The sequence below is a fragment of the Proteus sp. FME41 genome, from assembly GCF_014897315.1.
Classification (GTDB): domain Bacteria; phylum Pseudomonadota; class Gammaproteobacteria; order Enterobacterales; family Enterobacteriaceae; genus Proteus.
The window spans coordinates 1-57,671 of sequence record NZ_JABUYL010000006.1 but is presented as its reverse complement, the minus strand read 5'-3'; the positions used below and the strand labels follow the sequence as shown (position 1 = coordinate 57,671).

The window sequence follows — 57,671 nt, the reverse complement described above, 5'->3', positions numbered from 1 at the left end:
AGTTTCCCTGAGATTTTCATTAGTATTTCCAAGAATAGTAAAAGTAATTGTCACAATAACTAAATGGATTATCTTCGTTCTTAGCACAGTGCGCTAAAAATACTCGCCCCAATCCATTTGTTTGTAATTTATCACCATAAAAGAAAACAAATCGCTCACCTTTCACACACTGTAAATTAAGCTTTTTTCTTACAGCGTCAAAATTACGAACATAATTATCACTTACTGCAGAATTAATCATCGCTTCATTAGAAAGTAACTCACAGTCATTATGTGTTAATGGTGTCAGTGAAATTGGCTTTGATTGATAGTGATTAAAAAAGATGATCGCAGAAAGAAATATCGCACCTAATAAAAAACCGATGCTGGCTAAATACCAACAAATCTCTGGCTTTTGTTTTTGTTGCGACGCATCTTCTTGCGTAGACTCTAAAGGCATTTGAGTTTGCGTTAGAGATAAAGGCGTCGTGGTTTCAACCGCTATTTGATGTTCATCTTTAACTAAAATAGATGCGTCTTCATTGGTTTGAATTGAAGGTAATAGCGTTGAATCATCAATGAGTTCAATTGAAATATCCGGATTAAACTCTAATCGTCCTTTCGCAATCGTAACAATGATATTTTCAATACCATAATGGCGAAATGTTTTTCGTAATAAACTCAAATATTGGTTTAAATTACTGTTTGATGATACTAGCCCATTATCATCCCAAACACGTTTTAAGACTTCATCACGATTAACAACACCGGGATGTTGAATAAAATAAAAGAGTAACGCATTGGCAGTAATAGAAAGATGAGTATCAACACTCTCTTTTTCTAATGATATTGCGCCATCCGTTGCGTCGTAATAAATTAAGGCATTTATTTTGTATTTCATTGTGCCCTCATTCATCCTGATTAAAATTACTGATTTGCTGTGTTTGCCATATAGTCAAATGTCATTTCAGATAATCTTTCAACTAATGCGCTACGCTCTTCTTGTGAAATCGTAGGGCCTTCTGTTAATTCAGATAACCAAAGACCATCTGCGGCATAACGAATTAATGTACCTAAATAGCTATTATCTAATTTATCGCCTTTGGCTAAATGATCTAACATCCAATCTCGCCAGCATTGACGCATAATAGGCTCGTTTGGCATTGCTAAAGACAGTATGGCTAATTGGCGACTTTCGTCTGACTGTTTTAAATCAGAAATATAAGTTAAATATGCGCGAGAAAAACGTCCCGCGGCAATAGGATCATTTTCCATAATAACTGCAATTCGACTATCCATAATACCTAATAGCCGTTTAAATACTGCATGCACTAATTCTAATTTTCCGGGGAAATGATGAAGTAGCCCACCTTTACTTACACCCGCTTCTTTTGCCACGGCATTTAAAGAAAGAGAGGCTATTCCTTCATTAGCCACAATAATGCTTGCCGCTTCCAATAATTGCTCTTGAACTCGGATAGGGTCTTTTTTTCGGTGATGCGCAGTTGTATTCATGCATAGGATGATACCGACCAGTCGGTATGTTCCTTATTGATCGAAATCAATCTGATTTCGACTGAGGCTTATTATATATAAATAATGGAGTTGACTTCACATTCCTTTATTTTGAATTAAATTTAATTTAAAAAATAAAATTATTTTATAGAATTGATCTGAATAATAGATTTAAAAATTTGAGATAAGTTGAGTTTGATTTTCGTCAAAATTAGATTTGGAAATTTATTATTTTATTTGAAATAATAAATTTGATAAAAATAGAATTAAAAAATTGAATATAAAAAACCTCCTTTAAATAAAGAAGGTTTTAATTTTATCATTTGATAACTTTAATTAAATACTGGCTTTTAATGCCTGCTCTAAATCTGCAAGAATATCGTCAATATGCTCAATACCAATAGATAAACGAATTAAGTCCCGTGAAACACCGGCACGTTCTAATTCTTCATCATTAAGTTGGCGATGCGTGGTTGATGCTGGATGACATGCTAATGATTTAGCATCACCAATATTCACAAGACGAACAATCAATTGCAATGCATCGATAAATTTAGCACCCGCTTCAGCGCCACCTTTTATCCCAAAAGAGAGAATACCCGCAGGTTTACCTGACATATAACGTACTGCTAAATCATGTTCAGGATGATTGCTTAAGCCTGCATATTTTACCCATGCAACTTGAGGATGATTTTGCAGATACTCTGCTACTTTCTGTGCATTTTCAGTATGACGATCCATACGCAGTGCCAGCGTTTCTAAACCTTGTAGGATCAAGAAGGCATTAAAAGGCGACAGCGCTGCACCAGTTCCACGCAAAGGTGCAACACGACAACGGGCAATATAGGCAGCAGCACCAAAATGCTCGACATAATTTACCCCGTGATAAGAAACATCAGGTGTATTCAATATTTCAAAACGATCTTTATGCTCAGCCCAAGGGAATGTACCTGAATCAACAACAATGCCCCCGATAGAATTACCATGACCACCAATGTATTTAGTTAAAGAGTGAATAATAATGTCGGCACCATGTTCAAAGGGGCGGCATAAATAAGGTGTTGCCACCGTATTATCCACAATTAAAGGTACACCATGACGATGAGCGACATCGGCCAATGCTTGAATATCGATAATATTTCCACTTGGATTGGTGATAGTTTCACAAAATACTGCTTTGGTTTTATCATCAATTAATGCTTCAAGAGCAGCAATATCATCATGAGGAGCAAAGCGCGCTTCAATACCAATACGAGGAAAAGTGTGCGCCATTAAGTTATAAGTCCCACCATAAAGCTTAGCGACAGAAACAATATTATCACCCACTTGTGCAATGGTTTGGATCGCGTAAGTAATCGCAGCCATGCCCGATGCCACTGCAACAGCCGCAATTCCACCTTCTAATGCCGCAACCCGTTTTTCTAATACGTCATTGGTTGGGTTCATTATTCGAGTATAGATATTTCCGGGAACTTTTAAGTCGAAGAGGTCAGCACCATGTTGCGTATCATCAAATGCGTAAGATGTGGTTTGGTAAATAGGTACAGCGACCGCTTTTGTCGTTGGATCAGGTGAATAACCGGCGTGAACAGAAAGTGTCTCAAGTTTCATAGCAATCCCTTTTTGTTGCATTTGTTCTTATCGTATTACTTATATTTTAAATAACTTAAATCAAAGTAAGCATTCTTAGTATATAAGTCATATAAATAAGCGCATATCGTCTCTGTCGTATAGTGAAAAAATTTCAACTTAGATTAATACGACCAAAGTACCATACCGCCAATAATGCAAAACGCCGCTTTTCACTGTGATATTTGAGTTAAGGATCTTGCTTTCTCTCTATTTTATCGTTTTGAGTACTTTTATCTTTTTTTGACGAGTTGCTAACCAGCAAATTAAAGAACCACCCGTCACCATCATGACGCCTTGCCAAAATGAAAAAGAGAGTGCGGTTGATAATAATATTGATGAAAAGGCGGTTGAAATTACAGGTGTAAAATAAGAGAGTGTTGCCAGTAATGTAACATTCCCCCTGATCATTCCCATTGTCCATGCTGCATTAGCAAGCCCAATAGCAGCCCCCGTGATTAACAAAAGCGTGATACTTTTTGTATTAATAATCCATTCAACTGGCGTTGAAAATAGGTATTGCCCCCATAACGCAAGTGACGTTAATAAAAAGAAAGGCACAATGCCGTTATTCCCGCCAGACATAAGACGAGTTAAATTGCTATAAAACGCCCATAAAATGGCACCTGAAAACGCCAATATATAACTTAATGGGTTGCTTTGGATATTTTGCCATAAGCCGTCAATTGTCAGAGGGTTATCACCACTGACAACCCAAATTAATCCACTGAATGCGCATAATAACCCGATAATCAATAAAATAGAGAATCGCTGTTTATTGAGTATTACGGCAAGTGCTAACGTGAAACTTGGCCACAGATAATTTACCATTCCTAACTCTATTGCTTGTGCTCTATCTGTTGCGAACCCTAATGCCAGAGATAAACACACCTCATAAGTAACAAATAAGAGTGCTCCCCAAAAAAGATAACGTTTAGGAAAAAGGGAGAGTTTAGGTATGCCTAAAATCAAAATAAGGAACAGTGTACCCGTGGTATAAATCAAAGCGGCACCACCCACCGCACCAAAATATTCACTAATATTACGAATTAATCCAACAATGGTGCTCCAAAGAAAAATAGCAACAATGCCATATAACGTCCCTTTTGCTGAGCTAGATATCATTTTGCGCCTTCAATTAAGTTTATTAACTCACTCATAAAAAGTTTTCATTACCTTTACGCTTTCAAAAAATAAATTCAACTTATCAATAAAAATAAATACTCATTTTTTGTCTTCACAAAGTAAATGACCTTTTTCACTATTAAAAAAGCCACCTTAAAAGGTGGCTTTAGCGTAAAACGAGGAGGTCATTAGCGCCCTGCTTTTAGTTTTTGGTAATAGCTTTCATATAACACGGTCGCATCACCGACATCATTTTGCCATTCACCTTTATTAATGATCTCTTCACTTGGATAAAGAGAACTATCTTTTGTAATGGTGTTTGGCAATAATTTTTGTGCCGCGAGATTTGGTGTTGGGTAACCAATATTTTCAGCCACTTTAGCCGCGATTTCTGGACGCAATAAGAAGTTGATCAGTTTATGAGCACCTTCAACATTCTTGGCATTGGCAGGGATCGCTAAGCTATCCATCCAAAAAATTCCGCCCTCTTTTGGCCACACCATTTCAATCGGCGCACCTGCATCACGAGCAATAAAGGCCGAGCCATTCCAAATCATCCCTAAATTAACTTCCCCTTGCATATAAGGGTTGGCTGGATTGTCGGAATTGAAGGCCAATACGTTTGGCATTAGCTTTTGTAGCTCTTTATAAGCTTCTTCGATCTGTTTAGGATCGGTCGTATTGCCTGAATAACCTAATTTTAATAATGCCACTTGGAAAACTTCACGAGCATCATCCGTTAATAATAGGCTATCTTTATATTCTGGTTTCCATAAATCCGCCCATGAAGTAATGCGAGTGACATCCACTTCATCGCTATTGATCCCAATAGCAGTCGCCCCCCAAATATAAGGAATGGAGTAGTCATTTTCTGGATCAAACGGTTTATGTAATAAGCTAGGATCGAGATTATCAAAATGCGTTAATTTTGATTTGTCGATTTTTTGTAGCATTCCTTCATGGCTCATTTTAGAAATAAAATAAGTAGAAGGAACCACCAAATCATAAGCACCTTCTTTATAGGTCTTTAACTTGGTATACATGCTTTCATTAGATTCATAGGTGGAATAAATCACCTTAATCCCAGTTTCTTTCGTAAACTGTTCAAGCAAACCAGGCGGTACATACTCCGTCCAGTTGTAGAAATATAATGTCTTATCATCATCAGCCGATGCTGTACCAATACTTAATGCCATTACACTAGCAGCAAGTACTGAGGACCACTTTTTCATTTGTGTTTCCTTCAGTGGTTAAGGCGTTAATATCAAATAGGCAGTGAGCCTACCTCCAACAGATTGGTCATTAAGACCCCAATAAGTACGAGAAACTCGCACTAATACATATCATTCCGCTTTGCCAGTTCGGTCTCTTAAGATCAACTGACTGATTAACACTAAAACTAAGGATAGACCTAAAAGGATGGTTGCAAGCGCATTTACCTCTGGCGATACCCCAACTTTTACCATTGAATAAATTTTTAGCGGTAAAATTTCATAACTAGGGCCTGTTACAAAGGAAGAAACGACCACGTCATCCATCGATAACGTAAAGCTTAATAACCAACCTGACGCCACTGCTGGCATGGCTAATGGCATAATGATCTTACGTAAAATAGTAAATTCACCTGCCCCTAAATCTTTTGCAGCTTCTAACATTTTGACATCAAATCCACTTAATCGTGAATACACCGTCACCACAACAAATGGCAGACAAAATGTAATATGTGAAAATAGAAGTGACCAAAATCCTAGTGAAACCCCCAATATCATAAACAGCACAAGTAACGAAATCGCCATAACAATATCAGGTGACATCATCACCACAAACAACATCCCCCCGACAAATTTTTTACCCCGAAAGCGATAGCGATAAAGCGCAACTGCGGCTAACGTCCCAATTAAGGTGGCAAATGTCGCAGAAGTGACCGCCATTGTTAATGAATGTCCTGCGGCTTGAAGCAGGCTGTCATTGTTAAATAAAATGGCGTACCAATCTGTGGTAAATCCTTTCCAATTAATCCCGAAACGTGATGAGTTAAATGAGTTAACTATCAGAATGATGATTGGGATGTAAAGATACGCGTAAATAATGGACATAAATCCACCACGCAATAACCGTCCTATCATTCTATTTCTACCTTCTTATGCAGTAGCTTCACGGCTCGATAATACACAAACAGCATTAATCCCATTACCAGTGTTAAGCAAATACTGGTTGCCGCACCAAAAGGCCAATCGCGAATATTTAAGAATTGGCTTTTTATTACATTACCAATTAATAAGTTTTTCGCCCCTCCCATTAAATCGGCGACAAAAAATAAGCCCATGGCAGGTAACATCACGAGTAAACAACCCGCAATAATGCCCGGCATGGTTAAGGGAATAATAATACGAATAAAGGTTTGAAATTTATTAGCACCCAAATCACGCGCAGCTTCTAAGCAAGGTTTATCTAGCTTTTCAATACTGGAATATAACGGTAATACCATAAAAGGTAATAAAATATAAACCAGTCCCAGCACAACGGCTTCTGGGGTATAAATGATCCTAAGTGGTTTATCAATAAGTCCTATCCACAGCAGGAATTCGTTAAAATATCCTTTCGTGCTTAAGAATATTTTTAATCCATAAATACGAATAAGTGAGTTTGTCCAAAAAGGCACAATCAATAAAAACAACATTAATGGCTGTATTTTCCTAGGCATTTTTGCAAGAAAATAAGCAAAAGGATAACCTAATAATAAACAAGCTAATGTTGCTACCACCGCCATATTGATTGAATGCAGTAATACTTCTGCATACATAGGATCAAATAAGCGATAGTAGTTATCGAGTGTAAAAGTCATTTCGACAAGATTGGCATCATCACGCGTTAGAAAACTGGTCGCAATGATCATGATATTCGGCAGGAAGACGAACACCATCAACCAACCCACAACACCGGTAATTACGATGTTTTGAAATAGTTTACGTGTTTTCTTCATCTGCCAGCACAACCTCCCAGCTTTCAACCCAAGTCACTGCAATTTTTTGGTCTAATGAGTGATCAACGTCAGGATCATCTTCATTAAAGAATTCACTCACCATCACCATTTTGCCGTTTTCCATTTCAACAACAGAATCTAGCGTCATACCTTTGTAGTTACGTTCACGAACATAACCGATTAACCCAGGTAGGTTTTCAAGATCGTGAATTTCTTCAACTCGAAGATCTTCAGGTCGAAGCAATACTTTGAGTTGCTGATTTTGTGTCACAGGTAATGTGGTATAAATATCACATTCATGACCTTCAACATCAGCACGAATACGCGTTTCATCAATACGATGAAGAACACGAGCATCAAAAATATTAATTTCGCCTATGAACTGCGCAACAAACAGATTTGTTGGCTCTTCATAAATTTCACGCGGTGTTCCATCTTGCTCAATACAGCCTTCACGCATCACCACGATCCGGTCTGACATAGTCAGTGCCTCTTCTTGATCGTGCGTAACGAAAATAAAAGTTATTCCTAATTTACGTTGTAGGGCTTTTAATTCATTTTGCATCTGTTTACGTAATTTGTAATCCAGAGCAGATAATGATTCATCAAGCAGTAGTACTTTCGGTTTATTCACAACTGCGCGTGCGATCGCAACACGTTGCTGTTGTCCACCAGAAAGATGTGCAGGGCGGCGTTGTGCGAAATCTTCAAGTTGCACCATGCGCAAGGCTTCTTCAACGCGAGTGTTAATCTCTGCTGCAGGTGTTTTCTGCATACGAAGACCAAACGCAACGTTTTCAAAAACGGTCATGTGAGGAAAAAGTGCGTAACTTTGAAAAACCGTATTTACAAAACGTTGTTCCGCAGGAAGATGCGTAATATCCTGTCCATCAAGGATAATTTGCCCATCATCAACGTCTTCTAAACCCGCAATTAAGCGCAATACCGTCGTCTTACCACAGCCTGACGGGCCGAGTATAGTTAAAAATTCGCCATGGTTGATAGTCAGATCGAGGCGGGAAATAATTTGTTTTCCGTCGAAACCTTTGCTTAAGGATTTTAATTCGACAACTGGTGTCAGAGATGTTTTCTCAGTCATTTAAGGTAATACTCTATCCCGAAGAATAATGCAGATAGAACCGCCACTGGAAAAGACTGTGTGAGCTGCCGGAGCATTATGCTCCACAGAAGCCCAAAACCAGCGACGCCGTATGTATAGTACAAGCGGAAAATGATAAACGCAGTGGCGTGAAATTGAAAGCAAAAAGGCGCATAAACAGTGAAAAACTATTCATATTTACGTTTTTCCTCATAAATTAGACCTTTTTTGTTTTCTAGCAAAAAGATAATAAAATCAAAATGCTACTTATTTATATAAATATGAAAAATCTATTAATTTTATGATTAAATAATTTTCCCATTATAAATTGTCTAATCGCCCCCTTTTTCTATAAAAACACATGGTAATACAAAAAATCCTCAATCATAAATCCGTTATGATTGAGGAGACTATTTTAAACAACACTTTCTATTACTCTGGCAGGTAATTTAACTCGCGTTTTATCAATAAGTTGATTCTAGGGGTATAAAAACAACATTATTTAATAACGCTTTTTTCTCAAATGAATAATATTTATACTGTATTGCTTTTCCCTTTTGATTAATTAAACAATCATGGGAGCTACGATAAAACCAAATAGTACTCCGGTAATAATTCCGCCTAATCCTGGCAACATAAAGGGGTGGTTTAGAATATATTTACCCACTCGTGTTGAGCCTGTTGAGTCAAATTCAATTGCCGCAAGTGAAGTCGGATATGTCGGCAATACAAAGACCCCTGTAACTGCAACAAAAGAGGCCAGAATTGCCCATGTAGGCACATCAAGTGCAATGGCTAATGGAATGATTAAAGGTGTTGTTGCACCTTGTGAGTAAAGTAATGCACAGGTGAAGAAAAGAACCGCAGCTAACAAAATAGGATAAGCTGCTAAAATATCTCCCGCAACCGCCTTAATTTCCTCTAAATGGAAATCAACAAAAGTTGTACCTAACGTCACTATCCCTAAAATAACAGCAAGCGAGCTCATACCTGATCGGAACGTCGGCGTCATAACTATTGCATCGGGAGATGTTTTACAAAAAATAACCATCAAGCACGCCGCACTTAACATACAAATGATAATGATATCTCGTGTTCCCATTGTTTTACCCAAATCAAACCCTGGGCGTAATGCAGGAAAAGCAGCAAGAATAACCACCGCAACTGTCGCAAATAGAAATAACACGACAGAAAATTTAGACCATACGGTGTCATTACTTTTTTTCTCTTCGTACTTTTTAACTAAACCGGCTTTTAAGCGCTCTAAATAAACGTCGTCATCTTTTAATTCGCAACCTTGGCGCGACGCAATAAAAGCTGCCGTCATGGCTGCAACAAAAGAAGCCGGCAAGCATACTGCCATAACAGTAATAAAGGATACGCCATTGAATTCCATAATTGCTAACATAGCGGCCATGGCTGCACTAATCGGTGAGCCAGAAATAGCGACTTGTGAAGCAACAACCGATCCCGCTAATGTACGAGAAGGACGAACACCAGAATCTTTTGCTATTTCAGCAATAACAGGCAATGTCGAGAATACAATAAATCCAGTCCCTGCAAGGATTGTCATTGTCCATGTGATCATTGGCGCAATAATATTGATGTATTTAGGATTCTTGCGCATCAATTTACCTGCAAGGCGAACTAAATAATCCATTCCTCCCGATGCTTGTAATGCAGACGCTGCGACAACAACAGTCATAATAATTAAAATGACATCAACAGGGGGAGAGCCTATCGGTAAACCGAGTCCGACGGTTAAAATAACCAACCCTAACCCACCACATAAACCGATACCTATTCCTCCCATTCTAATTCCGAAGAATATGGCACCTAATACCACGAGGATTTCTAACCAAATCATAATTGGCTCCAGTAGATATTTAGATTAATTTAATAAATAAAGTTTTTAAATATGATTAAAATTGTCTGTCTTACTTTTTATAAATTAAAATTGACTGTAATGTGCTTATTATTCATTAGAACTTACTGATGGGATCTTTTTTGATACCAATGTATAGTTGCCTTCACTAATGCACTGGTTGAATCAATATATTTATTTTTCTTGTTTTTAATTTCATTCTTTAAAATAACAGGAACTTCGGTACATCCTAAAACAATCACTTCAGCGCCTTGCTCAAAAAGGCATTGAGCAATTTCCTTCATTAATTTTTCAGCATTTTCTATTTCTCCTGATTTTAATAAATAAATACTTTCCATTACTTTTTGCTGTTGTTCTTTATTCGGTGTAATACAATTCAAACCTTCACTTTCTATTCTTTGTTGATACAACCCCATATAAACCGTCGCATTAGTTGCAAGTAATCCAACATTCACTTTCCCGCTATCAAGCACTTCTTTCATTGTGGAATCAATAATACTAAGCATTTCCACATGGCAACTTTGTTTTAATTCAGAAAACCAATAATGCGCTGTATTACAAGGAATAATAATACATTCAGCACCTGCATTTTCTAGTAAATTTAAGTAGTCTTGCATTAAAGGTAGAGGCGATACACCACCTTGCATTAATGCCTGAGTCCTATCAGGAATATCAGGAATAGAAGAGATAATTAATGGAATATGTTCTTGATCACGGTTTACCGATGTAAAGGTAATAAATTTATTAAATAAATCTACTGTTGCCGCAGGCCCCATACCGCCAAGAACACCAATTAATCCTTTCATAACAAATCTCTCTTACGTTATAAACGACATGATAAAAATCATTAATCATTTTCTAAAAAGAAAATAAAAAATTTGACTATTAATAACTTCTATAAAAATAATATATTTATTATATAAACGTGTTTTGGTGTAAAAGAGAAATGCAAGTATGTATGGCGCAATGCAGATTATGCATTAAGAATTAAATCAATATTGCTATCTTTAATATATAAAAGTTAGTGTTAGCAATAAGATAACGACTACCACCTATTGTTTTATTAAGATTATTATTTAAATTTAACATTGCTTAATAACTAAAATGACACCACGATGCATAATACGAATTAAGAAAAAACATAATAAGGTAATTTTTATAACCAATATTTAACGATAAATATAAAAATCAAACCAAAATAGCGAAATAAATCTTTAAGAATAAATAAAGGGGTAAGTGTAATGATGAAAAATATAGAAACGAAATGGCTTTATGATTTTTTAACGCTAGAGGCGTGTCGCCATTTTTCACATGCAGCAGAACAACGTAATATTTCACAACCTGCCTTTAGTCGTCGGATACAAGCATTAGAGTTTGCGATTGGTGTTGCACTGTTTGATAGAACAACCTTGCCACTCCAACTGACAGAAGAAGGTAAGCTCTTTCATTCACAAGCTCGTAGCTTATTACAGCAGCTTGAATGTAATCTTAGTGAATTGTCAGGCTATAATATTTTAAGCATTCCTAACATTAATATTGCCGCCGCTCATTCATTATCACTCACCCTGCTTCCTAAATTAATCCACTCTCTTTCTCAGTGTAGTGAGGAATTTGTTTATCATGTTGAAGCGATTGATGTGGTACAAGTTGTCAATGCACTGCGTGAAGGTCGTAGTGATTTTATCATCTCTTTTTATGATGAAGATTTAATGCAACCCCCGTTCTGTTGCTTAAAAATATTTGAGTCAGAAATGTATCCTGTTTGTGCAACAACCCCAGAAGGTAAAGCAATGTATGATATCAACCAACCTCAAGTTCCTTTACTTAATTATACTGACGCATCTTATATGGGGCGTTTAGTGAATAAACGCTTACGTGAGGTAGGTGAAATAACCACACGCACACTCTTTATGTCTTCTATGAGTGAATTATTAAAAAATATGACATTAGACGGACATGGTATTGCTTGGCTTCCTATTTATTCTATTGTTGATGAGCTAAAAGAAAATAAACTAGTGCGCCTTAATACACCTGAATTAACAATTCCGATAGAGGCTTATATCTATCGTATGGATACACGGTTAAATAAAACCGCTGAGAATTTTTGGCAAACATTAAAAAAAAATATTTCTAGTCATTTAATTTTGTCATAAAAGAAAATAATACTTATAAAAAACACCTGCTCATTTTTAGCAGGTGTTTATACATTAAGGGGATCCTAGTTATATTTTATTTGTTTCTTTAAATATAAAATCGCATTATTCACATTAGGTAAAGGACCAATTTTTTCATTTGACAGTGGAAAAGTTCCCGTTCTAATTAAAAGATCACGCATCTGTACCGGTGTTAATACACGGTTTGTATTACCTTTATACCAAGATTGGATCACGGCGGCGGCACCCGCGACTAAAGCACTAGCTGATGATGTACCACTAAAATTAGCAGTATAGGTATGATTATCATCACTTCGAAAAAGGTCGCCATAACCCGCCGTTGTAACGTCTTTTCCCCAAGCTTGTACATGAATCGGTGTTCCATGCGTTGAAAAAGGTAACCGATTTAAAGTGTAAGGAGAACCCGCCCCAACCCGTATTGAATAATTATCATGGCGCTGACGGTAACTGTCATATGCGGGTAAATCTAAATCAACACCGCCATTACCCGCGGCCATAATCACAATAATGCCTGCCTCTGTTAATGCGCGTGTTGCTTCCCAAATATGCATTTCATAGTCTGCGGGAACATAAGCCTGATGTTCACAAATTGTCTGCATTTCATATAAAACAATATCCCCTGCATGCAATATACGTTTACTGGCAATAATAGCCTCAATACGCCCATGGGTTAATTCTGAAATGGCATAAAACATATCTAATTTATACGCTAACCCAGTGATCCCTTTACCATCTTTTTTTCCCATAATTAACCCTGCCACAGCCGTACCATGATCAGCCTGACTGGTTTTTTTATTAAAAGGTAATAATGAGGTAATATTGTCTGTTGATAAATCATGATGAGAAAGATTGAAATCCCATTCAATATCTGCGAGCTGTACGCCTTGTCCATAGGCTTTTTGTTCCCAAGCATCCCATATTCCCAATCCATTAATCTTATTAAGATTAATTATTTTCTCTGGTGGGTTTAAATATTTCTGATACTGAGTAAAATCTGGCGTAATATTAGGAGGTTCGATAGGTTGTATTGGTATTGCTTGCACATATTCAATATCAGGATGTCGTTTTAATATTGTTAATATTTCATCTAATGAATATTCATTCTGTTTTGGTAAATTCAGATAATAATATTTATTTAAATCATTAAAATTTATTAAAGTCGTCCTTTCATTACGCTTAGGAGGCATTTGGGAGAGCGATGAAATAACAGGAATCAAAGCAATGTTGGATAAAAATGATTTATACTTTCCATGATAAAAAAAGAGTGATAATTTTTTATTATTATCATTTAATTTATTTATATTATTTACTTTTACAAGGATCTTTCTTTTAATATTCACGTTCAATACTCCTTAACTATTTCTCGCTTTATAGCGTAAAATATCGAGCATTGACTATTTCCATTTTTAATAGTGACAATATAAATAAAGATATTATAAAAAATTATTAAGTCTATCTAATAAAAACAGACTCAATATTATTGAAATATAGTTTATTAACTAAAATCAATATGTAGCCGTAATTTTCCACAGCAACAACATTTAAATAAATAACCTTGGCAATATCCATCATTAGTTAATTTATTTGGTAAATCATCTACTGTTATCCCTATATCACTTATATCCTCTTCGAGAGAAATAAATTCATCTAATTTATCAGCAATATCTTCCCAGCCAACATAACCAACAAATGCACAGAGATCACTACAGTGTGTTAGCCAATGTTCTTGTTGCCAGCCCTGATATCCTGGCGTTCTGCGAATAAGTTCTTCAAGATTTTCTTTGGGTACAATTGATTGATAACCTGAATATTCTCCTTTGCTGTTGTAGGCTGTTGAAGTTCCTTCAACAGAAGAAAGATCTTGAAAATCCCCTTCAAATTTCTCACTAGCAGAACCATCAGCAATACACCAAGGACAAAGCGCTTCGATGTCCTCTACGCTAAAAAAAGGCCCTTCATAGTAGATCTCTGTTTCTTTTCCACAACAGTCACATACCGTAGTATCACCAGTAATAAAAGCCCCTGTTTTTATTGGCTCTGGATGATATTTAAAATAAGGTAATGCTTTTTTTTCAGTTGGCATTCTGTTTTCCTATTTGGTTGTTTCTGGCTACTCATCTTCCATCTTATAAAAAAGATGATTCTTATCCAGAAATACAATATAAAATGTATTGGTATCATATTGTAATCTATTCTTTTCTGATAAATGATTAAAAGTAGATGGATGAATCACAAAACCAATAAGACGGACTTTATTACCTAATCGGAATCTTGCCCAATACGCATCTTCTGGCACAAAAATAGGGTGCTTAAAATCGGTTTTTCTAGGGAAGTTACTATAGTATTCAAGTATTTTAAGCCCACCCCCACCAATTCGCTGATTTTGCCAATAATGCAATGATTCTTTTGTATATTCTTTTAATTTTTCCATTAAATTTTCAAGCGAAGAAATACCAGTATTCTTATTCCAGTCAGCAAAATCTTGCCCTGCTTTTTGTTCAGAATCAAAATAAGAAAAATTAAACTTACACCTATTTTCAATACCCGACTTATCGATAGTACACTGCGGTATTTCATCAATAAAATTTTTCACCAATTTATTTTCACGAAAACTTTTTTTAGCCATATAGATTAATATCCTTTTATATATTAATATCTATTTTTATTATTAAAATTAGGAACGCCACCAATACGCCCTTTTTTATAAAAAGGAGAAATATCTCTATCGTTTCTTAATAGAGGTATTTCATCTAATCGATAACAATAGCTTTCATTATTTTCTTTATTAACTAAAATCGTTCTATAACGACCTAAATCATCAATTATTTCTGTATTGTGCGCAGTCACAATAAGTTGTGAATTCTTAGAGTTAATTGATAGGTCAGTAAATAAATTAATTATTTTTGGTAAGATCATAGCATGCAGGTGAATATCAAATTCATCGGCAATTAATACACCACCATCTTTTAAAATAAGCCAATATTTAAATAACTCATTATAAAGTGTTTTTGTTCCCATCGATTCATCAGCATAGAGCAAGCTAAACTTATTATGATTAACTTCGTGTATAAATGCAGGAAAATCAACATCATCCCCCGAGCTGTTTTTAATCGTTTCGATCACAATATCACTAATACCATCATCACTCTCCATGATAATGTTTTTTACAAAATTTAACGCATCCGGATTTTTTTTATAAAATGATGATCTAATATATTTTATATTTTCTTCCATATCTTTTTTTAATCCATTATGTCCTACATTAAATATAAATGAATTAAAAAAATCCCGAAATACTATTAAATCATTCATCGAATGATTAAATTTAAAATCAGATACTAGACTAATAATTGATTGATCCCCTTTTAACTTTATTTTCTTTAATTCAGAATACTCAGAAATACATTTTATAATTTCATTATTATTTCTTTCAATAAAAAGAACATCCTTACTTCCCTCTTCATTTTTATTTCGAATAAAACCCTCTCTTTTTATTCCTGATGAACTAATATCTAATTCATAATAATAAATAACACCTGATAATTCTAATTCAATATAAAATTCTGTTATTTCTGTTGAAAAAAAGAATGGTTCTATAGGTATTTTTATTTCTTCACTATTATCAGCTGAGTTCGTTTCTGTTGTTATCATTCTTCTCGTTACAAAACAAAATAAAAATGATATCGCTTTCAAAATATTTGTTTTACCTGAACCATTAGCTCCCTTAATACCAAGAACAGTGCCAATATGTCCACCTTGAGTCACATTTTTAGGTGTATTTCCATCATATTCAAAACTAATTTCTACACCTTCTTTGAAACTAAAGTAATTCTTAAATCCAAATTTCTTGATCATAATCTCTCCATCTTTTCATATAAGCCTAATAGGCTCATCTATTGTACAATAGCTTCTTTAATCATAAATAGGTTTTTATGACAATTTTGTCAAATTATGGCCATTAGAATATCAAAAACGTTTATAGTTATTCATAAGATCTTATATTTACCCCATAAAATATTTTGTATCCTCTATGCTATAATGCGCGCTCATTTTATCTCCTTATCAAATGAGAGATAACCACAGCCTAAATAGACGAAAAAATTACAGCATGTCAGAAAATATAGAACTCAATAAAACAACAGAAAATCATGATATTAATAGCTATTCAAAAACATATAATTTGAACCGCTTCTCTGTTGCGCCGATGCTCGATTGGACTGATCGTCATTGTCGTTATTTCTTTCGTCAACTCAGTAAAAATACACTGCTTTATACCGAAATGGTCACAACAGGTGCCATTATTCATGGTAAAGGTGACTATCTAAAATACAGTGAAGAAGAGCATCCTGTTTCATTGCAGTTAGGCGGAAGCGATCCTCAAGCTTTAGCACAGTGCGCAAAATTGGCACAAGAGCGTGGCTATGATGAAATTAATTTAAATGTGGGTTGTCCTTCAGATCGCGTACAAAATGGGCGTTTCGGTGCTTGTTTAATGGGAGATGCACAACTTGTCGCAGATTGTGTGAAAGCCATGCGTGATGTGGTTGATATTCCTGTGACAGTAAAAACGCGTATTGGTATCGATGACCAAGATAGCTACGAATTTTTATGTGATTTTATTGATACCGTGAGTCGTGATAATAACTGTGATACTTTTATTATTCATGCGCGTAAAGCATGGTTATCGGGTTTAAGCCCGAAAGAAAACCGTGAAGTACCACCTTTAGACTATCCTCGTGTTTATCAATTAAAACGTGATTTTTCACACCTTACTATGGCAATTAATGGCGGAATTAAGTCACTAGAGGAAGCGAAAGAGCACTTAAAATATATGGATGGTGTTATGGTTGGGCGTGAAGCTTATCAAAACCCATCTATTTTAGCTCATGTGGATCATACGCTTTTTGATGATCGACTGCCTATTGCTGATGCCGTTGCTGCCGTAAGAGCCATGTATCCCTATATTGAAAAAGAGCTTTCACAAGGCACTTATCTAGGTCATGTGACTCGCCACATGTTAGGTATTTTCCAAGGTATTCCAGGTGCAAGACAATGGCGTCGTCATTTAAGTGAAAATGCCCATAAGCAAGGTGCTGATTTAACAGTCCTAGAAAATGCGCTTAGATTTGTGACTGAAAAATAATTAAAAAATAAATATTTAAAACCTGTCTAATTTATTTTAAACAGGTTTTAAATCTTACAAACAATCATTAAGGAATAAGTAGGCTTGACCCTTGAGATTGTCGGCTTTCAAGATAACGATGCGCTTCTTTTGCATCTGTTAACGCAAATTTCTGATTATCTGGCACACTGACATCAATTTTGCCGCTTCCAATTAATGCAAATAACGCTTCACTTGCCGCATCTAACTCTTCTCGTGTTGTGATATAGCCCGAAATTGAAGGTCGCGTAACGTATAAAGAGCCTTTTTTATTGAGAATACCTAAATCAACTCCCGTTACTGCACCTGATGCGTTACCAAAACTCACCATTAAACCTCGGTGTTGCAAACAGTCTAACGAATCTAACCAAGTCGCTTTACCGACAGAATCATAAACAACTGGCACTTTTTGATTGTTAGTCAACGCTAATACACGCTCAACTATTGATTCTGTTTGGTAATTAATCACTTCCCATGCACCTGCGGCTTTTGCTCTAGCAACCTTTGCATCACTGCCTGCTGTACCTATCATTTTTGCACCAATGGCTTTCGCCCATTGGCTTGCAATTAAGCCAACACCACCCGCTGCTGCATGGAATAAAAAGGTTTCACCTGCTTGTAATTTATAGGTTTCATTGAAGAGATAATAAACTGTTAATCCTTTTAGAAAAGAGGCGGCAGCTTGTTCAAAAGAGATATTATCAGGCAGACGCGCCACTTTATTTTCTGGTACATTATGCGTATCGCTATAAGCCCCTAGCGGAGATTGCGCATACACAACTCGGTCTCCTTCTTTGAGTGACGTCACTTTAGCGCCTGTTTTGATAATAATACCCGCAGCTTCAGTGCCTAATCCGCTTGGAAATTGGCTTACAGGATATAACCCACTACGTACATAAGTATCAATATAGTTAATACCAATTGCCTTATTGGCAACCTGAACTTCGTGATCACCAAGCGATGCAGGTGTAAATGTTGCTAGCTCAAGAACATCCGCACTGCCATGAGCTGCAAATTGAATACGTTTAGCCATTGCTTTCTCCTTTATAGGATGAGGGGTTAAATAAGCGAGCTCTAAAGACCTTTAGAGATAATGACAAAGGATAGCTATTTCTACAAGGCACAGGTAATTGGGTTAGCGTATACTAGAGCGTACTGACACTTTTTCGATTTGATGCAGGATTTATGGCCAGAAATAAGACCACTGACAAGCTGATGTCTGATATTAAAGACCGACAAATGGAGGGATTAAAGCTACCTCCCCATTCGCTGGAAGCAGAGCAGTCCGTGTTAGGCGGTCTGATGATAGATAATGAACGTTGGGATAATGTCTCTGAACGCGTCACCGCCGAAGATTTTTATAGCCGGCCTCACCGTACTATCTTCTCGCAAATGCAGCGTTTGCTCGAACTGGGCAAACCTATCGACCTAATTACACTATCAGAAGCACTTGAGCAAAATGCGCAATTAGATAATGTTGGCGGTTTTGCCTATTTAGCTGAACTCTCTAAAAATACGCCCAGTGCGGCGAATATTAATGCTTATGCCGATATCGTCAGAGAACGTGCTATTGTTCGCGATATGATAAAAGTTGCTAATGAGATTGCAGATGCAGGTTTTGATCCTCAAGGACGTACCAGTGAAGATCTACTCGATTTTGCTGAATCTAGAGTATTCCAAATTGCTGAAACTCGCGCTAATAAAGATGAAGGCCCTAAAGCGATTGAGACTATTTTAGAAGAAACCGTTGAGAAAATAGAACAGCTTTATCAAAAACCTCACGATGGTGTCACCGGGGTTTCAAGTGGTTATCAAGATCTCGATAAAAAAACGGCGGGATTACAAAAGTCAGATTTAATTATTGTCGCGGCACGTCCTTCTATGGGTAAAACGACATTTGCCATGAACTTATGTGAAAATGCGGCGATGACAGAAGAAAAACCTGTGCTTATCTTCAGTTTAGAGATGCCAGGTAACCAAATTATGATGCGTATGTTGGCATCATTATCCCGTGTTGATCAGACAAAAATTCGTACCGGTCAACTTGATGATGAAGATTGGGCGCGAATTTCAAGCACCATGGGTATCTTGCTTGAAAAGCGCAATATGTATATCGATGATTCATCCGGATTAACCCCAACCGAAGTACGTTCTCGTGCTCGCCGAATTTATCGTGAACATGGTGGTTTAAGCCTGATCATGATTGACTACTTACAGTTAATGAGAGTACCTTCATTATCTGAAAATCGAACATTAGAAATTGCTGAAATTTCTCGTTCATTGAAAGCATTAGCTAAAGAATTACAAGTTCCCGTAGTGGCATTATCACAGTTAAACCGTAGCTTAGAACAACGTGCTGATAAAAAACCCGTTAACTCTGATTTGCGTGAGTCTGGCTCTATTGAGCAAGATGCTGACCTTATCATGTTTATTTATCGTGATGAAGTTTACAATGAAAACAGTGACTTAAAAGGCATTGCAGAGATAATTATTGGTAAGCAGCGTAATGGTCCTATTGGTTCAGTCAGACTGACCTTTAACGGGCAATGGTCACGGTTTGATAACTATGCTGGCCCCTCTTACGACGAAGAATAATCACCAGCCTAAGCTTAATTAAAGGAATTATTGAAATATATGAAAGCGGCAACCGCAGTGATAGATCGCCACGCTCTGCGTCACAATTTTCAGCATGTAAGAGACTATGCTCCCCATAGCCGCCTGATAGCTGTCGTGAAAGCAAACGCTTATGGTCATGGGTTATTAGAAACAGCATATACCTTAATGGATGATGCTGATTGTTTTGGTGTTGCACGTATTGGTGAAGCATTAACCTTACGCAGTGGCGGGATTGTAAAACCCATCCTTTTGTTAGAAGGTTTTTTTGATATTGTTGATTTGCCTATTTTAGTCGTCAACCATATTGAAACCGTTGTTCATAGCCAAGAACAACTAGAAGCATTAGAACAAGCCGACTTAGATGAACCCGTCAAAGTATGGATGAAAGTCGATACAGGTATGCATCGTTTAGGAGTACGTCCTGAAGATGCAGAAGCCTTTTATCAGCGACTGTCTGCCTGTAAAAATGTCCAGCAGCCCGTTAATATTGTAAGCCATTTTAGTCGTGCTGATGAACCTGATATCCCTGCAGTGACCCAAAAGCAAATCGAATTGTTTCAGTATGTTATTAAAAATAAAGCAGGTGAAAAATCGATTGCTGCGTCTGCAGGTATTTTATTTTGGCCTCAAGTTCATTATCAATGGGTTCGCCCTGGCATTATTACTTATGGTATTTCCCCAACAGGTGATGATAGAACAGGAAAAGACTTTGGTTTAACCCCTGCAATGACGCTAAAAACAAGCTTAATTGCAGTACGTAAACATAAAGCAGGTGAACCCGTCGGTTATGGTGGTACATGGGTAAGCGAAAAGGATACCTATCTTGGTGTTATCGCTATTGGTTATGGTGATGGCTATCCTCGAAGCGCACCGTCAGGCACTCCAGTGTGGATTAATGGTCGAAAAGTGCCTATTGTAGGTCGAGTTTCGATGGATATGATCAGCGTTGATTTAGGTACAGAACTTATTGATAGTGTTGGTGATGAAGCTATTTTATGGGGGGATGTGCTACCCGTTGAAGAAATCGCCAAATATAGTGGTATTAGCGCCTATGAGTTAATTACTAAATTAACCTCTCGCGTCATCATGGAATACCTAGACGAACAATAATACACACGATATTGTATCCCTATGACACACTAAACGTGATTGGAGAATAAGCCGTGTTTCAACAGGTTGAAGCGTTTCCGGGAGATCCGATTCTCTCATTAATGGATGTTTATAATAAAGACCCGCGCCAGGATAAGATTAATTTAAGCATTGGTCTTTATTATGATGAAGAAGGTAAAACCCCTATTTTAGGAACCGTTTCAGTTGCGCGTCAGCAACTGAATACCATGACGCCTACCGCAACACTTTATCTACCAATGGAAGGGCTAGCACCTTATCGTAGCGAAGTTCAAGATCTCCTTTTCGGTACAGATAATCCTCTAATTGCAGAAAAGAAAATTGCGACAATACAAACATTAGGTGGCTCAGGTGCATTAAAAGTAGGCGCAGATTTTCTGCATCGTTATTTCCCAGGATCGGAAGTTTGGATAAGCGATCCTACTTGGGATAATCATGCTTCTATTTTTGCGGGCTCTGGTTTCAACGTGAATTATTACCCTTACTTTGATCCTGAAACTAAGGGCGTTAAATTTGAAGCGCTGTTAGATTGCTTTAAAAACCTACCTGAAAAAAGCATTGTGTTGATGCACCCTTGTTGTCATAACCCAACGGGCTCTGATCTGACTAAAGAACAATGGGATCTCGTCACTGAAGTCTTAAAATCTCGTCAAGCGATCCCCTTTTTAGATATTGCTTATCAAGGCTTTGCTGAAAATTTAGAGGATGATGCTTATGCTATTCGTACTATGGCAAAAGCAGGATTACCGGTACTAATTAGTAATTCTTTCTCAAAAATCTTTGGGATCTACGGTGAGCGTACGGGAGGGTTATCGATTGTTTGTGATAACGCACAAGAGTGTGAACACGTATTAGGCCAACTAAAAGCAGGGGTACGTCGTATCTATTCAAGCCCTGCAAATTATGGTGCGCAAATTGTCAATAAAGTGCTATCCGATCAGGTTTTAACAGCACAATGGCAAAAAGAAGTTGCGCATATGCGTGATCGTATTAAAGAGATGCGAGTCACCTTAGTCGATGCCTTAAAAGTGGCACTACCTAAAAAGAACTTCGATCACTTATTAACGCAACGTGGCATGTTTAGCTATACCGGTTTTACACAAGCACAAGTTGATAGATTAAGAGATGAGTTTGGTATTTACCTTGTCGGTACGGGCCGCGTTTGTATGGCGGGTGTCAATACAGGTAATGTTCAGCGCATTGCACAAGCTTTTGCCGCAGTAAGTATTTAAATTACTTTTTGTTATTTCAAAATAAAGAAAGACCCGCTTATTTTCATAAACAGGTCTTTCTTTTTACTGCATCACTCTATTTACTGCCACGATAGGTTTTTGCCTTTTATGCGTTGACAGTTTGCTTCTTTTCCCCGGCATTACGGCGTGCTTTTTCTTCCATGATCTCAATAATTTGAATATCGGTATGTTGCATTGCATGACTTGCTAATGCACAGAGATTCGCAATTGAGCTATCAACATCATCACTGACAATACCATCCGTACCTGTAACACTTTGATTTTGCATCGCCATTAATACTGCTTTATAAGCACTTGCAGCACTGCTCGATACTTTCATTGCACAGCTATTTGATGCACCATCGCAAATAATGCCACTGATATCACCAATCATACTATTGATAGACATACTGACTGTGGTGAAATCTTTTGTCAGTAACCATGCCATCCCTGCGGCTGCCCCCATTGAAGCGGTGGTTGCAGCACAAAGAGCAGAAAGCGGTGGGAAATGGCTATGAACATAAATCGCCATTAAGTGTGATAAAACCAGTGCACGCAATAAGGTTTCATCATCAGCTTTGGTAAATTCAGCAACAACCATAACAGGCAAAGTGGCTGCAATTCCCTGATTACCAGAGCCTGAATTACTCATTGCAGGTAATACCGCGCCCCCCATACGAGCATCAGAAGCAGCCGATGCTCTGATCATAATTTCATTAAGTAAATCTTTACCTAATAAACCTTTCTCTTGTTGCAAAATTAACGTGCGACCAATCGCTAATCCATAGGTGTTTTTTAGCCCTTCTTCTGATAACGCCCCGTTTAAATGAGCGGCATTGAGCATAAATTCAATATCACTCACTGGCACATTGAGTGCGAAGTGATAAATATCTTCAGCACAAACATCAGTAAAAGGTTTCTCATCAGTACATTCACAATGATTGGTGAGTGCTGTTTTATCTTCCTCAAAAACAACCTCACCATTACATTCACAACGCACAACATGCGTATGCTCTCTTGCGATACTGACGATGGCATAACCAGATTGACCATACACTTTTGCTTCAGAGTAAAGTACATCCTCACAGGGTGCTTTCACACCCACAGTGACATAACCTTGAGCAACCAGTGTTTTAGCTTTAGCAACGGCCTCTGTGGATGCCTTTAGCAAGACTTCTAGCCCTGCATCAGGATCCCCACCCGTTGCGCCCAGTGCAGCAGCAATAGGAAGCCCAGCCATTCCCGTTCCAGGTACGGTTACGCCCATTCCGTTTTTCATTAAGTTTGGTGAAACCCAAGCTTCAACACGAACAACTGGCTCGCCTAAAAGAGCGGTCGCTTTCGCCGCTGCCAGTGCTAATGAGATTGGCTCTGTACAACCTACCGCGGGTTTAACACCTTCACGTAACTGACGAACAAACTGCGACCATAAATGAGAATTTTTGTTCTGGCTCATAATCTAACACCTTGGATTAATTTAGTTTTTAACAACAACATCTAACTAGAACCGAAGTTGGCGGCTATGAGAATGCCAAGAACGGAGAGATAACGAGCAGAAAACCGGTAAAGATAATCAGGTAAAGTGACGCCCCTTTGTATTTGTGTAACATAGGTACTTTGTACACTAAGTAAGCAGGAATAAGACAACCCACCATACCGAAAATAGGGCTACAGATTGAGGTAAAGCTGAGTACTGGCGCATTAAGAATAATTGCTCCCCATGCTAATAGCACAGCAAAAATCATGATGCCATTTTGTACCCATTTCTGGCTGATTTTTTCAGCAGGCATATAACGTTGCAGAATATTCATCACAATCCCTTGTGTCGCTTCACGGAAACCTAAGTAGACACCAAAGAACGCAGTCATTACGGCAAAGATATTCAGCATAACGCTAACAACCGTTACCCAACCACCAGGGAAGAATTTTGCTGCAATTGCTAATGCTGAGATATTTTGTTCATAGGCTTTAACCGCTTCATCATGACCCATTGCTAATGTGAATGAGATTGCATAGAAGAAAACAGTACAGAACAACACTCCAAAAGCGATGTTCATTGCACGTAATGCTTTATGACGAGCAACTTCGCGGTTTTTATTACGACCACGATAAGAAATCACCATTGGGCTTAACGTTTGAATAAACAGAATGGATGTCAGAGTAAAAGGTAATGTGATAATTGCTTCTTTAATTAAGCGCCCTGCTGGCGGTAACGCACCTACGTTATGTAAATGCCACATACCAATCATTGATAATCCCAGCGCTGCAACAACCAGCAATTTTGTCAGTACCATAAAGCTTGAAACTTTAAACAGTAATTGCTCACCACGAGAAGAAATAGCCACTAGAGCACAGATTAAAACCAAACCATAGAATGGATTTTCTGATAATAATCCTTCCGTTACACCAAAAGTCTGCAAGTAAGAAGCACTGTCATTAGTAATGGCTGTTGAGTAAACAAACATCCAAATCACTAACATTACAAAATAGAGAGCACCTAATAAAATGCCCCAGTTTTTACCGAGATAACCGGTGATCACACTTGGGTAGTCTTTACACTCTGGAGATTCAGCCAACGTATTAATAAATAGACGTTGGAAAAGGTACATCGCAGGATAACCAATGATCGAGGAAAGTAGGAAAACCCATAATCCCATTAGGCCTACTTGCACAGGTAAAAATACAATACCTGCACCGATAGCCATACCGATACTCATGATAACCCAGCCTGCATCATTGCTGTCGAATTTAATTGCCGCACGCCATTCTTGTTCAGTCATACCTGCGCGGCGAGCGCCAGCACTAGTTGCGGGATAGCTTGTTGTCTCTGTTTTTGAGGAAGCCGTTTCCATATTAGTACTCACTTTTTATATTGTAATTGTTAATAGCAAAACGAATTTTTGGGGGTAAAAAGATCTATCTAACATCGCGATGACAAAATAACCTTACTCTTTGCAGGTATTATTTATTATGGGTAAATGATAAGGAATATTACGGAGAAAAAAGTTGTTATAAATCGTGATAGCCTGAAATGATTTAGAAAAAAATTCCCTCGTAAGGAGAAAAATAGGATTATCTGTTCAAAGAGCACAGTAAATAATAACCTTCCCCCTACTGTAACCCCAAAAAACACACAACCAATTGATTATAAACAAATTATAACTATTGTTATACAATAATAGTCAAGTATAACAATTGAAACAAATCACCAAATAAATTGTGCTGTCCATCACGGTATTCTGTGATAACCGCTTCCATTTAACTTTGTTATCTCGTATTTAGTTAATATTTAGTTACAAAACAGCATAATTAACTATTTAATCCACTTTTTATAAAAAAAGTGTAATTTATAAGATCTAGAAATATATAAAAGTGAATGACGAAAAAAGAATACTTTTCCAATAGAATTAAATTCTATAATACAACGTGGATTTACTTTTCTTGAAGAAAGGGCGCTACAAATAATAAGAGATTTATTATCTGTAGCGCTTAGATTATAAGAGAATAAGTAGTGTGGTACTAATAACCACGCTCTAGGATTGGCTTTAAGAATCTTGCGGTATGTGAACCTTCAAATTCGGCAACTTGCTCTGGCGTTCCTGATACCAAAATTTGACCGCCTCCACTTCCGCCTTCCGGACCGAGATCAACAATCCAGTCTGCCGTTTTAATCACATCAAGGTTATGCTCAATCACCACGATCGTATTACCTTGGTCGCGTAACTGATGAAGAACCTCAAGTAACAGTTCAATATCAGCAAAGTGAAGCCCTGTCGTCGGCTCATCTAAAATATAGAGTGTCTGACCTGTACCACGTTTTGACAACTCTTTCGCTAGCTTAACCCTTTGAGCTTCACCTCCCGATAAGGTTGTCGCTGATTGCCCCAATCGGATATAAGAAAGCCCTACATCAATTAATGTTTGTAACTTACGAGCCAATGCAGGAACGGCATCAAAGAACTCTCTTGCCTCTTCAATAGTCATATCCAACGCTTCGTGAATATTTTTCCCTTTATATCTAATTTCAAGAGTTTCACGGTTATAACGTTGGCCTTTACACTGATCACAAGGGACATACACATCAGGTAAAAAGTGCATTTCAACTTTTATAACACCATCACCTTGGCAAGCCTCACAGCGACCACCTTTAACGTTAAAGCTAAAACGGCCTGGTGTATAGCCTCGGGTACGTGATTCAGGGACTCCCGCAAACAACTCACGAATAGGGGTGAATACACCAGTGTAAGTTGCTGGATTTGAACGAGGAGTACGGCCAATTGGGCTTTGGTTAATATCAATCACTTTATCGAAATGTTCTAGACCATCGACATCTAAATAAGGTGCGGGCACGATAGTGGTAGCGCCATTTAATTGGCGTTGTGCAATTGGAAATAACGTATCGTTAATTAATGTCGATTTACCTGATCCCGAAACTCCAGTAATACAGGTAAATAAACCCACAGGTAATTTCAGGTTCACATTTTTTAAGTTGTTACCTTTGGCACCTAAAATTGTCAGCATCTTTTCACGATCAACAGGCACACGCTGTTCAGGGATCGCAATACGACGTTCACCGCTTAAGAATTTACCTGTTAATGAATTCGGATTATTGATGATATCTTCAAGTGTTCCTTGAGCAACAATTTCTCCCCCATGAACACCCGCACCAGGGCCAATATCGATAACATGATCAGCAGCACGAATTGCATCTTCATCATGTTCAACAACGATCACGGTATTACCCAAATTTCGTAAGTGGATCAATGTTTCAAGTAAGCGATCGTTATCCCGTTGGTGTAACCCTATTGAAGGTTCGTCTAGTACATACATAACACCGACTAATCCCGCACCAATCTGGCTCGCTAAACGAATACGCTGTGCTTCGCCACCCGATAAGGTTTCAGCCGAGCGAGAGAGTGTGAGGTAATTTAACCCTACATTGACCAAAAATTTCAATCGATCGCCAATCTCTTTCAAGACTTTTTCTGCGATCTTCGCACGTTGACCACTCAACTTGAGATTTTGAAAAAAGGTCATCGCATGCCCAATACTGTAATCTGCAATTTCAGGCAGTGTCGTATTTTCAACATACACATGGCGTGCTTCACGGCGTAAACGCGTACCACCACAAGAAGCACAAGAACGATTACTGATATATTTGGAAAGCTCTTCACGTACCGCACTTGATTCTGTTTCGCGGTAGCGACGTTCCATATTATTTAACACACCTTCAAAAGGATGATGACGAACAACAACATCACCACGATCGTTAGTGTATTTAAACTCAATATTTTCTTTACCTGAGCCCGTTAAAACTATTTTTTGGATATTATCAGGTAAGGAATCAAACGGCGCTTCAACATCAAAATGATAGTGTTCACCCAGTGAACGCAGCATTTGAAAATAGTAGAAATTACGGCGATCCCACCCTTTAATTGCCCCACCCGCAAGAGATATCTCACGGTTTTGGATCACTAAATCAGGATCAAAAAATTGCTGAACCCCTAAACCATCACACGTCGGGCAAGCCCCTGCTGGGTTATTAAAGGAGAATAAGCGAGGCTCTAACTCACTCATGCTGTAACCACAAACAGGGCAAGCGAAGTTGGCAGAAAAAATAATATCTTCTGCGTTGTTATCATCCATATCAGAGATAACCGCAGTACCACCAGAAAGCGCTAATGCCGTTTCAAAAGATTCAGCTAAACGTTGAGCAAGATCATCACGTACTTTAAAGCGGTCAATCACCACTTCAATGGTGTGCTTTTTCTGTAGTTCTAATGTTGGAGGATCAGAAAGATCGCACACTTCGCCATCAATACGAGCCCGAATATAGCCTTGAGCCGCAAGGTTATTAAGCAGTTTAATATGCTCACCTTTACGCTCTTTTACTACTGGAGCCAATAACATTAAGCGTTTGCCCTCTGGCTGTTCGAGGACGTTATCAACCATTTGGCTGACCGTTTGTGCCGCTAATGGAATATCGTGATCAGGACAACGAGGTTCACCGACACGTGCAAATAAAAGCCGGAGGTAATCATGAATTTCGGTAATTGTCCCCACGGTTGAACGTGGGTTATGTGACGTTGATTTCTGTTCAATCGAAATAGCGGGAGACAAACCTTCAATATGATCGACATCAGGCTTTTCCATTAACGAAAGAAACTGACGAGCATAGGCAGAAAGCGATTCGACATAGCGTCGTTGCCCCTCTGCATAAAGCGTATCAAAGGCTAAAGAGGATTTACCTGAGCCAGAAAGCCCCGTAATAACAATAAGTTTATCGCGAGGAATGACCAAATTGATATTTTTTAGATTATGGGTGCGAGCGCCCCGTACTTCGATTTTATCCATGAATATATCCCGGATTGAAAGAGTCGCCGAAAAAGAAATAATCGGATAATTATGACACAAAGTTAACTGAATGGATATACAGTATATATAGTGAAATTGAATGATGATGTAAACCTGTCACTTTGAGACAGAAAAATATCGACAAGGTTCGCAATTGAGAAATTCATCACACGTCATATTCAAATTTTAGCGTACGTGATAAACTTATTCGCTTATGATTTCAAAAAATTTACTTTCGCAGGAGTCCCTCACATGGCGAGCAGAGGCGTAAACAAAGTTATTCTTATCGGTAATTTAGGGCAGGATCCAGAAATCCGTTATATGCCAAGTGGTGGCGCAGTTGCCAACTTAACACTGGCAACATCAGAAAGCTGGCGCGATAAACAAACCGGTGAAACGAAAGAAAAAACCGAGTGGCACCGTGTGGTAATTTTCGGAAAATTAGCGGAAATTGCAGGCGAATATCTGCGTAAAGGTTCACAAGTGTATATCGAAGGTCAATTACAAACGCGTAAATGGCAAGACCAAAGTGGTCAAGACCGATATAGCACTGAAGTTGTCGTCAACATCGGTGGCTCAATGCAGATGTTAGGTGGTCGTGGCGGTCAAGATGGTGCACCATCACAAGGCGGTCAAGGCGGTTGGGGTCAACCACAACAACCACAGGCATCACAACAATTTAGTGGTGGCGCACAATCTCGTCCAGCGCAACAACCTGCAGCAGCACCCGCACCAAACAATGAACCACCTATGGATTTTGATGACGATATTCCGTTCTGACGGTTACTTGAGACCTAGTTTTGTTAAGTTTGATTATTTAAATTAAATATAACAATATCTGAAAAACTAACCCAGCTCAGGCTGGGTTTTTTGTTGCTGATTATCAGTACCTCTCACCATAGAAAACCATTTTCCTCATGTAAACAAACTGGTTTTACAGTGAATAAATTCGTTTTATGCGATAAATTGTTACCTGTTTATCTCTCTTCAAAGACACATTCTTTATATTATTGAAAGAAAACAGGTTCTTTTATCTAATAACAGATCTCTTTAAAAAAGAGCGTAATACCACAGTTATTTCCATAAAACCCCACTTTACATAAAGGTTTGCTCTTGAAAAATATGATAGGATCTGTGTTATTAATAACGTCTGAGAGCATCTTATCCCCATGAATGAAGAGAAATTGCTCGCTCAGGCAGAAAAGATCTGCCAGAAACGAGGGGTTCGCCTGACTTCACAACGTCTGGCAGTATTACGTCTGATAATGCAGCAACCTTCTGCTATCAGCGCATATGATTTATTGGATTTATTACGCCAAGTTGAGCCACAAGCCAAACCACCGACAGTCTATCGTGGGTTAGAGTTTTTACTTGAGCAAGGATTTATCCATAAAATAGAATCCACCAACAGCTATGTGCTTTGTCATCATTTTGATGATGTTGAACATACGTCAGTCATGCTAATTTGTGACCGTTGTTTATCTGTCACCGAAAAGAATAGCCATAAAATCGAAGATGCGATTTCATTGCTGGCAAAAGAGAGTGGATTTCATTTACGACATAGCGTCATCGAAATTCATGGATTGTGTTCACTGTGCCACGAAGCACAAGAGTGTACACATCCTGAAGGTTGTCATCATGATCACAGTATGGATGATAATCTTAAGCAGAAAAAAACCGGCGACTATAAGCCTCGTTGAGCTTATAAAATACAAAAAGCCAGCTAAGTGCTGGCTAATACATGTTGTTCTTTTGAATTCTCACTTCGGCTAATGAATAAGCTTTACTCTCCTCACGCTTACCAACAGCAATAACTAAAATCACAACTTCAGAATCAATAACTTGGTAAACCAATCAAAAACCAGATGCTCGTAATTTAATCTTATAGCAACCCGTGAGATCACCTTTTAAGCGAGCTGACGACTCTATGACAGAAACTTCTGAGAAAGGTAATTTTTCATTTTCAGAAACATAACGTAGAAATAATCTTATGGCATCTGAAGGAGATAGGTTCATTTTTTCAAATACTTGATAAGCTTATGTTTTCAGCTCATCGTCTACTCTAACTTGTATCGTTGTCATAAGCATCTCCGTGATTAAAACACATCATATTGTAATTACATTTGTAGTGCAGTGGTGTTTTTTATACAAATTAGAAATAAAAAATGCAGATGATTTTGTGTTTTTACACATCATCTGCATCTTTATAAAATAAGTTGTATTGACTTACTTTGGTCTAAATTACAACCATTCACCGTTACGAATAATCCCTACTGCTAAACCTTCCACAGTAAAGCTTTGTTCGCGTAAATCGACAATAATAGGTGAAAATTCTGGGTTTTCTGCATGAAGTTCAATCTTATTTCCGCTTTTCTTAAAGCGTTTTACGGTCACTTCATCTTCAATACGTGCCACAATGACTTGCCCGTTGTGAACATCTTGTGTTTTATGCACAGCCAGTAAATCGCCATCCATAATACCGATATCTTTCATTGACATACCATTAACACGCAGTAAAAAATCTGCACTTGGTTTAAATAGCATTGGGTCAACTTGATAGTGGCTTTCAATATGCTCTTGCGCTAAAAGTGGTTCACCCGCAGCGACGCGCCCAATTAATGGCAGTCCTTCAGGTTCTTCTTCCATTAGCAAACGGATACCTCTTGATGCGCCAGAGATAATTTCTATCACACCTTTACGAGCAAGAGCTTTTAAGTGCTCTTCTGCCGCATTTGGCGAGCGAAACCCAAGTTGGGCCGCTATTTCAGCCCGTGTTGGTGGCATACCCGTTTGCGAAATGTGATCACGAACCAAATCGTAAACCTGCTGCTGCCTTGCAGTTAATGCTTTCATTCCGCCCCCTGTTTGTTTATACAGTCAGACTGTGAGTATATACAGGTATATGACGATTTGGAACCTTAAATGAATATAAAACACGCATCTTTGGATTATTTTTCGACAACTATCGAATTTTTTAACTTTATGCGAAGAAATGCCCCCAAAGAATGGTTCCCCAAGTAAATAATCCCAATATAATAGCAATCAGAACGGCGGCAGAACCCATATCTTTTGCTCGTCCTGATAGTTCATGGTGCTCAGGCCCAATTCGATCGACAACGGCTTCTATTGCACTATTTACCAGCTCCAAGATCACAACGAATACAACGGAACCAATGAGTAAAATGCGCTCTAGACCACTGACATCGATGAAAAATGAAAGGATAATTGCAACCAAGGTCACAATGGCTTCTTGTCTAAAAGCGGCTTCATTAACCCAAGCGGCACGAATGCCCTTGTATGAATAGCCACCAGCTTTGATAATTCGGGTAAAACCTTTATTTTGATTAGCCATAATAAACTCTATCGAAAACAAACGATTATTTTGCTACTTTTCTCTATTAATATTGTCACAGCACCACAGATCTACGAAAGACTTTCTGTTATGCTTTCGAGGTATTGCTAATAAGAGGCTACAACTATTTATGTCAGCTTGGCGTAAACTATATTATAACACATTGAATTTACCACTAAAATTATTGGTAAAAAGTAAACGAGTTCCGACGAATCCTATCACTGAATTAGGGTTGGATACGTCGCGATCTTTCCTTTATGTGCTGCCTTATCATTCAAAGGCAGACTTACTAACATTAAGACAGCAATGTTTATCGCTGGGATTACCTGATCCACTGCAACCTCTTGAGATAGGTGGAACTAAGCTTCCTGCGTATGTCTTTATTGACGACGGCTCAAGAGTATTTCGATACTACTCCCCTGATCCACGTAAAGATTCCGTGAAAACATTCCATGCTTATCTTGATGCGCATCGTAATAACCCACATCTTGATATCGAGATGTTGCCGGTTTCCGTGATGTTTGGCCGTTCACCCGGCCGTGAAGGCCATAATGGCGTTCCGCATTTACGTGTACTTAATGGTATTCAAAAATTTATCGCGATCCTCTGGTTAGGCCGTGATAGCTTTGTTCGTTTTTCACCAACAGTATCAATGCGTGAGATGGCGAACGAACATGGCACTGACACCAGTATAGCCCGAAAACTCGCACGCGTTGCACGTATTCACTTTTCACGTCAACGCTTAGCCGCAGTTGGCCCGAAATTACCCGCGCGTCAAGATCTCTTCAATAAATTGCTTTCATCAAAAGCCATTGAAAAAGCAATTGAAGATGAATCTAAAGCGAAAAAAATCTCACTGGATAAAGCGAGTAAAAATGCCACTGATATCATGGAAGAAATTGCCGCTAACTTCTCATATGAAGCAGTTCGTATCAGTGATCGTGTATTAAGTTGGACATGGAATAAGCTCTATCAAGGTATCAATGTTTATAATGCCGAGCGAGTAAGAAAACTTGCACAAGATGGGCATGAAATTGTTTATGTACCTTGTCACCGTAGCCACATGGACTACTTATTGCTGTCTTACGTGCTTTATCATCAAGGTTTAGTTCCCCCTCATATTGCGGCAGGTATTAACCTTAACTTCTGGCCAGCAGGCCCAATTTTCCGCCGCTTAGGGGCTTTCTTTATACGAAGAACCTTTAAAGGTAATAAACTGTATTCCACTATTTTCCGCGAATATTTAGGCGAGCTATTTACACGAGGCTATTCTATTGAGTATTTCGTTGAAGGTGGACGCTCACGTACAGGTCGATTGTTAGATCCTAAAACAGGAACACTTTCAATGACCGTACAAGCCATGTTACGCGGTGAAACACGCCCTATTTCTGTTGTACCTATTTATATTGGTTATGAACACGTCATGGAAGTGGCGACCTATGCCAAAGAGTTACGTGGCGCAACAAAAGAGAAAGAAGGCTTTATGCAGATGGTCAGAGGATTACGTAAATTACGTAACCTTGGTCAAGGTTATGTTAACTTTGGTGAGCCTATTTCCGTTGCACAATACTTAAATCAGGCCGTACCACAGTGGCGTGATGATATCGACCCCATTGAGCCACAACGCCCAAGTTGGCTGAACCCAGCAGTGAGTTCACTGGCTGATAACATTATGGTTCATATCAATAATGCTGCCTCAATTAATGCAATTAACCTTGTCTCAACGGCACTGTTGGCATCACGTCAGCGAGCACTCACAAGAGAACAACTGTTAGAGCAAGTCGATTGTTATCTAGAATTATTACGTAATGTGCCTTATTCGACTGACATGATTGTGCCTGATAAAAATGCAGAGGCATTGTTAGCACACGCTCTACAATCAGATAAATTCCAAGTTGAAAAAGACAGTTTAGGTGATATTGTGGTGCTTCCGCGTGAAAGCGCGGTCTTGATGACTTACTATCGCAATAACACAATCCACTTAATGATCACACCATCATTAATTGCTAGCATCATCTTGCATCATGAAAAAATTCATCGTGATGAATTAATGAAACAGGTTGAATTAATCTTCCCTCTCATTAAGGCTGAACTTTTTATACGCTATGAGAAAGAAGCACTGCCTGATGTCATTAATACCTTGATTGCAGAACTTTGTCGCCAGCGTCTAATTTGTTGTGATAGCGATAATTTACTGCGCATTAATCCAGCGCGGATCCGCCCACTACAGCTTTTGGCTGCGAGTGTTCGAGAAACATTACAACGTTATGGCATTACATTATCTTTACTCAATTTTGCCCCTGAAATCAGCCGTGCATTATTAGAAAAAGAGAGCCGTATTTTGGCACAACGTCTTTCTGTCTTACATGGTATCAACGCGCCCGAATTTTTTGATAAAGCCGTCTTTTCTACCTTAGTGTCAACACTGCGTGAAGAGGGTTATCTTAATGACAATGAAGATATTCTCAAAGCAGATGCTTCTGCACTTTATCAAGTGATTGCAAAACTAATGTCACCAGAAATTCGTTTAACCATTGAAAGTGTCGGCGTTACTGAAGATAACAATTCAGTGCAAGCTATTGATGAAAAAAGTGAGCTTACTAAAGCTGATAAATAATCAGCAAATATGTTTGTTTTACACAATAAAAAGGGATAAGCATGATTGCTTATCCCTTTTTTATTTCTACGTGATAGTAGATAACCCTTTAGCGCTTACAATACGTTAAAAATAACTAAATAAAATACCTGCAAATAAGACAAATCCAACATAGTTATTATTCATAAAAGCTTGGAAACATGGCGCTCTTTCACGTTCTGCAATCAATTTTTGCTGATAAATAAACAGTGCTGTAATAAGTAATAGCGACCAATAATAAATACCTTTTAGGTTCAGAAGGACACCAATACCAACCAACAGCGCCAACATTACAAGCTGGAAAATACCGATAATAATTTTGTCATAACGACCAAATAAAATAGCGGTAGATTTTACGCCAATTTTTAAATCATCATTACGATCAACCATTGCATATTGTGTATCGTAAACAACTGACCAAACGATATTCACAAGAAATAATAACCAACATGCTAAGGGTAGACTTTCTGAGACTGCAGCAAATCCCATAGGAATAGACCAACCAAACGCCATTCCTAAAATAAGTTGGGGTAGATGACTAAACCGTTTAACAAAAGGGTAAAACCATGCCAGCGCAAGTCCTGCGACAGATAACCAAATTGTCATGGTATTGAGTGTTAAGACTAGTCCAAATGAAAGAAGCACTAAAACGATAAAGAGTATTTTACTCTCTTTTTCTGTCACAGCCCCACTAGGTAATGGTCGATTTTTAGTTCGTTCAACACTGCCATCAATTTTTCTGTCAGCAAAGTCGTTTATTACACACCCAGCGGCACGCATAGAGAACACGCCAATAGTAAAGACAATCAGAATATGCCAATCAGGAAAGCCCTTAGCAGCAATCCATAAAGCCCAATAAGTTGGCCAAAGTAATAATAGCGCTCCGATAGGTTTATCTATACGCATTAAACGGCTATATGCCTGCCATTTATTGTGCGTCATACTTCCCTCCAATTTTAGCTCTCCCCTAATGACTTCTTATACACTGGTGATGCAGGTAGAAACACCTCGGTTAATAATAAAGGTTTATCTGAAAGCTGGAAACGCGAACGACGTAGCCAATACCCATTTTGTTGTCCGATATGAATAAAATCACGACTTAACGTTGTTTCCTGAAACAGATAACGACCAAGAGGAACGGTTCTTAAATTGACCAGTTTTCTATCTTCACCTGTCAGAGTTTCTTCTGGTACTAAAGTTCGCCCTAACAACCAAGGGATATTATCACCACACAATACCACTTCTCTTAGCCAATAACGCTGACTTTCAGGTAAACATGCTTTTTCATCCGCGGGTTCAATAACATCAATAAATCCTTCTTGATAAGGCATTACTGTGACTTTTTGACAATACTGTTCAAAACGTCGTGTCATTGAGCCTAATTCCATTAGCCAACTTAATGTACTTTCTTTAATACTGACATGTTCCTCGCTGGGCAGCCAATGAATAGGTATAGGAGTAATTATTGATTTTTTGAACATTATTTCATCATCAGCGTTGATGATCCTAGCTTGTGTGAATCATGATGCATAAGGATATCATGATGTGGCTAAGGGAAGTTAAAAGCTGATAACATTTCGCATAAATAATCTAAAAAAGCGTTAAAAGAAAATCAGATTTAATACCAAAAACGAAAAAACAAAGGAGGTTATCAAAACCTCCTTTGTGCCTAACTAACGATTTATATTCAGTTTATTCTGTTAACGCCATGCTTTATAAAGATTAATCAGATTATTGGTTGAGCTATCATGGCTATTAACACTTTCCTTACCTTTTAATTCAGGAAGAATACGATTAGCCAGTTGTTTACCCAACTCAACACCCCATTGGTCAAACGTGAAGATATTAAAAATGACACCTTGTACAAAGATTTTATGTTCATACATCGCAATCAATGCGCCTAATGAATAAGGTGTAATTTCTTTTAACAGAATGGAGTTTGTTGGACGATTGCCTTCAAACACTTTGAAAGGTGCAACGTAGTCCATCGTTTTAGGATCTTTTCCTGCTGCGGCAAATTCTGCATCAACTTGCTCACGCGTTTTACCAAAGGCTAGCGCCTCTGTTTGAGCAAAGAAATTAGACATTAGTTTTGCATGATGATCGGATAATGGATTATGGCTAATCGCAGGCGCAATAAAATCACAAGGAATAATTTTTGTACCTTGATGAATTAATTGATAAAAAGCATGTTGACCATTTGTACCAGGCTCCCCCCAAATAATAGGGCCTGTTTGGTAAGTGACTTTATTTCCATCACGATCAATATACTTACCATTAGATTCCATATTGCCTTGTTGGAAGTAAGCGGCAAAACGATGCATATACTGATCGTATGGCAGAATCGCTTCAGTTTCTGTGCCAAAAAAATTGTTATACCAAATGCCAATCAGTGCGAGGATCATTGGAATATTATTTTCGGCATCAGTGGTGCTAAAGTGGTTATCCATTGCATGGGCACCTTCAAGCAATTGCTCAAAGTTATTATAACCAACAGATAATGCAATGGATAAACCAATTGCTGACCATAATGAGTAACGACCACCAACCCAATCCCAAAATTCAAACATATTGGCAGTATCAATACCAAACTTTTCAACTTCAGTACTGTTTGTGGATAACGCCACAAAGTGTTTAGCAACAAAAGCACTCTCTTTGGCAGAAGCTAAGAACCAATCTCTTGCTGAATGCGCATTGGTCATGGTTTCTTGTGTTGTGAATGTTTTTGATGCAATTAAGAATAGCGTGGTTTCAGGATCACATTTTTTCAGTGTTTCAGCAATGTGTGTGCCATCTACATTTGAAACAAAATGCATAGTAAGATGATTTTTATATGGACGTAATGCTTCTGTCACCATATAAGGGCCTAGATCAGAACCCCCAATACCAATATTCACAACAGCTGTAATGGCTTTACCTGTGTAACCTTTCCATTCACCACTAATAATGCGCTCACTGAATTTTTTCATTTTATTCAGTACCGCATTAACGTCAGGCATGACATCTTTGCCATCAACCATCACAGGAGTATTGCTACGATTACGCAATGCAGTATGAAGCACAGCACGATCTTCAGTGCGGTTGATTTTTTCACCCGCAAATAAACTCTTTATTGCACCAGCAACATCACATTCCTTCGCCAGAGCCTGCAATTTTTCTAATGTTTCTTTCGTAATACGATTTTTTGAAAAATCCACTAGAATTTGGTCTGAAAATGTTTTTGAAAATTGCTCAAAACGTGATGGATCCTGAGCAAACAACGTTTTCATTTCGGTGTCTTTGAAAACCGAAAAATGGTTTTCTAATGCCTTCCAAGCTAGGGTTTGGGTCGGGTTTACATTTTTCATTCACAATACTCTCTTAAGATTACAATCCAATATTCTCAGATTGTAGCCTGACATTTAATAGTTACAGTCAATTCTTTCTCATTTGATGATATTGGTCAAAACCATTCAATAATTCTAGTACTAATTACTTACATAGGTAAAACCGATAATGCGAAGCTGATTATTAATTAAATTGATTATTCCTCACTCTGCATTGACTCTCTACTTAATAACCGATATTCCTAACTGTGTCCAACATCTCATTTTTGCCTAAAGGAATACGACAATGACTGATAATACTGCTACGACCTCATCTTCCTCATCGCCATACACTATCGCTAAATTTGGTGGCACCAGTGTTGCTACCTTTTCAGCGATGGAAAAGTGTGCAGATATTATCCTGAAACAAAAGTCAGTTCGTGTTGTGGTTCTTTCGGCTTCTGCAGGCATTACTAATCTACTGATTGAATTAGCGACAGGTGTTGAAGCATCACAACAAGAAGCATTACTTTCTCACGTTCGCGATATTGAGTACGCCATTATCAATCAGCTCTCTCAGCCAGAAATCATTTCTCAAGAAATAAATCGCCTTCTGGAGAATATTGAGAGGCTAGCTAAAGCGGCCGCATTAGCCACCTCTGACGCATTAACAGATGAGCTAGTCAGTCACGGGGAATTAATGTCAACATTGCTTTTTGTTGAGTTATTACGTGAAAAAGGGATACAAGCAGATTGGTTTGATGTCAGAAAAGTGATGAAAACGAATGATCTATTTTGCCATGCAGAACCCGATATGGCGCAATTAACTGGACTCACACAAAGTCTTATTCAGCCTCGTTTAGAAGAAACCGTTATTGTCACGCAAGGTTTTATTGGTCAAGAGCCGAAAGGTAGAACAACAACTCTAGGCCGTGGAGGAAGCGACTATACGGCTGCACTGATTGGTGAAGCATTGGGAATGTCTCGTGTAGATATCTGGACAGATGTACCCGGTATTTACAGCACCGATCCAAGAATAGTCCCTGAGGCACATCGTATTGATCAAATTGCCTTTAATGAAGCGGCAGAAATGGCAACCTTCGGGGCTAAAATATTACACCCTGCGACATTATTGCCAGCCGTTCGTAGCGGCATTCCTGTTTTTGTTGGCTCAAGCAAAGCCCCCGAAGAAGGCGGCACTTTAGTTTGTGCTCAAACAGAAAATCCGCCTGTATTCCGTGCGATTGCACTGCGTAGAAAGCAAACATTGCTCACATTACATAGCCTAAAAATGCTTCATGCGCGTGGCTTCTTGGCTGAAATTTTTACCATTTTATCGCGCCACCATATTTCGGTTGATGTCATTACCACCTCTGAAGTCAGTATTGCTTTAACCCTTGATACAACGGGTACAACAAATTCATCAGGCAGTTTATTAACCAATGCATTATTAACTGAGCTTTCTGCATTATGCCGTGTTGAAGTAGAAGAAGATCTGGCATTAGTTGCCATAATTGGTAACTCACTTTCACAGGTAAATGGCCTAGGTATTAAAATTTTTGGCTCATTAGAAAATTATAATATTCGGATGATAAGCCATGGTGCAAGTACCCATAATTTATGTTTATTAGTTGATGGCAAAGATGCGGATAATATTGTGCGAAAATTGCATGATACCTTGTTTTAATAAAGTCCTACTGAAAAGAGAGGGATGATTTTATCTCTCTCAAAATTCAACCTTTATTGCTGTAATGGTGTAAGCTTTAAAGAACTTCATTTAATAATAATTAGAATCAAAGCCTAATTTTATTAATGGAGTATTAAAAAATGAATATAACTAGCAATAACGGCATGAATATAAGTGAAATTATAAGTAATAAAATTAGCACTAACAAGCTTCATTCTCGTATTCTTACAGACATACAAAAAGAAATTAATTCTTTGCACAATAATTCCGTTACGCTGAATACGCCTCTCGATACCACGCTCTCTCTTTTAAAACATATAGAAGATAAGCATCCTATTTCTAAAAATATAGGTACCATATACAATTTAGAATTAGTCGATAAGGATTGCCTTTCCTCTATGATTGATATACATCATAGAGAAAAGAAAAAAGACCATTCAGCTATTAGCCTTTATTCAGATATATTAAAAAAAATAGACATAAATACTACAAATAAAGAAATTCAGTTTATAAAGGAATTTATGAAACTATCTGATAAAATCATAGAAAATCACACCACAATAAAAGACACAATAAAAATTCTAGATAGTTATTTTCAAAATCTTAAAGACAAACTGGATGAAACACCAGAACTCGAAAAGAAAATAAATGAATACGATGACCAAAATAAAATTCTTTCAAGCTTAATTAAATACAATACGTCACAAAAAAATATAGGAATGAAAATTGAAGAAGAAACAAGTAAAGCCAATAAGTATAATAAAAATTTAAATAAAGCCATTAATGAACTATGTACAATTACTTCAAATTATATATCTATATTAGAAAATAGTGACCAATTAAAAGATCACAATAAAATATTAGAATTAATAACAAATCATAAAGAAAGCATAGAAAAAATAAATACCACTTATCTTAAATTTTAATATTTAAGCTAGGCTTCTTTTTCTAGAAGCCTAGCTTTTAATAAATTAATAAACTCGATAACCACCATATTTTTTAGCAAATTGATTAAATTTACCAAAATCAATTAAGGCAATTTCTAAAGAACGGTGAGCAAGATGAGACATTTTAGCAATTTTCTCAACAAAAACCCGATTCTCTTCAAGTAGCTTAGGAGTAAGTGTAGAAGCAATAATTTCACACTCTTTAGGTGTCACTATCCAGCCATCATTAGTAGCAAACTTATGAATAGGGATATTGCCCTCTTTCTTACTTTCTTGGGCTAATAATGTCTCTTCTTCTTTTATCGCCTGTTTAAACAGTACAATTTCTTCTTCAATAGGCTCTGGAGAGGTAGGTATTTTATGATAAATATAGTCACCCACTTCTTCCATTCGTGCCGGTGTCATTTCTGCTTTTAGCCATACTTTATCAAAGGCTTTCTCATCTAAGATAGCGTCTGTATCTAAACTTCCCGTTAATTGCATCAGATTTAAAAAAGCATTAATTAAGACTTCATTTAATGGGTAATTTCCTTTAGCTAAAGAAGGAAAAGGCGCTTCAGTGCCAGCAGGCGGGGTTTTCTGAAGGTACAAAGTATAACTCATCATGATGTCCTTTTTTCTGATACAGACTCACAGCTTAAACACCTTTAATGGGAACTGCCAGAGAAAATAACAAGGGGATATTGCTATCCCCTCTGTATTTATTACATTATTGTGATCTTAAAAGAAAAATGCGTTAAGACTCATACCCTAAATTAGGCGCTAACCAACGTTCAACTTCACTCACACTCATTCCGCGGCGTTTCGCGTAGTCTTCAACCTGATCTTTTTGAATTTGAGCAACCGCAAAATATTTACTTTCAGGATGACTAAAATACCAACCCGATACTGATGCCCCAGGCCACATCGCATAAGCATCTGTCAGTTTCATACCAATTTGATTTTCCACATCAAGCAACTGCCAAATTTTGGCTTTTTCTGTGTGCTCTGGACATGCTGGGTATCCCGGAGCTGGTCGTGTTCCTTGATATTTTTCTCGAATAAGTTCGTCATTAGAGAGATTTTCATCCGCGCTATAACCCCAGATTTTTATTCTCACTTGTTGGTGAAGATATTCAGCAAAGGCCTCTGCTAATCTATCTGATAACGCTTTAACCATAATTTTATTGTAATCATCATGGGCAAGATCATAAGCATTTGCGAGCGCATCTTCCTCCAGCCCCCCCGTAACAGCAAACGCACCAAAATAGTCAGCAACACCACTTTCAATGGGGGCAATAAAATCAGCTAGACAGTAATTAGGAAAATCTTTTTTCTCGGTTTGTTGGCGCAAATGGCAACTGTGTAATAACGCATGCTGTCGGCTTTCATCTTGATAAATCACAATATCATCACCTAGACGGTTAGCAGGAAATAATCCCACAATTCCTTTTGGTGTTAATAATTTTTCACGACTTAACTTATCCAGCATCGTATTAGCATCAGCAAACACGCGTTTAGCTTCTTCGCCTACGACTTCATCTTCTAAAATACGAGGGTATTTACCCGCTAAAGACCATGTCATAAAAAAAGGCGTCCAATCAATATATTCACGCAATACATCAATATTAGCGGTAATTTCCTGTACTCCTAATTGATTGGGCTTTGGCGGTGTGTAGTTTTGCCAATCAATTGGCAGTGCATTTGCTCGCGCAATATCTAATGAAACAGGCGGTGTACGCGGCTTCTTTCTGGCATATTGCTGACGAACGATGTCATATTCTCGACGTGTTTTAGCAACAAAATCGGCTTTTTGTGTCGCGGATAATAGTGCGGCAACCACCCCCACGGTACGGGACGCATTTTGTACATAAACCGTAGGGTGACTATAATTAGGCTCTATTTTTACTGCCGTATGCGCTTTAGATGTTGTCGCGCCACCAATCATTAATGGCAAAGAAAATCCACGACGTTCCATCTCTTTAGCAACATTGACCATCTCATCCAATGAGGGGGTAATCAGCCCCGAAAGTCCAATAATATCGACTTTTTCATCCATTGCAGTTTGTAAGATTTTATCACAAGGCACCATCACGCCCAGATCGAGGATCTCATAGTTATTACACTGTAAAACAACACCCACAATATTTTTACCAATATCGTGAACATCACCTTTCACCGTTGCAAGTAAGATTTTACCTGCCGAACTTCCCGCTTGCTTTGAAGCTTGAATATAGGGTTCAAGATAAGCAACAGCTTGTTTCATCACCCTTGCTGATTTCACAACCTGAGGCAAAAACATCTTTCCCTCACCAAACAAGTCACCCACTGTATTCATACCATTCATCAATGGTCCTTCAATGACTTCAATCGGGCTTGATACTTGCTGGCGACAAGCTTCGGTGTCTTCAACAATAAACTCTGTGATCCCTTTCACTAATGCGTACTCTAAGCGCTTTTCAACATCCCATTGTCGCCACTCAGCAAGTTGATGGTTTTGTTCGTCACTTTTCGTTCCACGATAACGCTCTGCCAATGCTAATAAATTGTCAGTGCTCTCTTCATGGCGATTTAAAATAACATCTTCGACCGCATTACGTAGTTCATCGGGTAATGAGTCATAAATGGCGAGTTGTCCCGCATTGACAATTCCCATGTCTAGGCCATTCTTTACGGCGTAATAGAGAAAAACAGAATGAATAGCTTCACGAACGGGATCGTTACCCCGAAATGAAAATGAAACGTTAGAGACGCCCCCTGAAATTAAAGCATAAGGCAACTGCGCTTTAATATCAGCGCAAGCTTCAATAAAATCGACCGCATAATTATTATGTTCAGCAATCCCTGTTGCGACGGCAAAAATATTAGGATCAAAAATGATATCTTCTGCAGGGAAACCCGCTTGCTCTGTTAATAACAGATAAGCGCGATGGCAAATTTCTATTTTACGCTCTCGAGTATCCGCCTGCCCTACTTCATCAAATGCCATCACCACAACAGCAGCACCGTATTTGCGTACTAATTTGGCATGTTCAAGAAAAGAGGCTTCTCCTTCTTTCATTGAAATTGAGTTAACAATTCCCTTTCCTTGAATACATTTTAAGCCTTCTTCAATCACTTCCCACTTTGAAGAGTCAATCATTACAGGCACTTTGGCAATATCAGGCTCACCTGCAATAAGGTTAAGAAAACGCGTCATTGCTTCAACCGCATCTAACATGCCTTCATCCATGTTGATATCAATGATTTGAGCACCATTTTCAACTTGCTGGCGTGCGACATCTAACGCTTCTTGGTAGTTGCCTTCTTTTATCAAGCGCTTAAATTTAGCAGAGCCTGTTACGTTGGTTCTTTCTCCCACGTTAACAAACAACGAATTATCATCAATAATTAGTGGTTCAAGGCCTGAAAGGCGACACGCTTTTTTAAGAGAAGGTAACGGTCTTGGTGAAATCCCATCAACTGCTTGCGCTATCGCTTGAATATGGGTAGGCGTGGTGCCACAACATCCTCCCACAATATTGAGAAAACCAGCTTGTGCCCACTCTTTAATGTGTTCCGCCATTTCTTTAGCATCTAAATCATATCCTCCAAATGCATTGGGTAAACCCGCATTAGGATGAGCACTAACATAAGTTTCAGAAATTTGTGAAAGCGTTTGAATATATTGGCGTAATTCTTTAGGGCCTAGCGCACAGTTTAAACCAAAAGAGAGAGCATCAGCATGACGTAATGAGTGGTAGAACGCTTCGGTCGTTTGACCTGTTAAAGTTCTTCCTGAGGCATCAGTGATAGTCCCTGAGATCATCACTGGCAATTCAATATTAAGCGCTTCAAATTCACATTTAATGGCAAAAATAGCGGCTTTTGCATTGAGTGTGTCGAAAATAGTTTCGACCATGATTAAATCAACACCACCTTTCACTAATCCGTTGATTGCTTCACGATATGACGCCACCAGCTTATCAAATGAAACATTACGAAAAGCGGGATCATTAACATCAGGTGATATAGAGGCGGTTCTATTTGTTGGCCCTAAAACCCCAGCAACATAGCGCGGTTTTTCTGGTGTTAAGGTACTCCATTTATCTGCACATTCTTTGGCTAATTTTGCCGCTGTTTCATTAAGCTCAAAACAGAGCGACTCCATGTGATAATCTGCCATCGCAATAGACGTCGAGTTGAACGTATTGGTTTCAATAATATCAGCGCCGGCTTGAAAATAAGCGTTATGAATATCAGCAATAATTTGTGGTTGAGTTAACACTAAAAGGTCATTATTCCCTTTAACATCACAAGCCCAATCAGTAAATCGTTCACCTCGATAATCTGCTTCAGCTAGTTGATATTGCTGGATCATCGTTCCCATTGCGCCATCAAGAACTAAGATCCGTTTTTCTAATGCTTCCGTCAGTTGTTGCTTTATGTTTGCCACGTTGTTTCCTCTTAATCGAGAATGTTTTTGTGCTTATTTTTCATTATTGTTATTTCGTTGTTTTTTTATCCTACCATATCTTTTTATAAAGATTTCTAAGACGAAGATGAGAGATTTTCACTCAGCAATAACCTCTTTTGATAAATATTTCTTATCACACACTTTGTTTTGAAAAATACAGTGATCAGAGGAGTTTTATTACGCTATATAGTTCATAATAGATATTAATATGGATAGCATTTCTGGAGTGTATGCATGACAGTTTCCCCTACAAATAAAAAAGTGCGTAAGACGAAAACCACTGCCACTCAAAGCACTGCACAAGGAGGGCCCGTTCAGTCGTTAAGTCGTGGACTGACATTATTGGAATATATTTCCGAATCGCCCGGTGGTATTGCCTTAACAGATCTTGCTTTTCAAGCGGGTTTACCCAACTCCACAACACACCGCCTGTTAACAACGCTTCAACAGCATGGTTTTGTTCGCCAAGTTGGTGATTTAGGATTATGGGTTGTTGGCACTCATGCCTTTATCGTTGGCAGTAGCTTTTTACAGACGCGTAATCTTCTGGTGATGGTGCACCCAATTTTACGTCAATTAATGGAAGATTCTGGCGAAACCGTCAATCTGGCTATTCTTGACCAAATTGAATTTGATGCGGTAATTGTCGATCAAGTGCAATGTAATGCATTAATGAGAATGTCTGCCCCTATTGGAGGAAAATTACCAATGCACGCATCCGGTGCTGGCAAAGCCTTTCTTTCTACTCTACCAGACAATAAATTACTGCCTTTACTTCAGAAAAAAGGCTTAATCGCTTACACCCCTCACACTCGAACCCTTCCTTCATCCTTAAAAGAAAACTTAGAACAAGCTCGTAAACAAGGCTTCTCTTTTGATGATGAAGAGCATGCGCTAGGTTTACGTTGTATTGGTGCCTGCATTTATGATGAACACCACCAGCCTTTTGCTGCAATTTCACTTTCAGGCCCCGTTTCGAGAATGACGGATTCTCGTATTACGGAATTAGGTGCAATGGTTATCAAAGCAGCAAAGCAAATTAGCCGTGAATACGGTGGCATCCAAAGCTAATATCGACTTTCACCTTCCTTATTGTAAAAACAATAGGGAAGGTATTTGTCCAAATAAAACGATTCAGCTTTTCAAAATAATCGCCTCTAGGCTTTATCTCCGCTAAATATTAAAAAACCATTATTTCTTACTTTAAAAAATTGATGTTGATCACAGATGTTGTTTAAGACGCATTAAGAGTATTGCAACTCTTGTTGTTACCCGTAACAATGTTACCGGTAACAAGCGCTATGGCTAAATTCTCACACTTTCTCTTTATCGCCAATAGTAACGCTCATCACTCAGTGTGAATAAAGGAAGCATCATTATGAACCCTAAAGATCATGACCATTTTCAGAATAACTTTGCACCTATTAACGAGACTGTAAAACAGGTGACAGAACGTATTGTTGCTCGCTCACAACCCACTCGTCATGCTTATCTGAAAAAAATTGAAGCCGCAAAAAGTCAAACTGTACACCGTGCCCAGCTTGCTTGCGGTAATTTGGCTCATGGTTTTGCAGCTTGTCAGACTGATGATAAAATGAACCTAAAAAATATGGTTCATAATGATATTGCCATTATTACAGCTTATAACGACATGTTGTCAGCGCATAAACCGTATGAAGATTATCCTCAAAAAATTAAACAAGCATTACATGCTGTTGGTGCCGTAGGGCAAGTCGCAGGCGGAGTTCCTGCTATGTGCGATGGCGTAACTCAAGGCCAAGATGGTATGGAGCTATCACTGCTCAGTCGTGATGTAATTGCAATGTCAGCTGCTGTTGGTTTATCCCATAATATGTTTGATGGCGCGCTGTATTTAGGAATTTGCGATAAAATTGTGCCTGGATTGGCCATGGCGGCACTCTCTTTTGGTCATCTCCCTGCTATTTTTATACCCGCAGGCCCGATGACTAGCGGTTTACCAAACAAAGAAAAAGTCCGTATTCGTCAACTTTATGCAGAAGGCAAAGTCGATCGTAATGCCTTGTTAGAAGCAGAATCCGCCTCTTACCATAGTATCGGAACCTGTACCTTTTATGGCACAGCAAATTCTAACCAAATGGTCATGGAAATAATGGGATTACATTTGCCTGGTGCTTCTTTTATTCACCCTGACACCCCATTACGTGATGCATTAACAGACGCCGCCGCAAGCCAAATAACTCGTTTAACCGAAAACTCAGGGAATTATCTTCCTATCGGCCAACTCGTTGACGAAAAAGTGATTGTAAATGGCATTATTGCATTATTAACGACGGGGGGATCAACAAATCTAACCATGCACTTAGTTGCCATGGCGAGAGCCGCAGGCATTATTATTAATTGGGATGATTTCTCCGAGCTCTCACAAGTTGTTCCACTGATTGCTCGCATTTATCCTAATGGCCCTGCTGATATAAACCAATTTCAAGCTGCAGGGGGGATTGCTCTGATTATTCGTGAGTTGTTGAAAAAAGGTTTAATTCATCGTGATGTCAATACTGTCGCAGGATTTGGTATTGAACGCTATACCTTAGAACCTTGGCTAAATAACGGTAAACTTGAGTGGCGTGACGGTGCGATACACTCTTTAGATAAAGACGTCATTGCCGATATTAACACACCATTTTCGCCCCATGGTGGCACACAAGTAATGCAGGGTAACTTAGGCAGAGCGGTAATGAAAACCTCGGCTGTCCCTGATGAGAATAAGATTATCGAGGCTCCTGCTGTTGTTTTTAATAGCCAACATGATATTGCCGCTAAGTTTGAAACGGGCGAGTTAAACAAAGATTGTGTGGTGGTTGTCCGTTACCAAGGACCTCAAGCAAATGGCATGCCTGAATTACATAAACTTATGCCACCTTTGGGTGTATTAATGGATAAAGGCTACAAAGTTGCATTAGTCACTGATGGTCGACTTTCTGGCGCATCAGGAAAAGTTCCCGCCGCTATTCATGTTACACCTGAAGCCGCTAATGGTGGTTTATTATCTAAAGTACATGATGGTGATATTATTCGAGTTAATGGCAAAACAGGTGAGCTAACTCTTCTTGTTGATGAACAGACACTCAATGCTCGCCAAGATGAAATGCCCGATTTAAGTGCCAATAACCTAGGCTGTGGTCGTGAGCTGTTTGTGAACTTACGTCGCCATTTATCTGGTGCTGAACAAGGTGCTTGTTGTATTGATTTTTAATGCATAAAAGTTTTAATGCCTAACGAGGAGTAAATTTAAATGATTTACTCTCCATCTTCTGATTAGGAAATACAAATGATGAATCATTGGAATACAAGTGCAGAGTCTGTACTAAAATCAGGGCCAGTTGTTCCTGTTATTGTTATCAATCATATTGATGAAGCTGTACCTGTTGCAAAAGCCTTAGTTGCAGGTGGCATAAAAGTTTTAGAAGTGACATTGCGAACAGAATGCGCTATTGAAGCAATTCGCCGTATCGCAAAAGAAGTCCCTGACGCTATTGTAGGTGCAGGAACCGTTATTAACCCTCAACAATTGGCACAAGTCACAGAAGCAGGTGCTCAATTTGCCATTAGCCCAGGATTAACAGAAGCATTACTTAAAGCGGCAGTGGCTGGTAATATTCCTTTAATTCCAGGAATTTCAACAGTATCTGAATTAATGCTGGGTATGAGCTATGGCTTAAAAGAGTTTAAATTCTTTCCTGCTGAAGCTAACGGTGGCGTCAAAGCGTTAAAAGCGATTGCTGGGCCTTTCTCTCAAATCCGTTTCTGCCCAACAGGGGGGATTTCACCTGAAAACTATCGTAATTACCTTGCACTTGAAAGTGTGCTTTGTATTGGTGGCTCTTGGTTAGTCCCTAATGATGCAGTTAAAGCTGGTGATTACCAACGTATTACTGAATTAGCTAAAGAAGCTGTCGCGGGTGCACAGTACTAATTCTCGCGATATAAATAAAGATAGGTATCCCCTTGTATCTATCTTTATTTTTAGCTTTACTCACACTGCCTGATGACAATAAACAAATCGCTTCGTTTGAGAATAGGCATAAACATCTTCAATATACCCTTCTTTAATTTTTTGCTGCTGTTGTTGCCAATAATCAGGTAATAAAAGATCGTGATGCTGTGCTTCAAAATAGCGACAAACTTGCTTATCACTGCATAAGAAATAACGAAATTCTTCAGGAAAGACATCATTAAGCCCAACGCTGTACCAAGGTTCACTGGCTAATTCATCTTCAGGATAGCGGGCAAGTGGGATCGCACGAAAATTCATATCTGTCATATAACTGATTTCATCATAATCATAGAAAATAACGCGATGATGGCGAGTCACGCCAAAATTTTTAAATAGCATATCACCGGGAAAGATATTTGCAGCAATCAACTCTTTTAGTGCTTGCCCGTAATCCTCAACAATGGCTTTAAGCTGTTTATCATCACATTGTTCCATATAGATATTAAGTGGTGTCATTCGACGTTCCATATAAAGATGACGGATCAATAATTTATCACCCAGATCGTCTAATTTATTGGGGATCTCCTGTTCAAAAATAGTCATTAACTCAGGGCTAATTCTTTTTTTATCGATCACAAAATTCTCAAATTCTTGAGTATCTGCCATTCGCCCGACACGATCGTGCTCTTTGACCAATTGATAACACGCTTTTACACGCTCTGCAGTGATCGTTTTCTGTGGTGCAAATTTATCTTTGATTACTTTAAAAACACGATCATAGGTGGGCAACGTAAATACCAACATCACCATGCCTTTTACACCAGGAGCCTCAATAAACTGCTCTGATGAAAAATTCATAAAGGCAAGATATTCACGATAATATTCCGTTTTACCATGTTTTTGGCAGCCGATTGACATATAAAGTTCAGCAATAGATTTACTTGGCAAGATATCTCTTAACCATGCCACTAATGCCGCAGGAAAGGGCGCATAAACCATAAAGTAAGCCCGAGCAAAACCAAAGACAACACTGGCTTCATCCGCTGTTATCAGACACGTATCAATCAATAGTTGCTGTTCAATATTATGAATAGGTAATAGAAATGGAATATATTGATTATTAATCACTATTTTTCCTATCAACCACGCAGCCTTATTACGATAGAAAAGCTCATTGGCAATGTGGAATACAGCACTGTGTAGCTGCTCATGAGAAAACTTGGCACAAAGGGAGTGACAAATTGAATGAATATCTCGTTGTTTATTTTGCCATGGCAAACGTAAAGGTAAACGCGACAAGATATCTTGCAATAACGTAGGTAAGTCACTTTGAATAACAAATGGCTTAGATAAAGGTCGAGGAGCCTGTGTAAAACGATAAGCAGGCTGTGATGAAAAAACAAAAAGATTTTTTTTATTCAGTTCACGATGATCAAAAAGACGACAGTAAACAGAATTAAAAAAACTCTCTGCAATCTCAAATCGAGGATAATTCGGTAATAGCTGTATATACTTTTCCTTTACTTTTTGCAAAAAAAGACTTTCTTTATCAATATCATGTCGAATACATCTAAGTTGTTCAACCACTAATCCAACATGATTATCATATAAACGGATGCGCTCTTTCATTGCCAGTTGTACGCCATGCCAATCTGCTTGCTCAAAACGATATTGAGCCCCCGACGTTATCTCAAGAAAACGACCATATTGGGCATCAAAGCCTTGTAAAATAGTGTGAGCAATTAAATCTTCTGGCGTCATTTACAACCTCGCGAAAAAGAGGAGCATCCTGCTCCTGAATTATCACCACAAAAATAGATAATGATATTTTAAACCTTAGAATTGCTGCTCTTCAGTTGAGCCTGTTAACGCTGTTACAGAAGACATTCCACCTTGAATAATGGTGGTCACTTTATCGAAATATCCCGTACCCACTTCTTGCTGATGTGATGAGAAGGTATATCCCTGATTAAGTGCCGCGAACTCTTTTTCTTGTACTTTTTCAACATAATGCTTCATACCTTCACCTTTAGCGTAGTCATGCGCCAAATCAAACATGTTGAACCACATGCTATGGATACCCGCTAAAGTAATAAATTGGAATTTATAGCCCATTGCAGAAAGCTCATCTTGAAAGTGAGCAATCGTGCGATCATCAAGATTCTTTTTCCAGTTAAAGGAAGGTGAACAGTTATAAGCCAGCATTTTTCCGGGATATTTATCGTGAATAGCTTCAGCAAACTTAGCCGCAAGTTTTAGATCGGGGAGTGATGTTTCACACCACACCAAATCGGCATAAGGCGCATAAGCAAGGCCACGACTGATTGCTTGATCAATACCAGCATGAGTACAGAAGAAACCTTCAGGTGTACGTTCTCCAGTTAAGAACGAACTATCATAAGGATCGCAATCTGAAGTTAAGAGATCCGCGGCATCCGCATCTGTTCTTGCAACAAGTAATGTGGGTACATCTGATACATCTGCGGCTAAACGTGCGGCAACCAGTTTTTGTACTGCTTCTTGAGTAGGAACTAATACCTTTCCCCCCATATGACCACATTTTTTTACTGCGGCTAGCTGATCTTCAAAATGAACACCTGCTGCTCCAGCTTCAATCATCGCCTTCATTAATTCAAAGGCATTTAGTACGCCACCAAAGCCCGCTTCCGCATCAGCCACAATAGGAAGGAAGAAATCAATATAATCTTTATGTTGAGGACCAATACCATTTGACCACTGAATTTGATCAGCTCGTCTAAAGGTATTATTGATGCGTTGTACAACATTAGGAACAGAATCAACCGGATATAAAGACTGATCAGGATACATGCTTGCCGCAGTATTAGCATCAGCAGCCACTTGCCATCCTGAAAGATAAACGGCTTCTAACCCTGCTTTTGCTTGTTGCAACGCTTGCCCACCGGTTAAAGCCCCTAATGCATTCACATAGCCTTTTTTCGATTGTCCATTTAATGATGACCAAAGCCTTTGCGCACCACGTCTTGCTAAGGTATGTTCTGGGTTAACCGAACCTCTTAATTTAATGACATCTTCAGCGCTATAAGGACGAGTAATACCTTTCCAGCGAGGTTGTTCCCACTCTTTCTCTAATTGGGCGATTTGCTCTGATCTACTAATAGTCATAAAAACAGCTCCTATAAATACGGTAGTGATGATGTTTGCAGTTTATAAATACGTTTTGACGTATCTTTTTTAATTTAAAAGTTGGTAACCCGGCAAAGTCAGAAAATCGACTAATTCATCTTGGGTTGTAATGTTATCCATCAAAGAGGCGGCTTCTTTAAAACGCCCTTCTTCGAAACGAGTATCACCGACTTCTTGGCGTATCACCTCAAGCTCTTCTTTCAACATGTTACGGAAGAGATCTTTAGTCACAATTTGCCCATCAGACAGCGTTTTTTGGTGGCGGATCCATTGCCAAATAGAAGTACGTGATATTTCTGCCGTTGCGGCATCTTCCATTAGTCCATAGATAGGTACGCAACCATTACCAGAAATCCACGCTTCGATATATTGCACAGCAACACGGATATTAGCCCTCATGCCCTTTTCTGTACGTTCACCTGTACAAGGTGCTAATAACATTTCTGCCGTTATTTTTTCATTACGTTGTACATCCAGTTGATTGGAACGAGCTCCCAATACGGCATCAAAAGCAGCTAATACGGTTTCAGCAAGACCAGGATGAGCAATCCAAGTACCATCATGGCCATTTGTTGCTTCAAGCTCTTTATCATCAAATACTTTTTTCAAAATAATGCCGTTTTGCTCAGGATCTCGACTTGGAATAAACGCAGACATTCCTCCCATCGCAAAAGCGCCACGTTTATGGCAAGTTTGAACAAGTAGACGAGAATAAGCACTCAAGAAAGGCTGAGTCATCGTGATCCCTTGTCTATCTGGTAATACACGATCAGGATAATTTTTTAATGTCTTGATATAGCTAAAAATATAATCCCAACGACCACAGTTAAGCCCGACAATATGCTCTTTCATGTGGAAGAGGATTTCTTCCATTTGGAAAACAGCGGGTAAGGTTTCAATTAATACCGTGGCTTTAATCGTTCCTGTTGCTAAACCAAAGCGCTTTTCAGTGAAATGAAAAACATCACTCCACCATTTAGCCTCTTGCCATGTTTGCAATTTAGGAATGTAGAAATATGGTCCACTTCCTTTTTCTAACAGTGCTTTGTGGTTATGATAAAAATACAAAGCAAAATCAAATAACCCACCAGAAATAGGCTCCCCCTGCCATAACACATGTTTTTCAGGAAGATGTAATCCTCTAACTCTGGCAACCAATACTGCCGGTGATGCTTTAAGTTGATAGCATTTACCCTGTTCATTGGTATAAGAAATGGTGCCTTTAACGGCATCACGCAGATTAATTTGACCATCAATGACTTTCTCCCACACAGGCGCTAATGAATCTTCAAAGTCTGCCATAAAAACTTTTACATCAGCATTTAATGCATTAATCACCATTTTACGATCAACTGGGCCTGTTATTTCAACACGACGGTCTTGAAGATCGTTAGGTATTGGATTGATTTTCCATTCAGCGTTTATAATGGAATTTGATTCCGAAATAAAATTAGGAAGCACACCATTATCAACTTTATGTTTCCAGTTCTCTCTCTCTTCTAATAAAACGTGACGTCTATCTGAAAAATGCTTTACTAAATCAGTTAAAAATAGCTTAACATCATGATTTATTATTTCTTTTTCTTGTTTTCTAAAAGATTGCGTAAAGTTTAACTCTTCTGTTATTAACGATTGTGACATTCTAAATTCCCCTAAAATCATTTACACACCTGATTAAGATTAATGCAGTTTTCACAAAAATCAAAAATGAATTCCATTTTTATTTAAATATTTTTTAACAATGTGATTACATTGGTGTTTTTTTATTGTACAAAAATGAAATTTTCAAAAATAACTCGAGGTGCCTAGAAGAGATAAAAGAGCGTGACTGCTTGATGATTCTAACTATATTGCTTTTTCTTATATGAATATTCTTCATATACAACATGAAGACCTCGACATTTAGAAGGTTATTAGATAAATTTAGGCTTCTGGATGTCTAGATGTTTTTTGTAGAGGTTATTGAAATGCCAATTAGAGTGCCCGATGAGCTACCCGCAGTTAGTTGTTTACAACAAGAAAATGTCTTTGTTATGACATCCAGTAGAGCGAGTATTCAAGATATTCGTCCTTTAAAAGTCCTTATTCTTAATTTAATGCCAAAGAAAATAGAAACAGAAAATCAATTTCTTCGGTTACTTTCTAATAGCCCTCTTCAAATTGATATTCAATTATTACGTATCGACTCTCGCATTCCTAAGAATACACCTGTGGAGCATCTCGATACTTTCTATTGTGATTTTACCCAAATTAAAGAACAAAATTTTGATGGACTAATTGTCACAGGGGCACCATTAGGGCTTGTTGAATTTGAGGATGTGGCTTATTGGGATGAAATAAAAGAAGTTATTACATGGGCTAAAGAGCATGTAACGTCGACACTCTTTATTTGTTGGGCGGCTCAAGCGGGATTAAATATCTTATATGACTTACCTAAATACACACTAAAACAGAAAATTTCAGGTGTATACAGTCATACGACTTGCTCACCATATTCATTGTTAACACGTGGATTTGATGATACCTTTTTTGCCCCTCATTCTCGTTATGCTGGCTTTCCTATCGACTTTATTCAAAACAATACTGATTTAGAGATCCTCGCAACATCGGAAGAAGCAGGCGCCTATCTATTTGCCTCAAAAGATAAAAGAGTCGTTTTTGCAACTGGACACCCTGAATACGATCCGAATACATTGGGTGATGAATATCATCGTGATGTTAAAGCAGGGCTAGATCCTCAATTACCAGAAAATTATTTTCCTAATAATGATCCAAATAAAAAACCTATCGCCTCTTGGCGTAGCCATGGGCATCTCTTGTTTGCAAACTGGTTGAATTACTACGTTTATCAGATCACCCCCTTTGATCTTGCCCAAATGAATCCAACATTAGATTAAATAAAAACCCCAAATATCAATTTGGGGTTTTTAGATAATCAGTTTCAGTTACCAAACTAAATATTATTTATAACGATGTGCCAACTCATTGGCTGCAATCATTGCATTATAAACGTCTTCTTCTGTCACTCTCATTGGCATATTACCCATGGTGTCACCTTCAGCACAGGCAATGTTAGCAACAGTGCGCCATTCACTTTCAATAAAATCTTTCATTCCCATATCTTCAAGTGTTAATGGTAATTCTGCTGCCTTAATAATGCGGATAACTTCATCAATTTCTTCTTGTGGTGCATTTTCTAATACTAATTGTGTTAATAAACCAAACACCACTTTTTCACCATGCTGAACTCGATGTAAAGACTCAACCGCTGACATACCATTATTTACTGCGTGAGCTGCCGCTAAACCACCGGCTTCGGCACCGACACCACTGAGATAAATTGTTGCTTCAATAGTTTGTTCTAATGCTGGCGTCGTAATTTTATGGCGAATAGCATCCATTGCTTTATCAATATTTTCACTTAACATTTCAAAACATAACTGTGCTAAACCAAGACCAGTACGTGATGGACGCTGATTAACTAAGTTTAACCCATCAGCCTGATAACAAGCGCGTGCTTCAAAATACGTCGCTAGCGCATCACCAACACCGGCAGAGAAAAAGCGTTGTGGTGCAGAAGCAATAATTGCAGTATCAGCAATAACAACATCTGGATTTTGTGGTAAGAATAAATATTTATCAAACTCGCCATTTTCTTTATATAACACAGAAAGTGCAGTACAAGGTGCGTCTGTAGAAGCAATTGTAGGGAATAAAATAACAGGAATATGTTGGTAATAAGCCACTGCTTTAGACACGTCTAATGTCTTACCGCCGCCAATACCAATAATAACGTTCGCTTTATTCTCAATCGCAATTTTACCAAGGCGATTAACTTCAGCTTCAGTACATTCGTAATTAAATTTTTCAACGATTGCGCCAATTTTATTTTCTTTAAGGGAAGGAAGCGCTTCATTCGTTACTTTTTCTAAGAAAAATTCATCACTAATAATAAAAGCATTATCACCAAAATCTTTAACGTATTTACCAACAGAAGCAAGAAGTTGACTACCAATAAAGAATTTTTTTGGGGAGGTAACAGAACGAGGTAATATAGACGACATAACTAAATTCCTTTATTTAGATTTTGCTACAAACAGCAGCAGAATTAGTATTTCATCTTACCTCTCATCATAATATGAATCTAGTAAACTCTCTGATAGATGTTACCTAATATATTTATACTTTCCGCATTTAGTTATATAAAAAATAATTTTAAGAGAAAAATAGTTGTATATTTATATACCATAGTTATTGTTTATCCTTACTATTTTAACTATCGTAAAAGCGATGCCATAAAAAGGACAACACAATAAATCGTTATTTGATATACAGTCATGTTATATTCACGTTATAACAATATATTATTTTATTAAGGTGATTTTTGTGGAAGACGCTGTCATTCTCGTAGATAAAAATGATAATGAACTGGGCACAATGCCAAAGCTTGAAGCTCATATTGTAGGCGCCTTACATCGAGCCTTTTCATTATTTATTTTTAATTCAAACCAACAACTACTTATTCAGCAACGTGCAATCTCTAAATATCACTCTGGTGGATTATGGGCAAATACATGCTGTAGCCACCCTCTCCCAAACGAATCACTGTCCGATGCGATTCATCGTCGTTTAGATGAAGAATTAGGTATGCAATGTAATATGCAGTCTATTGGCACAATTTTATATAACGAAAAAGTAACCGATGATCTGATAGAGCATGAATTTGATCACCTATTTTTAGGATTTAGCGATGAAACACCACAATGTAACCCAGATGAAATAATGAATTATCGGTGGATCACTCTCGATTCGCTTTATCAAGATATTGAAGAGAATACACAAAACTACAGTGTTTGGTTTTGCTATATATTAAATAGAATGGGAATTGAGCAGTTTTCTCGTTGGAGTGAAGGCATTATGACACCAAGATCTTACTAAACCTCAAAAAAATCAGATATCAAAATATTTATTGAGTTGATTTGGTTCATTTAAAAACACCAAACGCAAAAAAGCCAACCCATTGGGTTGGCTTTCTCGTCTTATTTAATGCCTGGCAGTTCCCTACTCTCACATGGGGAGACCCCACACTACCATCGGCGCTACAACGTTTCACTTCTGAGTTCGGCATGGAGTCAGGTGGGTCCGCTGCGCTATGGCCGCCAAGCAAATTCTGTTTATTACCCGTTATCTCGTATTCCTACTCCATAACCAGTAATCTCAATCTTTAACAAGCTTACTTCATCTACTCTTTGTCTCTCAGACAAAACACCTTCGGTGTTGTCAGGTTAA

45 protein-coding genes, 1 rRNA gene and 1 pseudogene (1 of these 47 running past the window's edge) are annotated in these 57,671 nt (G+C 38.2%); 15 read left to right on the top strand and 32 right to left on the bottom strand.

The features are described 5' to 3' along the window. The 11 genes from INT04_RS07375 to INT04_RS07325 all read right to left on the bottom strand — a co-directional run. Window positions 1–20 carry the 5' portion of a FidL-like protein gene (locus tag INT04_RS07375; protein ID WP_193015511.1) on the bottom strand. It extends 499 nt beyond the left edge of the window, so only the first 20 of its 519 coding nucleotides appear in the window; its start codon is at window positions 18–20; its stop codon lies beyond the left edge, outside the window. Next, window positions 20–880, bottom strand: coding sequence for a transcriptional regulator (locus tag INT04_RS07370; RefSeq protein ID WP_193015510.1), 861 nt, complete (start codon window positions 878–880; stop codon window positions 20–22). Before INT04_RS07370 ends, INT04_RS07375 begins: the two co-directional genes overlap by 1 nt. Before the next feature lie 26 nt (window positions 881–906). Continuing rightward, entirely contained in the window at window positions 907–1,494 is a 588-nt protein-coding gene (locus INT04_RS07365) for a TetR/AcrR family transcriptional regulator (RefSeq protein ID WP_193015509.1), read from the bottom strand. A gap of 336 nt (window positions 1,495–1,830) precedes the next feature. After that, the gene (locus INT04_RS07360) at window positions 1,831–3,105 is read right to left on the bottom strand and encodes a bifunctional O-acetylhomoserine aminocarboxypropyltransferase/cysteine synthase (protein WP_193015508.1); all 1,275 of its coding nucleotides are present in this window, start codon (window positions 3,103–3,105) and stop codon (window positions 1,831–1,833) included. A gap of 228 nt (window positions 3,106–3,333) precedes the next feature. Further along, window positions 3,334–4,248, bottom strand: a complete 915-nt coding sequence (gene yddG / locus INT04_RS07355; protein WP_193015507.1) for an aromatic amino acid DMT transporter YddG — start codon at window positions 4,246–4,248, stop codon at window positions 3,334–3,336. Window positions 4,249–4,436: 188 nt separating this feature from the next. After that, complete coding sequence (potD, locus tag INT04_RS07350; protein WP_193015506.1) at window positions 4,437–5,480, bottom strand: spermidine/putrescine ABC transporter substrate-binding protein PotD; 1,044 nt, start codon at window positions 5,478–5,480, stop codon at window positions 4,437–4,439. Between the two features lie 111 nt (window positions 5,481–5,591). Next, the gene (gene potC, locus INT04_RS07345) at window positions 5,592–6,374 is read right to left on the bottom strand and encodes a spermidine/putrescine ABC transporter permease PotC (protein WP_193015505.1); all 783 of its coding nucleotides are present in this window, start codon (window positions 6,372–6,374) and stop codon (window positions 5,592–5,594) included. After that, window positions 6,371–7,231 (bottom strand): spermidine/putrescine ABC transporter permease PotB, encoded by an 861-nt coding sequence (gene potB / locus INT04_RS07340; RefSeq protein WP_193015504.1) that lies wholly within the window; start codon window positions 7,229–7,231, stop codon window positions 6,371–6,373. The genes potC and potB overlap by 4 nt, the downstream gene beginning before the upstream one ends. Then, window positions 7,215–8,330: a spermidine/putrescine ABC transporter ATP-binding protein PotA gene (potA, locus tag INT04_RS07335; RefSeq protein ID WP_193015503.1), complete on the bottom strand. Its 1,116-nt coding sequence runs from the start codon at window positions 8,328–8,330 to the stop codon at window positions 7,215–7,217. Before potA ends, potB begins: the two co-directional genes overlap by 17 nt. Window positions 8,331–8,895: 565 nt before the next feature. Next, window positions 8,896–10,197, bottom strand: a complete 1,302-nt coding sequence (locus INT04_RS07330) for an anaerobic C4-dicarboxylate transporter (RefSeq protein ID WP_193015502.1) — start codon at window positions 10,195–10,197, stop codon at window positions 8,896–8,898. A 122-nt stretch (window positions 10,198–10,319) separates the two neighbouring features. Continuing rightward, window positions 10,320–11,021 carry an aspartate/glutamate racemase family protein gene (locus tag INT04_RS07325; RefSeq protein ID WP_193015501.1) on the bottom strand — a complete coding sequence of 234 codons (702 nt, stop codon included), beginning with the start codon at window positions 11,019–11,021 and terminating at the stop codon, window positions 10,320–10,322. Between the two features lie 438 nt (window positions 11,022–11,459). On the opposite strand from INT04_RS07325, the gene hypT reads away from it, so the two are divergent. Beyond that, the gene (gene hypT, locus INT04_RS07320; RefSeq protein ID WP_193015630.1) at window positions 11,460–12,368 is read left to right on the top strand and encodes a hypochlorite stress DNA-binding transcriptional regulator HypT; all 909 of its coding nucleotides are present in this window, start codon (window positions 11,460–11,462) and stop codon (window positions 12,366–12,368) included. A gap of 65 nt (window positions 12,369–12,433) precedes the next feature. On the opposite strand, the gene INT04_RS07315 is transcribed toward hypT, so the two are convergent. The 4 genes from INT04_RS07315 to INT04_RS07300 form a co-directional block, all read right to left on the bottom strand. Next, window positions 12,434–13,729, bottom strand: a complete 1,296-nt coding sequence (locus INT04_RS07315; protein WP_193015500.1) for a S8 family serine peptidase — start codon at window positions 13,727–13,729, stop codon at window positions 12,434–12,436. A gap of 155 nt (window positions 13,730–13,884) precedes the next feature. Next, window positions 13,885–14,472, bottom strand: a complete 588-nt coding sequence (gene cbrC, locus INT04_RS07310) for a PF03691 family colicin E2 tolerance protein CbrC (RefSeq protein WP_193015499.1) — start codon at window positions 14,470–14,472, stop codon at window positions 13,885–13,887. A gap of 27 nt (window positions 14,473–14,499) precedes the next feature. After that, entirely contained in the window at window positions 14,500–15,015 is a 516-nt protein-coding gene (locus INT04_RS07305) for a hypothetical protein (RefSeq protein ID WP_193015498.1), read from the bottom strand. Window positions 15,016–15,038: 23 nt separating this feature from the next. Beyond that, a complete protein-coding gene (locus INT04_RS07300) occupies window positions 15,039–16,244 on the bottom strand; it encodes an AAA family ATPase (RefSeq protein WP_193015497.1) in 1,206 nt (401 codons plus the stop codon). A gap of 253 nt (window positions 16,245–16,497) precedes the next feature. Between INT04_RS07300 and dusA the strand changes: the two genes are divergently transcribed. Continuing rightward, window positions 16,498–17,532 carry a tRNA dihydrouridine(20/20a) synthase DusA gene (dusA, locus tag INT04_RS07295; protein WP_193015496.1) on the top strand — a complete coding sequence of 345 codons (1,035 nt, stop codon included), beginning with the start codon at window positions 16,498–16,500 and terminating at the stop codon, window positions 17,530–17,532. Between the two features lie 67 nt (window positions 17,533–17,599). On the opposite strand, the gene INT04_RS07290 is transcribed toward dusA, so the two are convergent. Then, window positions 17,600–18,583, bottom strand: a complete 984-nt coding sequence (locus INT04_RS07290) for a quinone oxidoreductase (RefSeq protein WP_193015495.1) — start codon at window positions 18,581–18,583, stop codon at window positions 17,600–17,602. Between the two features lie 152 nt (window positions 18,584–18,735). On the opposite strand from INT04_RS07290, the gene dnaB reads away from it, so the two are divergent. The 3 genes from dnaB to INT04_RS07275 are packed head-to-tail and all read left to right on the top strand — an operon-like array spanning window position 18,736 to window position 22,526. Continuing rightward, the gene (dnaB, locus tag INT04_RS07285; RefSeq protein ID WP_193015494.1) at window positions 18,736–20,145 is read left to right on the top strand and encodes a replicative DNA helicase; all 1,410 of its coding nucleotides are present in this window, start codon (window positions 18,736–18,738) and stop codon (window positions 20,143–20,145) included. Between the two features lie 39 nt (window positions 20,146–20,184). Beyond that, window positions 20,185–21,276 carry an alanine racemase gene (gene alr, locus INT04_RS07280; protein WP_193015493.1) on the top strand — a complete coding sequence of 364 codons (1,092 nt, stop codon included), beginning with the start codon at window positions 20,185–20,187 and terminating at the stop codon, window positions 21,274–21,276. Window positions 21,277–21,329: 53 nt separating this feature from the next. Beyond that, entirely contained in the window at window positions 21,330–22,526 is a 1,197-nt protein-coding gene (locus INT04_RS07275; protein WP_193015492.1) for an aromatic amino acid transaminase, read from the top strand. Between the two features lie 106 nt (window positions 22,527–22,632). Here the strand turns inward: INT04_RS07275 and INT04_RS07270 are convergent, their stop codons facing one another. The 3 genes from INT04_RS07270 to uvrA all read right to left on the bottom strand — a co-directional run bounded on the left by INT04_RS07270 (window position 22,633) and on the right by uvrA (window position 28,880). After that, complete coding sequence (locus INT04_RS07270) at window positions 22,633–23,982, bottom strand: serine dehydratase subunit alpha family protein (RefSeq protein ID WP_193015491.1); 1,350 nt, start codon at window positions 23,980–23,982, stop codon at window positions 22,633–22,635. Window positions 23,983–24,046: 64 nt separating this feature from the next. Beyond that, window positions 24,047–25,378, bottom strand: a complete 1,332-nt coding sequence (locus INT04_RS07265; RefSeq protein ID WP_193015490.1) for an amino acid permease — start codon at window positions 25,376–25,378, stop codon at window positions 24,047–24,049. A 667-nt stretch (window positions 25,379–26,045) separates the two neighbouring features. Beyond that, window positions 26,046–28,880, bottom strand: coding sequence for an excinuclease ABC subunit UvrA (gene uvrA / locus INT04_RS07260; protein ID WP_193015489.1), 2,835 nt, complete (start codon window positions 28,878–28,880; stop codon window positions 26,046–26,048). Window positions 28,881–29,132: 252 nt separating this feature from the next. Here uvrA and ssb1 point away from each other — a divergent pair, with 252 nt between their 5' ends. Both ssb1 and zur read left to right on the top strand, forming a co-directional pair. Next, window positions 29,133–29,660 carry a single-stranded DNA-binding protein SSB1 gene (gene ssb1, locus INT04_RS07255; protein ID WP_193015488.1) on the top strand — a complete coding sequence of 176 codons (528 nt, stop codon included), beginning with the start codon at window positions 29,133–29,135 and terminating at the stop codon, window positions 29,658–29,660. Window positions 29,661–30,049: 389 nt separating this feature from the next. Next, window positions 30,050–30,580 (top strand): zinc uptake transcriptional repressor Zur, encoded by a 531-nt coding sequence (zur, locus tag INT04_RS07250; RefSeq protein WP_193015487.1) that lies wholly within the window; start codon window positions 30,050–30,052, stop codon window positions 30,578–30,580. A gap of 34 nt (window positions 30,581–30,614) precedes the next feature. Here zur and INT04_RS19540 read toward each other — a convergent pair. The 3 genes and pseudogenes from INT04_RS19540 to INT04_RS07235 all read right to left on the bottom strand — a co-directional run. Next, a pseudogene (locus INT04_RS19540) lies at window positions 30,615–30,917 on the bottom strand (type II toxin-antitoxin system RelB/DinJ family antitoxin); the annotation flags it as partial. A 204-nt stretch (window positions 30,918–31,121) separates the two neighbouring features. Beyond that, a complete protein-coding gene (gene lexA / locus INT04_RS07240; RefSeq protein ID WP_193015486.1) occupies window positions 31,122–31,733 on the bottom strand; it encodes a transcriptional repressor LexA in 612 nt (203 codons plus the stop codon). A 127-nt stretch (window positions 31,734–31,860) separates the two neighbouring features. Beyond that, on the bottom strand, window positions 31,861–32,232 hold the full coding sequence (locus INT04_RS07235; RefSeq protein ID WP_193015485.1) for a diacylglycerol kinase: 372 nt from the start codon (window positions 32,230–32,232) through the stop codon (window positions 31,861–31,863). A gap of 130 nt (window positions 32,233–32,362) precedes the next feature. Here INT04_RS07235 and plsB point away from each other — a divergent pair, with 130 nt between their 5' ends. After that, on the top strand, window positions 32,363–34,849 hold the full coding sequence (gene plsB, locus INT04_RS07230) for a glycerol-3-phosphate 1-O-acyltransferase PlsB (protein ID WP_193015484.1): 2,487 nt from the start codon (window positions 32,363–32,365) through the stop codon (window positions 34,847–34,849). A 105-nt stretch (window positions 34,850–34,954) separates the two neighbouring features. Here the strand turns inward: plsB and ubiA are convergent, their stop codons facing one another. The 3 genes from ubiA to pgi form a co-directional block, all read right to left on the bottom strand. Then, window positions 34,955–35,809, bottom strand: coding sequence for a 4-hydroxybenzoate octaprenyltransferase (gene ubiA, locus INT04_RS07225; RefSeq protein WP_193015483.1), 855 nt, complete (start codon window positions 35,807–35,809; stop codon window positions 34,955–34,957). 14 nt (window positions 35,810–35,823) lie between these two features. Next, entirely contained in the window at window positions 35,824–36,348 is a 525-nt protein-coding gene (gene ubiC / locus INT04_RS07220) for a chorismate lyase (protein WP_193015482.1), read from the bottom strand. Between the two features lie 219 nt (window positions 36,349–36,567). Further along, the gene (gene pgi / locus INT04_RS07215) at window positions 36,568–38,214 is read right to left on the bottom strand and encodes a glucose-6-phosphate isomerase (protein WP_193015481.1); all 1,647 of its coding nucleotides are present in this window, start codon (window positions 38,212–38,214) and stop codon (window positions 36,568–36,570) included. Window positions 38,215–38,479: 265 nt separating this feature from the next. Here pgi and lysC point away from each other — a divergent pair, with 265 nt between their 5' ends. Further along, window positions 38,480–39,859 (top strand): lysine-sensitive aspartokinase 3, encoded by a 1,380-nt coding sequence (lysC, locus tag INT04_RS07210; protein WP_193015480.1) that lies wholly within the window; start codon window positions 38,480–38,482, stop codon window positions 39,857–39,859. Between the two features lie 140 nt (window positions 39,860–39,999). Beyond that, window positions 40,000–40,785 (top strand): hypothetical protein, encoded by a 786-nt coding sequence (locus tag INT04_RS07205; RefSeq protein WP_193015479.1) that lies wholly within the window; start codon window positions 40,000–40,002, stop codon window positions 40,783–40,785. Window positions 40,786–40,830: 45 nt separating this feature from the next. Here INT04_RS07205 and INT04_RS07200 read toward each other — a convergent pair whose 3' ends face one another. After that, window positions 40,831–41,409, bottom strand: coding sequence for a hypothetical protein (locus INT04_RS07200; RefSeq protein ID WP_226894020.1), 579 nt, complete (start codon window positions 41,407–41,409; stop codon window positions 40,831–40,833). A gap of 133 nt (window positions 41,410–41,542) precedes the next feature. After that, window positions 41,543–45,220: a methionine synthase gene (gene metH, locus INT04_RS07195; RefSeq protein WP_193015478.1), complete on the bottom strand. Its 3,678-nt coding sequence runs from the start codon at window positions 45,218–45,220 to the stop codon at window positions 41,543–41,545. 255 nt (window positions 45,221–45,475) lie between these two features. Here metH and iclR point away from each other — a divergent pair, with 255 nt between their 5' ends. The 3 genes from iclR (at window position 45,476) to INT04_RS07180 (ending at window position 49,196) form a co-directional block, all read left to right on the top strand. Beyond that, a complete protein-coding gene (gene iclR, locus INT04_RS07190) occupies window positions 45,476–46,312 on the top strand; it encodes a glyoxylate bypass operon transcriptional repressor IclR (protein ID WP_193015477.1) in 837 nt (278 codons plus the stop codon). Between the two features lie 307 nt (window positions 46,313–46,619). After that, window positions 46,620–48,476, top strand: a complete 1,857-nt coding sequence (edd, locus tag INT04_RS07185; protein WP_226894019.1) for a phosphogluconate dehydratase — start codon at window positions 46,620–46,622, stop codon at window positions 48,474–48,476. A gap of 78 nt (window positions 48,477–48,554) precedes the next feature. Then, on the top strand, window positions 48,555–49,196 hold the full coding sequence (locus tag INT04_RS07180) for a bifunctional 4-hydroxy-2-oxoglutarate aldolase/2-dehydro-3-deoxy-phosphogluconate aldolase (protein ID WP_193015627.1): 642 nt from the start codon (window positions 48,555–48,557) through the stop codon (window positions 49,194–49,196). A 60-nt stretch (window positions 49,197–49,256) separates the two neighbouring features. Here the strand turns inward: INT04_RS07180 and aceK are convergent, their stop codons facing one another. The 3 genes from aceK to aceB form a co-directional block, all read right to left on the bottom strand. Then, window positions 49,257–50,978, bottom strand: coding sequence for a bifunctional isocitrate dehydrogenase kinase/phosphatase (gene aceK / locus INT04_RS07175; RefSeq protein WP_193015476.1), 1,722 nt, complete (start codon window positions 50,976–50,978; stop codon window positions 49,257–49,259). A gap of 75 nt (window positions 50,979–51,053) precedes the next feature. After that, window positions 51,054–52,361, bottom strand: a complete 1,308-nt coding sequence (aceA, locus tag INT04_RS07170; protein ID WP_193015475.1) for an isocitrate lyase — start codon at window positions 52,359–52,361, stop codon at window positions 51,054–51,056. 69 nt (window positions 52,362–52,430) lie between these two features. Continuing rightward, window positions 52,431–54,023 carry a malate synthase A gene (aceB, locus tag INT04_RS07165; protein ID WP_193015474.1) on the bottom strand — a complete coding sequence of 531 codons (1,593 nt, stop codon included), beginning with the start codon at window positions 54,021–54,023 and terminating at the stop codon, window positions 52,431–52,433. A 326-nt stretch (window positions 54,024–54,349) separates the two neighbouring features. On the opposite strand from aceB, the gene metA reads away from it, so the two are divergent. Next, a complete protein-coding gene (gene metA / locus INT04_RS07160) occupies window positions 54,350–55,279 on the top strand; it encodes a homoserine O-acetyltransferase MetA (RefSeq protein WP_193015626.1) in 930 nt (309 codons plus the stop codon). A gap of 63 nt (window positions 55,280–55,342) precedes the next feature. Here metA and INT04_RS07155 read toward each other — a convergent pair whose 3' ends face one another. Beyond that, entirely contained in the window at window positions 55,343–56,446 is a 1,104-nt protein-coding gene (locus INT04_RS07155) for a glycerol dehydrogenase (protein WP_193015473.1), read from the bottom strand. Window positions 56,447–56,768: 322 nt separating this feature from the next. On the opposite strand from INT04_RS07155, the gene idi reads away from it, so the two are divergent. Then, complete coding sequence (gene idi, locus INT04_RS07150) at window positions 56,769–57,320, top strand: isopentenyl-diphosphate Delta-isomerase (RefSeq protein ID WP_413465710.1); 552 nt, start codon at window positions 56,769–56,771, stop codon at window positions 57,318–57,320. Window positions 57,321–57,430: 110 nt separating this feature from the next. Here the strand turns inward: idi and rrf are convergent. Beyond that, window positions 57,431–57,546: ribosomal RNA gene (gene rrf, locus INT04_RS07145) — 5S ribosomal RNA — on the bottom strand. Window positions 57,547–57,671: the final 125 nt, after the last annotated feature.

What these genes read in the sequence shown, in the direction of transcription:
- potC (WP_193015505.1), bottom strand. Translation starts at nt 6,374, where the DNA reads ATGATAGGACGGTTATTGCGTGGTGGATTTATGTCCATTATTTACGCG.
- INT04_RS07330 (WP_193015502.1), bottom strand. Translation starts at nt 10,197, where the DNA reads ATGATTTGGTTAGAAATCCTCGTGGTATTAGGTGCCATATTCTTCGGA.
- dusA (WP_193015496.1), top strand. Translation starts at nt 16,498, where the DNA reads ATGTCAGAAAATATAGAACTCAATAAAACAACAGAAAATCATGATATT.
- INT04_RS07270 (WP_193015491.1), bottom strand. Translation starts at nt 23,982, where the DNA reads ATGAGCCAGAACAAAAATTCTCATTTATGGTCGCAGTTTGTTCGTCAG.
- INT04_RS07325 (WP_193015501.1), bottom strand. Translation starts at nt 11,021, where the DNA reads ATGAAAGGATTAATTGGTGTTCTTGGCGGTATGGGGCCTGCGGCAACA.
- INT04_RS07365 (WP_193015509.1), bottom strand. Translation starts at nt 1,494, where the DNA reads ATGAATACAACTGCGCATCACCGAAAAAAAGACCCTATCCGAGTTCAA.
- INT04_RS07180 (WP_193015627.1), top strand. Translation starts at nt 48,555, where the DNA reads ATGAATCATTGGAATACAAGTGCAGAGTCTGTACTAAAATCAGGGCCA.
- lysC (WP_193015480.1), top strand. Translation starts at nt 38,480, where the DNA reads ATGACTGATAATACTGCTACGACCTCATCTTCCTCATCGCCATACACT.
- INT04_RS07200 (WP_226894020.1), bottom strand. Translation starts at nt 41,409, where the DNA reads ATGAGTTATACTTTGTACCTTCAGAAAACCCCGCCTGCTGGCACTGAA.
- pgi (WP_193015481.1), bottom strand. Translation starts at nt 38,214, where the DNA reads ATGAAAAATGTAAACCCGACCCAAACCCTAGCTTGGAAGGCATTAGAA.
- INT04_RS07305 (WP_193015498.1), bottom strand. Translation starts at nt 15,015, where the DNA reads ATGGCTAAAAAAAGTTTTCGTGAAAATAAATTGGTGAAAAATTTTATT.
- iclR (WP_193015477.1), top strand. Translation starts at nt 45,476, where the DNA reads ATGACAGTTTCCCCTACAAATAAAAAAGTGCGTAAGACGAAAACCACT.
- aceB (WP_193015474.1), bottom strand. Translation starts at nt 54,023, where the DNA reads ATGTCACAATCGTTAATAACAGAAGAGTTAAACTTTACGCAATCTTTT.
- INT04_RS07290 (WP_193015495.1), bottom strand. Translation starts at nt 18,583, where the DNA reads ATGGCTAAACGTATTCAATTTGCAGCTCATGGCAGTGCGGATGTTCTT.
- potA (WP_193015503.1), bottom strand. Translation starts at nt 8,330, where the DNA reads ATGACTGAGAAAACATCTCTGACACCAGTTGTCGAATTAAAATCCTTA.
- INT04_RS07300 (WP_193015497.1), bottom strand. Translation starts at nt 16,244, where the DNA reads ATGATCAAGAAATTTGGATTTAAGAATTACTTTAGTTTCAAAGAAGGT.
- INT04_RS07235 (WP_193015485.1), bottom strand. Translation starts at nt 32,232, where the DNA reads ATGGCTAATCAAAATAAAGGTTTTACCCGAATTATCAAAGCTGGTGGC.
- edd (WP_226894019.1), top strand. Translation starts at nt 46,620, where the DNA reads ATGAACCCTAAAGATCATGACCATTTTCAGAATAACTTTGCACCTATT.
- INT04_RS07155 (WP_193015473.1), bottom strand. Translation starts at nt 56,446, where the DNA reads ATGTCGTCTATATTACCTCGTTCTGTTACCTCCCCAAAAAAATTCTTT.
- dnaB (WP_193015494.1), top strand. Translation starts at nt 18,736, where the DNA reads ATGGCCAGAAATAAGACCACTGACAAGCTGATGTCTGATATTAAAGAC.
- alr (WP_193015493.1), top strand. Translation starts at nt 20,185, where the DNA reads ATGAAAGCGGCAACCGCAGTGATAGATCGCCACGCTCTGCGTCACAAT.
- INT04_RS07370 (WP_193015510.1), bottom strand. Translation starts at nt 880, where the DNA reads ATGAAATACAAAATAAATGCCTTAATTTATTACGACGCAACGGATGGC.
- hypT (WP_193015630.1), top strand. Translation starts at nt 11,460, where the DNA reads ATGAAAAATATAGAAACGAAATGGCTTTATGATTTTTTAACGCTAGAG.
- potD (WP_193015506.1), bottom strand. Translation starts at nt 5,480, where the DNA reads ATGAAAAAGTGGTCCTCAGTACTTGCTGCTAGTGTAATGGCATTAAGT.
- cbrC (WP_193015499.1), bottom strand. Translation starts at nt 14,472, where the DNA reads ATGCCAACTGAAAAAAAAGCATTACCTTATTTTAAATATCATCCAGAG.
- INT04_RS07265 (WP_193015490.1), bottom strand. Translation starts at nt 25,378, where the DNA reads ATGGAAACGGCTTCCTCAAAAACAGAGACAACAAGCTATCCCGCAACT.
- uvrA (WP_193015489.1), bottom strand. Translation starts at nt 28,880, where the DNA reads ATGGATAAAATCGAAGTACGGGGCGCTCGCACCCATAATCTAAAAAAT.
- zur (WP_193015487.1), top strand. Translation starts at nt 30,050, where the DNA reads ATGAATGAAGAGAAATTGCTCGCTCAGGCAGAAAAGATCTGCCAGAAA.
- INT04_RS07360 (WP_193015508.1), bottom strand. Translation starts at nt 3,105, where the DNA reads ATGAAACTTGAGACACTTTCTGTTCACGCCGGTTATTCACCTGATCCA.
- metA (WP_193015626.1), top strand. Translation starts at nt 54,350, where the DNA reads ATGCCAATTAGAGTGCCCGATGAGCTACCCGCAGTTAGTTGTTTACAA.
- aceA (WP_193015475.1), bottom strand. Translation starts at nt 52,361, where the DNA reads ATGACTATTAGTAGATCAGAGCAAATCGCCCAATTAGAGAAAGAGTGG.
- INT04_RS07205 (WP_193015479.1), top strand. Translation starts at nt 40,000, where the DNA reads ATGAATATAACTAGCAATAACGGCATGAATATAAGTGAAATTATAAGT.
- lexA (WP_193015486.1), bottom strand. Translation starts at nt 31,733, where the DNA reads ATGAAAGCATTAACTGCAAGGCAGCAGCAGGTTTACGATTTGGTTCGT.
- ssb1 (WP_193015488.1), top strand. Translation starts at nt 29,133, where the DNA reads ATGGCGAGCAGAGGCGTAAACAAAGTTATTCTTATCGGTAATTTAGGG.
- plsB (WP_193015484.1), top strand. Translation starts at nt 32,363, where the DNA reads ATGTCAGCTTGGCGTAAACTATATTATAACACATTGAATTTACCACTA.
- ubiA (WP_193015483.1), bottom strand. Translation starts at nt 35,809, where the DNA reads ATGACGCACAATAAATGGCAGGCATATAGCCGTTTAATGCGTATAGAT.
- yddG (WP_193015507.1), bottom strand. Translation starts at nt 4,248, where the DNA reads ATGATATCTAGCTCAGCAAAAGGGACGTTATATGGCATTGTTGCTATT.
- aceK (WP_193015476.1), bottom strand. Translation starts at nt 50,978, where the DNA reads ATGACGCCAGAAGATTTAATTGCTCACACTATTTTACAAGGCTTTGAT.
- ubiC (WP_193015482.1), bottom strand. Translation starts at nt 36,348, where the DNA reads ATGTTCAAAAAATCAATAATTACTCCTATACCTATTCATTGGCTGCCC.
- potB (WP_193015504.1), bottom strand. Translation starts at nt 7,231, where the DNA reads ATGAAGAAAACACGTAAACTATTTCAAAACATCGTAATTACCGGTGTT.